The sequence below is a fragment of the Bacillus sp. lyk4-R2A-2 genome, from assembly GCF_030209735.1.
GTDB classification, from domain to species: Bacteria; Bacillota; Bacilli; order Bacillales; family Bacillaceae; genus Bacillus; species Bacillus pumilus.
Genome location: NZ_JARVRK010000006.1, coordinates 748,055 through 805,725, shown reverse-complemented (window position 1 = coordinate 805,725; position 57,671 = coordinate 748,055). Strand labels below are relative to the sequence as shown.

General features: G+C 41.7%; 58 protein-coding genes and 2 riboswitches (2 of these 60 running past the window's edge). Of the genes, 42 read left to right on the top strand and 16 right to left on the bottom strand.

Annotation, left to right across the window (positions count from 1 at the left end; all coding sequences use genetic code 11):
- The 3 genes from QRN39_RS14995 to QRN39_RS14985 all read right to left on the bottom strand — a co-directional run.
- A protein-coding gene (locus QRN39_RS14995) for a hypothetical protein (RefSeq protein ID WP_268459066.1) crosses the window boundary here: on the bottom strand, positions 1-274 show its 5' portion. Its footprint begins 1,403 nt before the window's first position; only the first 274 of its 1,677 coding nucleotides appear in the window; it begins with the start codon at positions 272-274; its stop codon lies off the left edge, out of view.
- Between the two features lie 82 nt (positions 275-356).
- Positions 357-767 carry a hypothetical protein gene (locus QRN39_RS14990; protein WP_003215061.1) on the bottom strand — a complete coding sequence of 137 codons (411 nt, stop codon included), beginning with the start codon at positions 765-767 and terminating at the stop codon, positions 357-359.
- Positions 768-779: 12 nt separating this feature from the next.
- On the bottom strand, positions 780-2,264 hold the full coding sequence (locus QRN39_RS14985) for a lipase family protein (RefSeq protein WP_284907533.1): 1,485 nt from the start codon (positions 2,262-2,264) through the stop codon (positions 780-782).
- Positions 2,265-2,391: 127 nt separating this feature from the next.
- Between QRN39_RS14985 and QRN39_RS14980 the strand changes: the two genes are divergently transcribed.
- The 9 genes from QRN39_RS14980 to QRN39_RS14940 all read left to right on the top strand — a co-directional run bounded on the left by QRN39_RS14980 (position 2,392) and on the right by QRN39_RS14940 (position 10,804).
- The gene (locus QRN39_RS14980) at positions 2,392-2,892 is read left to right on the top strand and encodes a DUF1433 domain-containing protein (RefSeq protein ID WP_226804485.1); all 501 of its coding nucleotides are present in this window, start codon (positions 2,392-2,394) and stop codon (positions 2,890-2,892) included.
- A gap of 84 nt (positions 2,893-2,976) precedes the next feature.
- Positions 2,977-3,459 (top strand): DUF1433 domain-containing protein, encoded by a 483-nt coding sequence (locus QRN39_RS14975; RefSeq protein ID WP_284907532.1) that lies wholly within the window; start codon positions 2,977-2,979, stop codon positions 3,457-3,459.
- Positions 3,460-3,528: 69 nt separating this feature from the next.
- Positions 3,529-4,008 carry a DUF1433 domain-containing protein gene (locus tag QRN39_RS14970; protein ID WP_284907531.1) on the top strand — a complete coding sequence of 160 codons (480 nt, stop codon included), beginning with the start codon at positions 3,529-3,531 and terminating at the stop codon, positions 4,006-4,008.
- A 63-nt stretch (positions 4,009-4,071) separates the two neighbouring features.
- Positions 4,072-4,551, top strand: a complete 480-nt coding sequence (locus tag QRN39_RS14965) for a DUF1433 domain-containing protein (protein WP_106066366.1) — start codon at positions 4,072-4,074, stop codon at positions 4,549-4,551.
- 97 nt (positions 4,552-4,648) lie between these two features.
- Entirely contained in the window at positions 4,649-5,584 is a 936-nt protein-coding gene (locus QRN39_RS14960; protein ID WP_284907530.1) for a nucleoside hydrolase, read from the top strand.
- 92 nt (positions 5,585-5,676) lie between these two features.
- Complete coding sequence (locus QRN39_RS14955; protein ID WP_044140358.1) at positions 5,677-6,534, top strand: MurR/RpiR family transcriptional regulator; 858 nt, start codon at positions 5,677-5,679, stop codon at positions 6,532-6,534.
- Positions 6,535-6,719: 185 nt separating this feature from the next.
- The gene (gntK, locus tag QRN39_RS14950; RefSeq protein WP_253622001.1) at positions 6,720-8,264 is read left to right on the top strand and encodes a gluconokinase; all 1,545 of its coding nucleotides are present in this window, start codon (positions 6,720-6,722) and stop codon (positions 8,262-8,264) included.
- Positions 8,265-8,288: 24 nt separating this feature from the next.
- Positions 8,289-9,617 (top strand): GntP family permease, encoded by a 1,329-nt coding sequence (locus tag QRN39_RS14945; protein WP_050944591.1) that lies wholly within the window; start codon positions 8,289-8,291, stop codon positions 9,615-9,617.
- Positions 9,618-9,697: 80 nt separating this feature from the next.
- Positions 9,698-10,804 (top strand): DNA alkylation repair protein, encoded by a 1,107-nt coding sequence (locus tag QRN39_RS14940; protein ID WP_284907529.1) that lies wholly within the window; start codon positions 9,698-9,700, stop codon positions 10,802-10,804.
- Between the two features lie 31 nt (positions 10,805-10,835).
- On the opposite strand, the gene QRN39_RS14935 is transcribed toward QRN39_RS14940, so the two are convergent.
- Positions 10,836-12,173, bottom strand: a complete 1,338-nt coding sequence (locus QRN39_RS14935) for an amino acid permease (RefSeq protein ID WP_050944589.1) — start codon at positions 12,171-12,173, stop codon at positions 10,836-10,838.
- A 318-nt stretch (positions 12,174-12,491) separates the two neighbouring features.
- Here QRN39_RS14935 and QRN39_RS14930 point away from each other — a divergent pair, with 318 nt between their 5' ends.
- Complete coding sequence (locus QRN39_RS14930) at positions 12,492-14,006, top strand: methyl-accepting chemotaxis protein (protein ID WP_137054160.1); 1,515 nt, start codon at positions 12,492-12,494, stop codon at positions 14,004-14,006.
- Positions 14,007-14,048: 42 nt separating this feature from the next.
- Here QRN39_RS14930 and QRN39_RS14925 read toward each other — a convergent pair whose 3' ends face one another.
- Positions 14,049-15,032 carry a Gfo/Idh/MocA family protein gene (locus tag QRN39_RS14925; RefSeq protein WP_284907528.1) on the bottom strand — a complete coding sequence of 328 codons (984 nt, stop codon included), beginning with the start codon at positions 15,030-15,032 and terminating at the stop codon, positions 14,049-14,051.
- A 143-nt stretch (positions 15,033-15,175) separates the two neighbouring features.
- Entirely contained in the window at positions 15,176-15,535 is a 360-nt protein-coding gene (locus QRN39_RS14920) for a MerR family transcriptional regulator (protein ID WP_003215283.1), read from the bottom strand.
- Positions 15,536-15,843: 308 nt separating this feature from the next.
- Here QRN39_RS14920 and yidA point away from each other — a divergent pair, with 308 nt between their 5' ends.
- Complete coding sequence (gene yidA / locus QRN39_RS14915) at positions 15,844-16,656, top strand: sugar-phosphatase (RefSeq protein ID WP_003215147.1); 813 nt, start codon at positions 15,844-15,846, stop codon at positions 16,654-16,656.
- Positions 16,657-16,692: 36 nt separating this feature from the next.
- Here the strand turns inward: yidA and QRN39_RS14910 are convergent, their stop codons facing one another.
- Positions 16,693-17,700: a helix-turn-helix transcriptional regulator gene (locus QRN39_RS14910; protein WP_284907527.1), complete on the bottom strand. Its 1,008-nt coding sequence runs from the start codon at positions 17,698-17,700 to the stop codon at positions 16,693-16,695.
- A 129-nt stretch (positions 17,701-17,829) separates the two neighbouring features.
- Between QRN39_RS14910 and QRN39_RS14905 the strand changes: the two genes are divergently transcribed.
- Positions 17,830-18,537, top strand: coding sequence for a class I SAM-dependent methyltransferase (locus QRN39_RS14905; RefSeq protein ID WP_284907526.1), 708 nt, complete (start codon positions 17,830-17,832; stop codon positions 18,535-18,537).
- Complete coding sequence (locus QRN39_RS14900) at positions 18,534-19,631, top strand: saccharopine dehydrogenase family protein (protein WP_284907525.1); 1,098 nt, start codon at positions 18,534-18,536, stop codon at positions 19,629-19,631. The genes QRN39_RS14905 and QRN39_RS14900 overlap by 4 nt, the downstream gene beginning before the upstream one ends.
- Before the next feature lie 28 nt (positions 19,632-19,659).
- On the opposite strand, the gene QRN39_RS14895 is transcribed toward QRN39_RS14900, so the two are convergent.
- On the bottom strand, positions 19,660-21,480 hold the full coding sequence (locus QRN39_RS14895) for an acyltransferase family protein (RefSeq protein WP_284907524.1): 1,821 nt from the start codon (positions 21,478-21,480) through the stop codon (positions 19,660-19,662).
- Positions 21,481-21,740: 260 nt separating this feature from the next.
- Between QRN39_RS14895 and QRN39_RS14890 the strand changes: the two genes are divergently transcribed.
- The 12 genes from QRN39_RS14890 (at position 21,741) to QRN39_RS14835 (ending at position 32,637) form a co-directional block, all read left to right on the top strand.
- Complete coding sequence (locus QRN39_RS14890) at positions 21,741-22,202, top strand: stage III sporulation protein AH (protein ID WP_137054165.1); 462 nt, start codon at positions 21,741-21,743, stop codon at positions 22,200-22,202.
- A gap of 117 nt (positions 22,203-22,319) precedes the next feature.
- Complete coding sequence (locus QRN39_RS14885; protein WP_284907523.1) at positions 22,320-23,195, top strand: aldose 1-epimerase family protein; 876 nt, start codon at positions 22,320-22,322, stop codon at positions 23,193-23,195.
- A gap of 60 nt (positions 23,196-23,255) precedes the next feature.
- A complete protein-coding gene (locus QRN39_RS14880) occupies positions 23,256-24,200 on the top strand; it encodes a sugar-binding transcriptional regulator (protein WP_003214694.1) in 945 nt (314 codons plus the stop codon).
- A gap of 83 nt (positions 24,201-24,283) precedes the next feature.
- Positions 24,284-24,955, top strand: a complete 672-nt coding sequence (gene deoC / locus QRN39_RS14875; RefSeq protein ID WP_003215179.1) for a deoxyribose-phosphate aldolase — start codon at positions 24,284-24,286, stop codon at positions 24,953-24,955.
- 166 nt (positions 24,956-25,121) lie between these two features.
- Complete coding sequence (locus tag QRN39_RS14870) at positions 25,122-26,303, top strand: NupC/NupG family nucleoside CNT transporter (protein WP_251190613.1); 1,182 nt, start codon at positions 25,122-25,124, stop codon at positions 26,301-26,303.
- A 25-nt stretch (positions 26,304-26,328) separates the two neighbouring features.
- Complete coding sequence (locus tag QRN39_RS14865; protein ID WP_106035751.1) at positions 26,329-27,630, top strand: pyrimidine-nucleoside phosphorylase; 1,302 nt, start codon at positions 26,329-26,331, stop codon at positions 27,628-27,630.
- Between the two features lie 181 nt (positions 27,631-27,811).
- Complete coding sequence (locus QRN39_RS14860) at positions 27,812-28,255, top strand: MarR family winged helix-turn-helix transcriptional regulator (RefSeq protein ID WP_003215380.1); 444 nt, start codon at positions 27,812-27,814, stop codon at positions 28,253-28,255.
- Between the two features lie 14 nt (positions 28,256-28,269).
- Positions 28,270-28,908, top strand: a complete 639-nt coding sequence (locus QRN39_RS14855) for a nitroreductase family protein (RefSeq protein ID WP_003214802.1) — start codon at positions 28,270-28,272, stop codon at positions 28,906-28,908.
- A 25-nt stretch (positions 28,909-28,933) separates the two neighbouring features.
- A complete protein-coding gene (locus QRN39_RS14850; protein WP_050944578.1) occupies positions 28,934-29,227 on the top strand; it encodes a putative quinol monooxygenase in 294 nt (97 codons plus the stop codon).
- 189 nt (positions 29,228-29,416) lie between these two features.
- The gene (locus QRN39_RS14845) at positions 29,417-31,798 is read left to right on the top strand and encodes an immune inhibitor A domain-containing protein (RefSeq protein ID WP_137054169.1); all 2,382 of its coding nucleotides are present in this window, start codon (positions 29,417-29,419) and stop codon (positions 31,796-31,798) included.
- Between the two features lie 207 nt (positions 31,799-32,005).
- Positions 32,006-32,260, top strand: a complete 255-nt coding sequence (locus tag QRN39_RS14840; RefSeq protein ID WP_012011773.1) for an ORF6C domain-containing protein — start codon at positions 32,006-32,008, stop codon at positions 32,258-32,260.
- Between the two features lie 5 nt (positions 32,261-32,265).
- Complete coding sequence (locus tag QRN39_RS14835; RefSeq protein ID WP_050944576.1) at positions 32,266-32,637, top strand: DUF1304 domain-containing protein; 372 nt, start codon at positions 32,266-32,268, stop codon at positions 32,635-32,637.
- 34 nt (positions 32,638-32,671) lie between these two features.
- Here the strand turns inward: QRN39_RS14835 and QRN39_RS14830 are convergent, their stop codons facing one another.
- Complete coding sequence (locus QRN39_RS14830) at positions 32,672-32,836, bottom strand: hypothetical protein (protein ID WP_003214630.1); 165 nt, start codon at positions 32,834-32,836, stop codon at positions 32,672-32,674.
- A gap of 253 nt (positions 32,837-33,089) precedes the next feature.
- Here QRN39_RS14830 and QRN39_RS14825 point away from each other — a divergent pair, with 253 nt between their 5' ends.
- The 11 genes from QRN39_RS14825 (at position 33,090) to bglH (ending at position 45,503) form a co-directional block, all read left to right on the top strand.
- Positions 33,090-33,746: a type 1 glutamine amidotransferase domain-containing protein gene (locus QRN39_RS14825; RefSeq protein ID WP_003215149.1), complete on the top strand. Its 657-nt coding sequence runs from the start codon at positions 33,090-33,092 to the stop codon at positions 33,744-33,746.
- Positions 33,747-33,887: 141 nt separating this feature from the next.
- A complete protein-coding gene (locus tag QRN39_RS14820) occupies positions 33,888-35,015 on the top strand; it encodes a hypothetical protein (RefSeq protein ID WP_284907519.1) in 1,128 nt (375 codons plus the stop codon).
- A 56-nt stretch (positions 35,016-35,071) separates the two neighbouring features.
- Positions 35,072-35,175, top strand: a riboswitch (TPP riboswitch).
- A gap of 87 nt (positions 35,176-35,262) precedes the next feature.
- A complete protein-coding gene (gene tenA, locus QRN39_RS14815; RefSeq protein WP_050944574.1) occupies positions 35,263-35,949 on the top strand; it encodes a thiaminase II in 687 nt (228 codons plus the stop codon).
- Entirely contained in the window at positions 35,946-36,545 is a 600-nt protein-coding gene (locus QRN39_RS14810; RefSeq protein WP_050944573.1) for an ECF transporter S component, read from the top strand. The genes tenA and QRN39_RS14810 overlap by 4 nt, the downstream gene beginning before the upstream one ends.
- Complete coding sequence (locus QRN39_RS14805; RefSeq protein ID WP_137054173.1) at positions 36,520-38,118, top strand: ABC transporter ATP-binding protein; 1,599 nt, start codon at positions 36,520-36,522, stop codon at positions 38,116-38,118. Before QRN39_RS14810 ends, QRN39_RS14805 begins: the two co-directional genes overlap by 26 nt.
- Positions 38,108-38,842 carry an energy-coupling factor transporter transmembrane component T family protein gene (locus QRN39_RS14800; protein ID WP_106035748.1) on the top strand — a complete coding sequence of 245 codons (735 nt, stop codon included), beginning with the start codon at positions 38,108-38,110 and terminating at the stop codon, positions 38,840-38,842. Before QRN39_RS14805 ends, QRN39_RS14800 begins: the two co-directional genes overlap by 11 nt.
- Positions 38,843-38,992: 150 nt before the next feature.
- On the top strand, positions 38,993-39,832 hold the full coding sequence (locus tag QRN39_RS14795) for a methyl-accepting chemotaxis protein (RefSeq protein ID WP_106032041.1): 840 nt from the start codon (positions 38,993-38,995) through the stop codon (positions 39,830-39,832).
- 172 nt (positions 39,833-40,004) lie between these two features.
- Positions 40,005-40,820, top strand: a complete 816-nt coding sequence (locus QRN39_RS14790; RefSeq protein ID WP_003215325.1) for a YwqG family protein — start codon at positions 40,005-40,007, stop codon at positions 40,818-40,820.
- A gap of 224 nt (positions 40,821-41,044) precedes the next feature.
- Positions 41,045-41,878, top strand: coding sequence for a BglG family transcription antiterminator LicT (gene licT / locus QRN39_RS14785; RefSeq protein WP_058013317.1), 834 nt, complete (start codon positions 41,045-41,047; stop codon positions 41,876-41,878).
- 327 nt (positions 41,879-42,205) lie between these two features.
- On the top strand, positions 42,206-44,113 hold the full coding sequence (locus QRN39_RS14780; protein ID WP_106029439.1) for a beta-glucoside-specific PTS transporter subunit IIABC: 1,908 nt from the start codon (positions 42,206-42,208) through the stop codon (positions 44,111-44,113).
- On the top strand, positions 44,085-45,503 hold the full coding sequence (gene bglH / locus QRN39_RS14775) for an aryl-phospho-beta-d-glucosidase (protein WP_137054176.1): 1,419 nt from the start codon (positions 44,085-44,087) through the stop codon (positions 45,501-45,503). The genes QRN39_RS14780 and bglH overlap by 29 nt, the downstream gene beginning before the upstream one ends.
- A 54-nt stretch (positions 45,504-45,557) precedes the next feature.
- Here the strand turns inward: bglH and QRN39_RS14770 are convergent, their stop codons facing one another.
- The 5 genes from QRN39_RS14770 to QRN39_RS14750 form a co-directional block, all read right to left on the bottom strand.
- Positions 45,558-46,682, bottom strand: coding sequence for a 5-methyltetrahydropteroyltriglutamate--homocysteine S-methyltransferase (locus tag QRN39_RS14770; RefSeq protein WP_253622014.1), 1,125 nt, complete (start codon positions 46,680-46,682; stop codon positions 45,558-45,560).
- An 87-nt stretch (positions 46,683-46,769) separates the two neighbouring features.
- A riboswitch (SAM riboswitch) is annotated at positions 46,770-46,882 on the bottom strand.
- Between the two features lie 81 nt (positions 46,883-46,963).
- A complete protein-coding gene (locus QRN39_RS14765) occupies positions 46,964-48,283 on the bottom strand; it encodes a gluconate:H+ symporter (protein WP_065099236.1) in 1,320 nt (439 codons plus the stop codon).
- Between the two features lie 52 nt (positions 48,284-48,335).
- Positions 48,336-49,757, bottom strand: coding sequence for a four-carbon acid sugar kinase family protein (locus tag QRN39_RS14760; protein ID WP_284907514.1), 1,422 nt, complete (start codon positions 49,755-49,757; stop codon positions 48,336-48,338).
- A 7-nt stretch (positions 49,758-49,764) separates the two neighbouring features.
- On the bottom strand, positions 49,765-50,658 hold the full coding sequence (gene garR, locus QRN39_RS14755; RefSeq protein ID WP_003215219.1) for a 2-hydroxy-3-oxopropionate reductase: 894 nt from the start codon (positions 50,656-50,658) through the stop codon (positions 49,765-49,767).
- A 198-nt stretch (positions 50,659-50,856) separates the two neighbouring features.
- Complete coding sequence (locus tag QRN39_RS14750) at positions 50,857-51,714, bottom strand: MurR/RpiR family transcriptional regulator (protein WP_199852792.1); 858 nt, start codon at positions 51,712-51,714, stop codon at positions 50,857-50,859.
- 161 nt (positions 51,715-51,875) lie between these two features.
- Here QRN39_RS14750 and QRN39_RS14745 point away from each other — a divergent pair, with 161 nt between their 5' ends.
- Entirely contained in the window at positions 51,876-52,553 is a 678-nt protein-coding gene (locus QRN39_RS14745) for a DUF3298 and DUF4163 domain-containing protein (RefSeq protein WP_050944564.1), read from the top strand.
- A gap of 79 nt (positions 52,554-52,632) precedes the next feature.
- On the opposite strand, the gene QRN39_RS14740 is transcribed toward QRN39_RS14745, so the two are convergent.
- Both QRN39_RS14740 and pepT read right to left on the bottom strand, forming a co-directional pair.
- Complete coding sequence (locus QRN39_RS14740) at positions 52,633-52,812, bottom strand: hypothetical protein (protein ID WP_003215411.1); 180 nt, start codon at positions 52,810-52,812, stop codon at positions 52,633-52,635.
- Positions 52,813-53,100: 288 nt separating this feature from the next.
- Positions 53,101-54,333, bottom strand: a complete 1,233-nt coding sequence (gene pepT, locus QRN39_RS14735) for a peptidase T (RefSeq protein WP_253622016.1) — start codon at positions 54,331-54,333, stop codon at positions 53,101-53,103.
- A gap of 226 nt (positions 54,334-54,559) precedes the next feature.
- Between pepT and QRN39_RS14730 the strand changes: the two genes are divergently transcribed.
- The 5 genes from QRN39_RS14730 to QRN39_RS14710 form a co-directional block, all read left to right on the top strand.
- Positions 54,560-54,883, top strand: coding sequence for a WXG100 family type VII secretion target (locus QRN39_RS14730; protein ID WP_212045718.1), 324 nt, complete (start codon positions 54,560-54,562; stop codon positions 54,881-54,883).
- Between the two features lie 4 nt (positions 54,884-54,887).
- Positions 54,888-56,084: a DUF6861 domain-containing protein gene (locus QRN39_RS14725; RefSeq protein WP_251190621.1), complete on the top strand. Its 1,197-nt coding sequence runs from the start codon at positions 54,888-54,890 to the stop codon at positions 56,082-56,084.
- Positions 56,085-56,096: 12 nt separating this feature from the next.
- Positions 56,097-56,855 (top strand): hypothetical protein, encoded by a 759-nt coding sequence (locus QRN39_RS14720; protein ID WP_284907511.1) that lies wholly within the window; start codon positions 56,097-56,099, stop codon positions 56,853-56,855.
- A gap of 21 nt (positions 56,856-56,876) precedes the next feature.
- The gene (locus tag QRN39_RS14715; RefSeq protein WP_050944560.1) at positions 56,877-57,404 is read left to right on the top strand and encodes a YfjD family protein; all 528 of its coding nucleotides are present in this window, start codon (positions 56,877-56,879) and stop codon (positions 57,402-57,404) included.
- A gap of 98 nt (positions 57,405-57,502) precedes the next feature.
- Positions 57,503-57,671, top strand: the 5' end (the start) of a protein-coding gene (locus tag QRN39_RS14710) for a helix-turn-helix domain-containing protein (protein ID WP_003214797.1). 299 nt of this gene lie beyond the right edge of the window; 169 of the gene's 468 nt are visible here — the first part of the coding sequence; its start codon is at positions 57,503-57,505; the stop codon falls past the right edge of the window.

The window sequence follows — 57,671 nt, the reverse complement described above, 5'->3', positions numbered from 1 at the left end:
CGCCTTTGATCTTACGCTCCAATCCAACTGACAAAAAGGCGCCTGCTGCTGTCACAACAAGTCCAATCAACCAGAGGGATGAAGGGTTACGATCCAAATTGGTCATATAATAGAAAACAAAAATACCGACCATGAACAGCAAAGCAAGGCCTGCAATCCACATTAGCGGAACCTGCTGTTCTGTCCCTTTCTTTCTAACGATCAACTTGAGTGGTGTGAGCAAGAGGGTCAAGACAAGACCGATCACAACCGAAAACAACAAAATATATCCCACAAACAGATCTCCTTTCAAATCAATCACTCTTTTAGTATATACGAGTGAGACGAGGAAAAGATTCATCGGACGGAAGGTTCATCTAAATGCCAATCGAGTCGATGGCGGATTGAACATCTTCTTTCAGTTCGTAAAACTTGAGTCTTTGCTCGATTTTCTCTGTTAAGGCGTCAATGGCTTGTCCTGACATATGCGTATGGATGCGCTTTTGATGTTTATACACTTTGTTCTGAAGCTCATCAATTAGATCTAAAATTTTTCCCGCTTCTTGGCGGTCTTCTGCAAATTCATGTTGAAGCTGATGCCGGATGGCTCTGATTAGCGCTGTTTTCTGCTCTTCTTTGATCTTTGCTTTCAAAGCAGCCAGCTCTGCTGGTGTCATGTCTTCAGTGTGAAAGTTTGTTTGAGAAAAGACGGAGCTTGATGTATGCGTATCTGTCATTCGTTGCAAAAAACGGTCTGCATCTGTTGGTTGTTTCTTTGAAAATTCCATTCCTCGTTCTCCTTAAGAAATGCCCATATTCTTTGCCAGGGCTGTATCTGCATCATGGTATTCTTTTCCTAGCTGGCTCATATCATCTGATATTGAGTCCAGCCACCTTTTTATATTCATCGCGCTATCAATCGCTGTATCATACTCTTTGACGGAATAGAACTCATTCTCAAGTCCCTCTGTTTTTAAGTGGCGAATTACAGCATCCACATCTGATGCCGTCAGCTGGTCATACGAACCAAAACCGACAATTTGTTTGTATCTCGAACGAACTCGTTCTACCGATTGATCCACTTTGTCATCGAGTTTCTCGATTTTGCGAATGATTTGCTGTATATGGTGCTCGGCATATGTCGAGAATTTACGACCTGTGTTCATGAGAACATGCGACTTGATTAAAATTGCCACCACACTTTGCGGGTGAACATTCGACTGACTCAATTGATGTAACATGGCGGCAGTGAGAGAAGGGTTTTTTTTCAACATATCATCAATGGTTTCAACGGAGCCATCTGATGAAAAGGCATACCGATCTAAGCCATGGCTGCCGGCGAGGGCTTCAAGGAATAAATTCGCATCCAGTGAAGGATTCACACTCATTGCCCGATTGAGGAGATCTTTCATGAATTGGACGGCTTTGGAGGAATCCTCGGAGTAATCGACGCCTTCAGGTAAAGCGGCATCATACATCACTTTCACACGACCGATTTCTGTCGTATGTCGATTTAAAAGAGAAAGCCCGTCATTGAGATTGATATATTCTGTTAATCTACTGCGGTAATCACCTTTTAATGCTTTGGCTTGGAGGCCATCCGGTAGATTGGGGTAAATATTCGGATTCTCAAAGGTGACCCCGCCTTTAATAAAATCATTTTTAACAAGAACATAGGACGCATTCGATCCGCCAAGTGAATGCCCTGTCACATACATCTTGGCATTTGGCATTTTCTTATGTATTTCTTTCGCATAACGATCCGCTTGAACCATTTGATTCTCTGCGCCATTTTCAAAGGGAATATTTTTAATCAGATACTTTGTATCCGAAACCATCCAATCTTGAACAATTTCATTTGTATAGGCGGTTGTGCCTGTTGTCAACTTAGTCGTCACTTCCTGTGAACCCTTCGACCGACTAAAAGGAGGCAGCTTCGTCAAAATGGTAGAAAGAAGATCATCTGACTCTTTTTTTCCATGTTTTTTAATGGTATCTTTATATTGGCCAGCGCCAATCGGTTCTGACCCGCGGTAGGCGATGACGGCGTTTTTGATTTTGGTGAGGTCTTTGCCTTTGTTTGAAATACGATAATCCTCTCTTGAGACAAGGGTTAGTGCGTTAAGTCCTTTTTTTGTTTCTATATGGTCAATGACATACATGGTTTTACCGCTTTTTAAGCGTATATCTTTCGGATATGTATAATTAGAAATATCATAAGACTCTGACGATATATCATTATAATCTTTATCGCTAAGTCGATTAATTGAGTTTATCGTGGGCAATTTTTACACTCCTGTAATTTTTATCATAAATATTATATTATAGAGAGAAATAAATATCTATTATAAGTTTAATAATTAAGTAATTTAAAGATGAATGTTAACTTTCAAAAGGTGGAAGATATTTTATATGAAGAATAAAATCAAAATTTCGATTATTTTTATTGCCCTTATTACTATTATTTCAGTTACACTGTTTCTTTTAAACGGTAAGCAATCTCAAACAAATGAATCTGGAGGAAAGGTCATCGTGCAAGAAAAAGAAAAAAGTGAACAACAGAAGGCAGAAGAATTCGCAGAGAAAATGAAGCCGAAAATAGAAAAACGTTTGCATAAAATGGATATTCATAATTTTATCGAAACTATATCTTTTAAAAAAGGAGTAACCATTAATCCGATGGGATATATAAGAGTGAGGGGATATGTGAATGGCGAGCCAGAAAGGTTTGAGTTTTCTGCATCATTAGAATATAGATCTAATGAAGTCGGTTCTATGAGCATCTCATCTGATTTATCAGACCGTTTCGAGAATTGGGCTGATTTTGATCCACAAGTGAAAGAAGATTTTTTGAATAGCCTTTCTAAAAAAGAACGTGAACAGTATCTTAAGGATATTGGAGAAAAAGAGTAAAGCAGGTACTCACCTACCTGTTTTTATTTTTGCCAATTTCATAGATAGATTGATTAAAAGTTCATTAAGGAGTTTTTGCTTTTTATGAGAAATACAATGAAGTTTTCTATCATAATTGTGGTCGTTATCATCTCATTAACTGCGTTCATTGTACAGTACATTAATCAGAGTCTGTCAGATGATGTAGTGCAAGAAAAAAGCGATCAAGAAAAAGCAGCAGAGTTTGCAGAGAAGATGAAACCAAAAATCGAAGAATATTTACATAAAATGGACATTCACGACTTTATAAAATCTATTACGTTCGAAAAAGATGTGACTATTAATCCCATGGGGGATATTGTTATTGACGGGTATGTGAATGATGAGCCGGTAAAGTACAATTTTTCAGCATCCCTACAATATAGGTCTAAAAAGATAGGTTCAATGAGTTATTCATACGAGTTATCAATTCGATTCAGGGACTGGGAAAAATATAAAGATGAACCGGAATTAAAAGAAAATTTCCTGAAAAGTCTTCCCAAAAAGGAACGCGAACAATATCTGAAAGATGTTGGTGAAAAAGAGTAAAACAGGTACTAGCTTACCTGTTTTTATTTTGTCAAGGCTGATTAAGTTCACTAAGGGGGTTTGTCTTATATGAGAAACGTAATGAAACTATCTATCATTATTGTGGTTGTCATCATCTCAGTTACTGCCTTTGTTGTTGAGTATATTGATCATAGTGTGTCAGAGGAAATAGTGGAAGAGAAGAACGATCAAGAAATAGCAGAAGAGTTTGCAGAGAAGATGAAGCCTAAGGTTGAAGAGCACTTGCACAAAAGAGATATTCATAACTTTATCAAAACCATAACGTTTGAAAAAGATGTGACCATCAATCCTATGGGGGATATTATAATCGATGGCTATATAAATAATGAACCGGAGAAGTACGGATTTTCAGCTTCTTTACAATATAGAGCTAAAAAAATAGGTTCAATGAGTTATGATCCTGAGTTGTCATATCGTTTTAAAGATTGGGATAAATTTAAAGATGAACCAGAATTAAAGGAAAATTATCTTAAAAGACTCTCTGAAAAGGAACGAGAACAGTATCTTAAGGATATTGGAGAAAAATAATAAAACAGGTAATCACCTACCTGTTTTTTATTTTTCATTATTAAGAAGGTGGCAATGGTAGACATGAAAAACACAATAAAACTTGTATCTGTTTTGGTCGTTATCATCATTGTCTCAGTGACTTCGTTAATCACTCAGCACAATAAGCAAAGTAAATCAAATGATGTGGTAAAAGAAAAGAGCGATCAAGAAAAAGCAGAAGAGCTCGCAGAAAAAATGAAGCCTAAAATAGAAGAATTTTTACGCAAAGAAGACATCCATCAATTTATTAAGACCATAACGTTTAAGAAGAGGGTAACTATTGATCCAATGGGCTACATCGTAATTAGAGGATATATAAATGGTGAGCCAGAAAAGTACGAGTTCTCCGCTTCATTAAAGTATAGAACAAAAGAAATCGGTTCAATGAGTTATTCAGCAGAACTAGGAGATCGTTTTGAGAACTGGGATGATTTTAATCCTCAAGTGAAAGAAGACTATCTGAATAGTTTATCTAAAAAAGAACGCGAACAGTATCTCAAAGACATCGGAGAAAAGGAGTAATTACAAGTGTTCAACTTCTGATTATCTCCAAATCGTTGAAAAGGTATATGCTATCATTCCCCTAACAACACTTTCAAATAAGGGAGAGATTTCAATCATGGCAAATAAAAAGAAATTGATCTTGGACGTAGATACTGGAATTGATGATGCGATTGGGATTTTGCTGGCAGTGAAAAGTCAGCAGTTTGATATCTTGGGGATTACAACGGTGTGTGGGAATGTGTCTGTCAATGCGGCTACATTGAATACGTGTAAAGTGCTTGAGCTGGTTGAGGCAGATGATATTCCTGTCATCAAAGGTGCAGCAACCCCTCTTTTAAGAGCGCCCCATTATGAACATCGGGTGCACGGCGAGGATGGGATTGGTGGTGCTTTAAAGGATGCTCAGCCTATGAAAAAAGCAGATGCTGGTTTTGCGCCTGATTTTATCATCGACCGGGTGATGCAGTATTCGAAGCAGGTTACGCTTGTGTTGACAGGACCTTTAACGAATTTAGCTCTTGCAGTGAAAAAGTGCCCTGAGCTGATTCATCACGTGAAAGAAGTCATTTTTATGGGTGGTGTCGTGCAGGGACAGGGGAACGTCACGCCGGTAGCGGAATTTAATACATATGCAGACCCAGAAGCGGCAAAGTTAGTGCTGGATGCAGGGTTCCCTTCATTGACTCAAGTGGGATTAGATGTCACGAGACAGGTCTTGCTTACGGATGAAAGAATTGATGCGATTCAGAATGAAACGTTGGCCCATTATATTAGAGAGAGTACAAGCATTTACCGTCAGCGCTATTTTGAGCGCAATGGTGTGTGGGCGTGTGCCATGCATGATCCGCTTGCTGTAAGTCTTGCCATTGACAAGCAGCTCGTGAGCACACAGGCTTTTCATGTGGACGTCGAGACGAAGAGTGAGTTTTGTGATGGACAGATGATCTGTGATTTTCAGCATCAATGGGAGAAAGAGCGCAACGTTCAAGTGTGTACGGATGTAAATGCTGACGCTTTCTTTGATTTATTGATCAAAACAATGAACGCTTAAAAAAGAAGTCTGTGCAAACAGGCTTCTTTTTTATAAGATGGGAACATGAGGAAATGTATGCGTTCACATGAATAAGGGAGGAGTGAAGTCAATTGGCTTCTGTTAGTTTAAGTAGTATTGAAAAAATACGAGCAGCAAGCAGGGGATTGCCGCCAAAGCTGAAAGCAATTGCAGAGCATATTACGAGTGAGCCCCGCGACATCATCCATTTATCTATTGTCGAGCTTGCGAAAAAAACTGCAAGCTCAGAGGCAACGATTTTTCGTCTTTGTAAAAGGCTTGGATTTGAGGGCTTTCAAGATTTGAAGATTGCTATTGCCCAGGAAATAGACCAAACAAAGCCTAATTATGTAGATGAAGAAATGAGTCTTGATGATGATATGGCTATTTTTATGCAAAAGGTTTTTCAGACGAATATATCCGCTTTAAAGGATAGCTTTCAATTGTTGAATCCAGAGGATGTAGAAAAAGCCATACAAATCATTCATGAAGCAAAACGCTTAGAGTTTTATGGAAGTGGTGGATCTGGGCTCATTGCGACAGACGCTTTTCATAAATTTATGAGGACAGGCATCAACTGTATTGTTCACACAGATTCTCACTTTCAAGCGATGTCTGCTGGTCTTCTTGATCAGCACAGTACAGTGATCGGTATATCTCATTCTGGACGAAATAAAGATTTGCTCGATGCGATGAAAACAGCAAAGAGTAAAGGAGCTAAAACCATCGGTATTACAAGCTATCAGCGCTCACCATTGAGTCAGCTTGCAGATGTCACGTTGTATACTGCGACACAAGAAACGGCTTTTCGAACAGAAGCGATGTCCGCAAGACTTGCGCAGCTGACGGTCATTGACGTTCTATATTTTGCACTTGCTCACTTAAGGCAGCAGGAAACAATAACAAATTTAAAGCAAATGCGAGAAACCATTTCACAAAAAAGAGTGTAATGATTCCAAAAATAAATTTTTCTTATAATGAAAAATGCTGATGTGGTAACGATTGTGAGCTTTTTAGTGAAAATAATTTTCTTTTTGGTCGTTGAATGTCGAAAAAATTATTTTTATAATGGGATCTAACAGGCAATTCAAAAACTACATATGTGACTTCAAATCAATGATTGGGCGTGATACAGATGAAGGGGAACCAGGCGGTAATTGGTTTGGATATTGGAACAACAAGTACAAAGGCGGTTCTGTTTGGACCTCAGGGGAAGGTATTAGCGAAGCATTCAGTTCCTTATGAGCTCATTCAGCCCCAGCCAGCATGGGTTGAGCAGGATCCTGAAAAGATATTAGAAGCCGTCATTGCGAGTGTAAGAGGTGCATTGACGAAAGCAGCATTTGATGAAGAAAATCTTATAGGCATCGGGATCAGTACAGCGATGCATTCCTTAATTGTGATGGATAAGGATGGAAAAACATTAACGAACAGTATCATTTGGGCAGATAACAGAAGTGCAGAACAAGCGAAACGAATCAAATCAGATATGGATGGCTTCCACATTTATAAAAGGACAGGTACTCCGATCCATCCAATGTCACCGCTTTCAAAAATACGTTGGATCAAGGAAATGGCACCTGAAGTCTTCAAGAAGGCAGCAAAATTTATTTCGATCAAAGAATATATTCTTTATCATTTTTTCGGTCAGTATGTCGTCGATTATTCAATCGCTTCAGCAACGGGACTGTTCCAATTGGAAACGCTTCGATGGGATGAGAAGGCGCTTCGTATTGCTGGAATTGAAGCCTGTCAACTATCTGAACTTGTCCCAACGACATATCAACTGAAAGGACTTCAGCCAGAGATTGCACTGCGCATGGGCATTAAAGAAGATACACCATTTGTCATTGGTGCGAATGATGGCGTTCTAGCGAATTTAGGTGTGGGCGCGATTGGCAAAGGAGAGGTGGCTGTTACGATTGGGACAAGCGGTGCTGTCCGTACGGTTGTAGACAAACCAATTACAGATGAGCAATCAAGAACGTTCTGCTATGCCCTGACAGATAAGCATTGGGTTGTAGGAGGACCGACCAATAATGGCGGGATCATGCTGAGATGGCTGAAGGATGAATTCGGGTCATCAGAGGTGGAGGTAGCAAAGCGTCTAGGGGTGGACCCTTACGATCTGATGATGGATATCGCGGAAAAGGTTCCAGCTGGTTCTGAGGGTTTGCTGTTTCTGCCATTTTTATCAGGTGAGCGGGCACCTTATTGGAATCCAAATGCGAGAGGCACCTTCTTTGGAATCGGTCTTCAGCATAAGCGGGAGCATTTTATTAGAGCTGTGTTAGAAGGCGTCATTATGAGTGTTTTCTCGATCGGTGTTGCCTTAAGAGATTTAACCGGTTCAGCAAAGGATGTCAGAGCTTCGGGCGGATTTGCACGATCTCCGCTGTGGCGGCAAATTTTAGCGGATACGATGGGTAGAGAAGTGCTTGTTCCAGAAAGCTACGAGGCGTCAGCACTGGGGGCGGCTGTCCTTGCACTTTATAGTTTAGGTCATATGGAAGAGATAGAAGAGGTTCAAGAGTGGATTCGAATCTCTGCTCGTCATGAACCTAATATGAAGAACAATGAAACTTACATAGAGCTGTTTTATTTATATGAGCGCCTCTACGACAAACTGAAGGATGAATTTGATGTCATTAGTGCGCTGCAATTAAAACAAAATCGTTAAACATCAGGGAAAAGGTGGGAGAACATGCTTTTATTCATCGTGATTGCGGCGATTGTCCTTTTACTCATTCTCATTACAGTCGTTAAGTTGAATCCATTTGTGAGCTTAATTATTACTTCGATGCTAGTGGGCTTTGCGACGGGGATGGATTTGCAGGAAATCATTCAATCGATTAAAACGGGATTAGGCAATACGTTATCATTGCTGGCCATTGTTCTAGCGCTTGGTACCATGCTTGGGAAAATGATGGCTGAATCAGGGGGAGCAGAGCGAATAGCTCAAACTTTAATCGGCCGGTTTGGGACGAAGAATGTGCATTGGGCAATGATGTTTGTTGCTTTTATCGTGGGGATACCTGTCTTTTTCCAGGTCGGTTTCGTTCTTCTCATTCCTTTACTTTTTACAATTGCCATTGAAACAGGCATCTCGCTCGTGACCATTGGGATCTCGTTAATCGCTGGCTTGTCTGTCGTGCATGGGCTAGTCCCGCCTCATCCAGCGGCAATGGCAGCCGTTGGCATCTATCATGCCAACGTGGGGAAAACCATTTTCTTCTCTATTATTGTGGGATTGCCGACAGCGATTATTGCTGGCCCGCTGTACGGTAAGTGGATTGGAAAACGGATACATAAACCCGTTCCGGAGATGCTGAGAAAGCAATTCACTGAACGAAATGAAGATCGAAGGCTCCCCGGCTTTGCGAATACGATGTTTACCATATTGGTGCCAGTGATTCTGATGCTTCTTGCCACATTGGCGGACATTATCTTACCAGAGGACAATATGTGGTTCCAGATATTCAAGTACATCGGAGATCCAATAACAGCACTGCTGATTGCAACAGTTTATTCATTTTTCAGTCTTGGCTTTATGCAAGGAATGAGCCGTGACCGGGTGCTTTCCTTTAGTAATGAGTGCTTAGGTCCGATCGCTTCCATCTTGCTTGTCATTGGAGCAGGAGGAGCTTTCAATAATGTGCTCATTGATTCAGGTGTCGGTGATTATATTGCAGATTTAGCCAAACACTCGCCGATTTCACCGATTTTGCTTAGCTGGCTGATTGCTGCAGTGATTCGTGTGGCAACAGGATCTGCGACGGTATCCATGATGACGGCAGCAGGTATTGTAGCACCAATTGCTGCAACTATGCCTGATGTGAGCAGGGAGCTGCTTGTGTTAGCAACAGGAGCAGGTTCATTAATTTTATCTCACGTCAATGACTCTGGTTTTTGGCTGATCAAGGAGTATTTTGGTATGACCATTAAAGAGACGTTTTTGACATGGACGGCTATGGAGACGATCATTTCCGTTAGTGCCATTGCATTTATTATGATCATTAATATGTTTATATAGCGAACAACAGCCTAGTTCTTTGGAATTGGGCTGTTTTTAATACCACTTTCTTCAGATTGGGGTAAAATAATGATATTGAAATGTGGGAGGTGGACACGATTGAACCATTAAAACATGTGTACAATGAATTATTTATCCAAGAATTAGCGGAGAAACTTACGCAGGCTTCAACTGTATTTGATGCTGAGCCATTCCAGCGGCTCGTATTTCAAGAGGATTGGCAGCAGCTTGAGTTAAAAGGACGGATGAGACGAGTCACTGAATCGATGCATGCCTGTCTACCAGAGGATTATGAGCAGGCAATTGAGGTACTGCGTCAGGCAGCCCCGCATTTTTCAGGACTTAGTGCGCTTGTATTTCCAGACTACGTCGAGACGTACGGCCTTGCACACTGGGACCTCTCGATCAAGGCGCTCGAATTCTTCACACCCTTTTCCACTTCTGAATTTGCCGTTCGGCCATTTCTGATTCAAGATCAGGACAAAATGCTGGCGCAAATGCTCGTATGGTCTCAGGATCAAGAAGAGCACATACGGAGGCTGGCTAGTGAAGGCTGCAGACCGCGTCTGCCATGGGGCTTATCTGTCCCTTCGCTTAAAAAGAATCCTTCGGTCACGCTGCCCATTTTGGAAAACTTGAAGGCAGACCCGTCGCGGTATGTGCAAAAAAGTGTAGCGAATCATTTAAATGATATTTCTGCAATTCAGCCAGATCTGATGAAACAGACGGTTCAAAGCTGGTATGGAACCAACAAACATACGAACTGGATTGTCAAACATGCATCTCGTACCTTACTCAAAAAAGGAGATCCAGATATTATGGCGTTATTTGGCTATGGGGACGATCCATCCGTTCAGGTAACGGATTTGAAGATCATACAAAATCCTATTCGGATCGGTGAGAAAATGACATTTCATTTTACCCTACAAGCCGATAAGCCGCTAAAGCTGCGTGTAGAGTATGCCATAGACTACGTCAAAGCTCGGGGGACCCGCAATCAAAAGGTATTTAAAATCACAGAGTTTGAAACAGACGCAACGTTACATAGAGAATTCGTCAGGTCACAGTCTTTTCAAAATATGACGACAAGAAAACACTATGAAGGAACCCATACATTAACAATCATCATCAACGGCATCCCGAAAGCGTCAGTTGATTTTGAAGTGACAGAAGACAGCAGCTCATGAAAAAACCCGCCTCATTGGCGGGTTTTAGCGTTTAAGCCTTCTTTTTCATTAAGAATGAAGCGATGATGGCTGCGACTAAGAAACCGATGCTGATAATCGAGCTAGGCAAGTTTTCTTGTCTGAATAGAAACATCACAAAACTCACACTTAGTACAAGACCTGCAAATAAAGTCAAATACGGAAACAGCCACACCTTAAAATAAGGCTCCTGTGGATATTTCGGGCGAAGTTTCAGATGTGCCATGCAAATGCTAATCCAAATGAGTGAAACAGCAAAACCAGGAATAGCCAGCATATAACTGAAAATTTGCTCTGGGTATAAGTAAGCAAAGAATGTTCCGATGAGAAGAAACAGAACGGTCACCCATAAACTCAAAATGGGTACGCCTCTTTTATTGACCTGTGCCAGTTTTTTCGGACCGCCATCTGATTTAGAGAGAGAATGCATCATTCTCGTCGTGCCATAAATGCCAGAATTGGCCGCCGATAGAACGGCTGTAATCAATACGAAATTAATGAAGTGAGAGGCGCCTTGCATACCGGCTGCTGAAAAGACTTGAACAAATGGGCTGTTATTTGGATCAATTTGATTCCAAGGAATGAGTCCACAGATGATCAAAATCGGCAAAGTGTAAAATAAGATAATACGCCACATCATACTTTTAACAACACCAGGCAAGACCTTTTCGGCATCCTTTGTTTCTGTAATAGTCAGCCCGATCAATTCAGAGCCCCCATAAGAGAAAATAACAACTAATAAAGAGGCAAAGATCGCACCCCATCCGTTCGGGACGAAGTTTTGATAGTTGGTGAGTGCAGATGTGCTTTGTTCGTTCGGAATGATCCCAAATAATAGAGCTGCACCAAGAATAATAAACACAATAATAACGAAAATCTTCATTCCAGCGAACCAAAACTCAATTTCACCAAAGTATTTTACATTATTTAAGTTAATTCCGATGACTAAGAGAGAGCAGAGTAAACATAGTGACCATAGCGGCACGTTCGGTAACCAGTATTGAAGCAGGCTGCCTGCCGCAATAATCTCGATGACACACACAGTGAGCCACATGAAACAGTAAACCCAGCCGACGACAAATGAAAAACGTTGACCAAGCGCAATCTGTATCAGGTCGCGAAGGTTATTTCCTGGATAGACAATCGCCATTTCAGCTAAGGCTGCCATCACGATGAGCAATAATAATCCGGCAAATACATAGGAAAAGATGACCCCAGGACCTGCTAAACCGATTGTATCGGCACTTCCTTTAAAGATTCCTGTACCAATGACCCCGCCCAATGCAATCATGCGAATGTGACGCGGTGATAAAAGCTTTTTTAATTCTTGTTGTTCCTGATTCGCGCTCATGACGTTCTCCTTTTTTAAAAATGCTTATGTTCCATTTTCTTTTTTCGGGACGTCAGTGTCAATATAAAAAAAGAGATTTTTCAGACAAAAAAGTCGGTTGATTCTATCAAATGAGCCGTTTTCTTCCATAAGTCCTTTCTATGACCCATCCCCAAAATCTGAAACTTCGTGAAAAAATGAACATTTGCCTTCATTCTGACATAAACAATTTTCAGTTTTTGTCGATATATCAACTGTATTACTAAAGTCCTAATAAAGAATTGTTTATAACTGTAAAATATTTCAAAAAGCATGAAGAAATGAAAGGAGTTATGAAAGATGTTTATGAGAAAAGCAAATGATTCATCGTCGGGAACCCTTTTAAATGAGAGCAGTCGATTAGTAGAACGAATTGAGAAGGGAGACCTTTCAGCAAGAATAGATACTGCTGCATTCTCTTCAAGTCAAACGATTGAAGCAGTAGCCCAAATAAATGAAGCTTTGCAAAAGATGCAGGAAGTTAATGAAGATATTCAAATGCGTATGAATTTAGTGACAAAAGCCATTCAAGTTGGTTTATGGGATATGGTCGTGATCGCTGGAGATCCGGTCAATCCAAAAAATGAATTCACATGGACGGATGATTTCCGCAAAATGATCGGCTTTCAAAACGAGCACGATTTTCCGAACGTTTTAGACAGCTGGGCATCTCGAATTCATCCGGATGAACAAGAATATACCCTAAATGCATTCTCTTCGCATTTATCGGATCATTCGGGACGTACACCATATGATATCGAATATCGCTTGAAGTTGAAAAACGGAGATTATCGCTGGTTCAAAGCAACTGGCACGACTATTCGTGATCGAAATGGTGTCCCTCTTCGTGTGGCGGGAGCTCTTTTTGATATTCATGATCAGAAATTAAAAGAAGAAGAACTGCAAGCATTCGTGACGAGATATGATTTGATCAACCGTGCGCTTGTGGAAGCTCCTTGGGACATGGTCGTAGAGGCCGGCGATCCAGTCAATCCATACAATGAGTTCTGGTGGTCCCCGCAGTTCAGAAAAACGCTTGGTTTTACGGACGAAAAGGATTTCCCGAACGTATTAAGCAGCTGGAGCGACCGCCTGCATCCTGAGGATCAAGAAAAAGCTCTCCAAGCCTTTGCAGATCATTTAAATGATCACTCTGGACGCACACCATTTGATATTGATTACAGATTGCAGAGTAAAAATGGCGAGTATCGCTGGTATCATGCCGGTGGTGAAACCATTCGTGATGAAAAAGGTGTTCCTCTTCGTGTGGCTGGAACCATTCGTGACATCACGTTAGAAAAAAACAAAGAGAAAACAGCCGATGAAATGGCTTCACAAGTAGAACAGCTTTCAAGTTCAATCAGCGAAATGGTATCAGGCATTAGCTCTGTGACAAATCAAGCGCAGGAGCTGGCTGTCGCTCAAGAGCAGTCAACGTCTGCCGCACACTTAGCAAAAAATAGTGCAGATGAGACGAAAAATATTTCTGACTTGATTAAAGAAGTAGCGAACCAAACGAACCTGCTTGGTCTAAATGCTGCGATTGAAGCGGCCAGAGCTGGTGAGCAGGGACGAGGATTCTCGGTCGTTGCAGATGAAGTGCGTAAGCTGGCGCTTCATAGTGCCAATGCAACGGAGAATATCGAATCTAGCTTGACGGAAATGAAAACGCAAATTGATGAAATTCTTGAAAATATCTCGAATATGACAGCTCTTACGCAAACACAGGCTGCTTTAACAGAGCAAGTAAATGCTGCAGTCGATGAAGTGAATCACATGTCTCAGCGTCTTGTGGCGTATTCAAAGAGTATTTAATTGTCAGAAACCGCCCTCTCGTGTAGAAGGCGGTTTTTATCATTAAAATTGATCTGCTGGGAAAACAATACCTGCATCATTTCTTGCAGCATCAAGGACTTTCATCACAGAAAGACTCTCATCAAGCCATGCATAGCACTGTTCATGATTATTTGTTTCAATGATGTGCTGAAAAGCCTCTGCTTCATAAAACAGGCGGTTTGAATTTGTTTGTGCATTAAGTGAGATCACCTGGTCATTCACATGAAGCAGCACTTCCTCACAGCCATTCGCCCCATTTTTCACATGAATGAAGCCCTTTTCTCCTTGAATCAATGCAAAATTCATGCTGCTTGTATCCTTACTGCCGACACTTGTCGCAATGAAATCATTGTAGGTGAAAGTCAAAACACCAGATGTATCGATGCCATTGGGATGACGGTTTGCCTGGTAGCGGATCTGTTCCGGTGATCCGAAGAGATTCATGATGAAATGTACATTATAGATATTAATATCCATCAACGCTCCTCCTGAGAATTCAGGGTTAAAGACATTTGGCGTTTCGCCGGCTAGCAGCTGATTGTATTTGCTTGAATATTGACTATAGTTGCATTGAACCAGTTTGATTTTACCTAATTGATGAAGGTGTTTTTTGATTAAATGATAGTTTGGCATATGAACGGTCGTAATGGCTTCAAAGAGGAGAAGCTGCTTTTCCTTTGCGAGTGCGATTAAGGCTTCCAGCTCTTTGACATTAGAGGTGAAAGGCTTTTCGCAAATCACATGTTTTCCGTTTCTTAATGCAGCCGTGGCATGCTCGCTATGTAATCGATTCGGTGACGCAATATAAACAGCGTCAATGTTTGGATCTTCTAGCATAGCCGTTAAATCCGTATAAGTCGTTTTTACACCAAATTGGTCTGCGAGCTTCTTTGCCGTTGCTTCCTTTCTTGAATAGACGGCATGACAAGAAGCGCCATCAAGCTTTTCAATCGCTTGCAAGAAGCTTTCCACAATCACACCTGTTCCAATGGTTGCAATGTTCATTCTATTCAAAACCCCTTCCACTCGTTTGATATCAAGTAAAGCTGTCTCTAGTATAACTGATGTTTAAATCGTACGCGCACTTGAGACCTGGGCGTAGAGGGGCGCCAGTGGCAACACTGGCACATCTTTGGCAACCCTTACAATTAGCTGATGTTCGCTAATGTTTGTTTTGTTAATAATTGAATGGCAGCTTTCCTCTTCTTTAACTCTTGAATGGAGTGTTGAATATCCTCAACTTTTTGTTCGAGCAGCTGTTCAGCTTCTGTCTTTGATTGTTTTTCAAATAGCGATTTAATAATTTCACGAATTTCTTTGAGTGAGAAATCTAGCTTTCTTGCTTCTGTGATAAAGGATAGCATGAGTACATATTTTTTATCATATAAACGATAGCCGTTATGTGCTCTCTTTGGTTCGGGGAGCACACCCTCATTTTCATAAAAACGAATGGTTTCAATATGCACACCAGACATTTTTGACAATTTACCTCTAGTAAACGTAAGCATTCCCTGCACCTCCTTTCTTTGCTATCCATCATACAATTAGATTTGTTAGTTTCAAAATATTCAGTGGTGAACATTTGTCTTCATTTTCCCGTTGGAAAAGGGTAGAAACTCTATTTAAAGCAGGATGAATAGAATACGATATAATAGAGAAGGCATATGACAATTTTGTTACAGTGAGAACAAGTAGACAGCGTGATGAAAAAACGATAGGCTAAAATAGGTAAATAGTAATGATATAACCTGTCATCATATAGATGATGGCTCAAAATAGTGCAGCACGTTTTTTGCTGAGAAAAGGGGACCAGTGAATGTATAAATTAGTTGCAATTGATATGGATGGTACGTTATTAAATGATCAACATATGGTGCCGGATGAGGTGTTTGAAGCCATTCAACAGGCGAAAGCAGAGGGCGTTAAAATTGTGTTATGTACAGGACGGCCTATTGGCGGAGTGAATCGCTATTTAGATGATCTTCAGCTCAATCAAGAGGGAGATTATGTGATTGCCTATAATGGGGCGCTCGTCCAAAACAGTCACACAAATGAAGTGGTGTCAGAACTGACGTTATCCTATGAGGATTTAACTTCTTTATATAAGCTGAGCCGTGAGCTCGATACACCGATGCATTATTTCGATTCCGCTCATTTGTACACACCGAATCGTGATATTAGTGAGTACACAGTACTTGAATCTTATTTAACAAAGCTGCCGCTTAAATATTTACCTGTTGAAGAGGCAGACCCTTCAATGAGACTTCCGAAGATGATGTATATTGATCAGCCAGAACGGTTGGAAAAGACGATACAAGCCATTCCATCTGAAGTAAAAGACAAGTACATGATGGTGAAAAGTACAGATTTCTTCCTTGAAATCCTGCATCCTGAAGTCAGCAAAGGGAATGCCGTGAAGCTTCTAGCGAAAGAGCTGGGGATTGCTCGTGAAGAGGTCATGGCCATTGGTGACAATGGGAACGACGTATCGATGCTGGAATTTGCGGGCTGTGGTGTTGCCATGGGAAATGCCATTGATGATGTCAAAGCAGTAGCGGATGTTGTGACAAAGTCCAATAATGAAGCCGGCGTTGCACATGTCCTGCATGAGTTAGTTTTAGGGAAATAAACGAAAAAGCGGTCTACCAGTGAGGTAGCCGCTTTTTTATATGTGAGAGAAAAAGTAAACAAGCATCCGTCTGCTGCTCAAATTTGTCTTTTGTAGCATCGCCTTCACATGATCATGGACGGTATGGGTTGAAATAAATAAAGTGCTGGCAATTTCCTTTGTAGACTGTCCTTTTAATAAGCAGTCGAGGACGTTCATCTCTCTTTCTGTCAGCTTGTACGTTTTTGCCGCATAAGGAAGAATATCATTGGTTTGGGCTCTCTTGATGTGAATCATGACAGCCTCTTCCTGACCGGCTGCCTGCGCTAATCGAAATGCTTGAAGCGAGAGGAACAGCCCCGTAGGCAATCTCGTCATGCTTGCCGCTGTTTGGTCGATGCCGCCGTATAAAAGTTTTGCCCCTAATGCTCTAAACGGGCGCGGCATAACCGCCCTGTCATGGATTTGTTCAAAGGCTTGAAACGTCTGAAGCCAATGAAGACCCGTCTCATTTCCATAAAGAAGGTTGTAATCGTGCGAGAGAATGAGGAAGCCTTGCTGCTCCGCCGCCGCGTCCTCTTCGGTATCTCTTTTCCTGAAAAGTTCATCTCTCAGCTTGGCTGCGAGTCTAGGCGTTTGTTCGATGACCGCTCGAATATCTTGTTCTTGAAAAGGTTCCTTGTTCTTTAGACGATAGAGGCTGGCAATGCCCCAGCATTCTCCTTGAATCACAAGAGCTGCCCGCAATTCATCAGACCATCCTTTAGGTAACAAAATGTCTTGGTAGCGCTCACTGCTAAGGTATTCTCCGCTTTGGATTAGGCTCGCAGCATGAACGGGGCCTTTGGCTAGAGACTCATGCTGATGTACGTCCTTTTTTAAGAACTCATTTTGAAACAGTTGGTCATGAATGTCTTCAATCGGTTCATCTGTGAAGGACCCTGTCGAGAGGAGAGTGGCTGGATCAATGGTCGTGATACAGGCGGCATCAAAATCAAGGACGGCAGCAAGCTCGTCCCGAATGTGTTGTCTCAGCTGCTGAAAATGAGTGGCTGGATTGGTCACATGATCTCCTCCTCAAAAATCCCCACTTTTAGGGATCGTGTTTTCTGGTGTCTCTTTTTACAATAAAGAGGTCATACCGTTAGTGTACAGGAAACGATGTAAAGCGGAAAGGAACTGGAGGAGAAGGACATGAAAGGAAACCAGCATTGGCACGATCCCGTTGCTGAGTCATATGCAGCGACGATTGCTCATAAAGTACCCGGCTATCAGCTATTGCATGAGTTGACAATAGACGTATTAGAAACTGAATTAAAGGGAGCGGCTCCCCGCATCCTGACTGTTGGAGCGGGCGGGGGCGAAGAGATCATCAATATGCTTCAAAGAAAAGAAGGCTGGCTCATCACAGGGATCGATCCGTCACCTTCTATGCTGGACATGGCGAAACGGCGAGTTGCACAGCTTGAGATGGAGTCGCGTGTCACATGGCATGAGACCTCATTAGATAAGGTTTCTGCTGAACCTGTTTACGATGCAGCGGTGAGCTTGCTTGTGATTCATTTTATAGAAAAGCGCCAGCTCTTTTTAGAAGAGATTGCCCGCAGGCTTCAACCAGATGCGCCGTTTATGTTGGCATTTATACAGGGAGAGATGAAGTCCCAAGCATTTCAACAGGAGCTTCACATGCTTTCTCTTTTCATGCACCGGCAAGGTCTAGAAAAAGAAGTGTTTACGTCCTTTAAAAATAGGCTGGGAAGCGCGACACACCCTGTTCCCGAGGAAGAGATAAAAGAGCATTTAATCAAAGCAGGATTTGAAGACATCAGACCTTATTTTCAGGCAGGAATGATTAAGGGGCTTGTTTGCAAGCGAGGTCGTAGAGAGGCGGATGAGAAATGAGATCACAGGTGATGGTGATAGGCGGTTATGGACATGTTGGACAGCAAATATGTCTTCAGCTAAGCGAAGTGTATCCCGGACAAATTGTAGCGGCAGGCAGAAGCTATGAGAAGGCAGAGATATTTTCACGCCAGACAAAAGGGAAAGTTCTTCCCTATCAATTAGATGTCAGTGAGCCGTTATTTTCGGACTGGGTGGATCAAACAAAACTGGTGATCATGTGCCTTGATCAAGAAGACCCGTCATTTGCTGAAACAGTTCTGCGGTCAGGCATTGATTATATAGATATTTCTGCGAAAGGGGCGTACATGGAACAGATGGCAAAACTGGATCACCAGCACACCAGTGCAACGGCTTTACTCAGCGTCGGGCTTGCGCCTGGCCTTACGAATTTATTGGCAGCGAAAGCAGCATCTATGCTCTCATCAGTGAATCAAATAGATATAGGGATTATGCTTGGATTGGGTGATCAGCATGGAAAAGCCGCCATTGAATGGACGCTTGACAATGTCCATACTGACTATGTGGTTACTGAGCATCATCAGCGTAAAAGAGTCAAAAGCTTTACTGGAGGCAAGCGTATAGATTTTGGTGTGAAACTTGGAAAGCGGCAAGCCTATCAGTTCCCCTTCTCTGATCAGCAGACATTGCCTTTGACGCTCAGCGTGCCTTCTGTGACAACAAGGCTTTGTTTTGATTCTCGCGCGGCAACGCGGGCATTTGCTGTCACAAGGAGCCTTGGAATGACGTCCCTTCTCACTGTGCCGAAAATCAAGGAACGAGCCATTTCTATGATTCAATCTGCTCAAATGGGAACAGATCAATATGCAGTGAAAGTGGAGGCGACAGGAATGGAGAGGAACAAGATTCATCACGTAGCACTTGGAATCAAAGGGCATGATGAGTCTCAAGCAACAGCTCAAGTCGCCTCTGCTGCGGCACTGCATTTATTGGGCAGGCGGTTTCAGACAGGTGTGTTTCATATCGAACAATTATTTTCATTAGCGTATGAGAATGGTGATTTTGCGTTGGTGGATCAAAAAACGAAGGAAAAGCGTGTGTTAGCGCTGAAAGCCAGCCTTTTAACGTCATAAAAGAAGACTAGCAGGATGCTAGTCTTTTTTATGACGATGACACATCTCCTTTTTTCTTGATGCTAGCTGTAATGAGCTGTGTCAATGTATCAGAGCCTTTTGTTGAAAGGTGAACACCATCAGGCTGAAAATAAGAAGGCTGTCCGGTAGCGGCTGAATGCCAATCGACCAGGGTCACATTGGAATGTTGATCGGCCACTCGCTGAATGACTGCATTCACATCGCTTTCCCAAGACCTTGGGACTCTCGTGTTCACAAGGAAAATGTGCGCCTTTGAAAATTGCTGAATGAATGCTGTCAATGTGCCCTCAGTAAAATAGCCATTCGTGCCAAGCTCAATGATAACAGCGGCATCAGATTGATTAAATGAAGCATACTGAGGAGCGATGCTGACGGCTTCGTTCATTTGTCTGCCAACCTTTGCATCGATGGTGATTTGTGCATATGTCTTTTCAAGATTCGGCGCTATGTCCAGCATGACGGAATCACCAATAGCAAGAATTTGGTGAAACTGCTTCTGATCTGCTGCTTTCTTCTCATGTTTTTCCTTCTTTTTTTTCGTTTTCGATTCCGTAGAGTCTCCTGCTTTTTTCGGAGCCGTCTTAATTTGTGTCACTTCCTTGGCATGTGGAGACGTATGGGACGAACTGGACATGCCAATGGTAAATAAGATTAAAAGAGCTGCAGTGATTCCAAGGAACACTTTATGAGACGTAGACCATTGTTTGAATCCCTTTTTCCAAATAGACCAAGAGGCAAAATATTGTGTGAAGCCAAGCCGGCGAATCGGCTGTTCGATGAAGCGGTAAGAGGCCTCTGCGATAAGTAAAATGGCAATGATCTGCAATGCGACACGCCCCATAGAAGGCTGTCCAATTTCAATGACAGGGGTGGTCAGCACGATGATGGGATAATGCCACAGGTAAATACCATAAGAACGCTTTCCAATCCAGACGAGCGGCTGATAGGAGAGCCATTTTCCCAATAGGCTTGCAGGGTGGCAGATGCACGCAATTAAAATCGCTGCATTAAGACAGAATAAAAGCATGCCGCCTTGATAGAGAAAACCGTCAAATTCGTCCACTGCATAAACACATAGAAGAAAAACCGCAAACGAACCAAAACCAGTGATATGTAAAATACGTCTGCCAACAGGAAGGAGCTTTTTGCTGGACAGTCTTTGCATGGGCCATACAAATGCTAGGCTGCACCCAATCAGAAGCGCAAATGCACGAGTATCTGTTCCATAATAAACCCTGCTTGGGTCCGTATCGGGTGAATAAAGGATTGCCATCCATAAGGCGGAGACAAGTGCAAGGCCAAAGGTGATCATTGGCAGATGGGATCTATTTTTCACCCATTTTAGCCCAGCAATCAATAGTACCGGCCAAATGATATAAAATTGCTCTTCTATCGCCAAAGACCACAAATTTTTCAGTGGAGATACAGCGTTGAAGCTATCAAAATAAGACAGCTGATGGAAAATGTACCACCAGTTACTGACATAAAAAAAGGACGATAAGGCATCGCCACGAATGGACAATAGTGCATTCGAACCCGCAATTGCACACCAGCTGACGGTTAAGAAAATCATCACGTAAGCAGCTGGAAGGAGCCTTCTGATTCGGCCCATCCAAAATGGTAAAAGCTCTTGATAACCCAAATCCTGCTTATGTAACAAGATCGTTGTAATCAAGTAACCAGAAATCACAAAAAACAAATCAACGCCAAGAAACCCGCCGCTTGCAGGTCCAATATGTAAGTGATAAGCAATGACCGCCAATACAGCAACGGCTCTTAGCCCATCTAGTCCTAATATATAACGTAAACGATTCTCCTTGCTGCTCATGAAAATGAATCCCCCATTAATGACAAGCATCTGTATTTAAATTAAGGAAACTAATAGATAGTATATATAATAGACGTGTATCCATATCATTTAGTTTGAGTTTTTTAATAAAATTTTAAGATGAACGGATAACATATATCACTTTATTATATTGTTACATCAATATAAAATGGAAGTGCTATCGAATTAATCAATTGAGAGATACTGGGGCACATATGTTACGTAAACCTTATTAGACGCTCAGATATAGGAGGGTTTTGATGATTTTTTTAAATCGTCAACCAAAAAAGAAGGAATATAATGAGCTCATCGATTTATGTTGTAAAGTATGTGATGAGTTCCAATTAGTTTTTAGAAAAGATTTTGCTGATTTTGATGATTATCGTGAAATTCTAGATAAACTTTCACCATCTCTTAAAGAAATGAAGGAAGAGTCTGAATGGGCTACCACGATTCTAGGAGATGGTCAAACAGCATATGTTTATTATTATTATGCCAATGAACACACAAAAAATTTGTTAAAAGAACTTTCGAACTCTCTATACGGGTGGGTTCACCCTAATTTACTGGAGGATTTATCATTCTTCAAAAATGGGAAAGAGTGGATGGTTTCAAGCTCACATGAAGAGGAGAGCTATATTTTCCCTGAAAACGAAGAAGAAATTGAGAGTTTAAAACAAATCAAAGGTCTTAAATGGACTATACAAGAAGATGATGAATAAGTAATTTTAACGGCTTTTCCCTAGAAGGGAGAAGTCTTTTTTATTCTAAATAACTCTTTTATACTCAAAACCAAAATCCCTGTCATAATAAAAGAAGATGGAAAGGGGATGTGTGAAATGAGAACAATTGAAAATGATCAGTTATTGATTCAGATCAATGAGAGGGGTGCCGAGGTCAGAGAGGTGCTTCATAAGGAAAGTGGACGTCAATATATGTGGTCTGGCGATCCTGCATACTGGGGCAGGGTGTCGCCTGTCTTATTCCCGATTGTTGGACGATTAAAGAATGACCAATACAAGATAGATGATCAAACCTATGAGCTCACGCAGCATGGATTCTTGCGTGATGTTGATTTTGATTTACATGAAGAAACGAAACATACAGTGACCTTTCAATATGAATCAAAAGGCCGCCACATCGAGCAGTATCCCTATGAATTTACCGCCCGTATTCGATACGAGCTGTCGGAAAATGGTCTGATGATTTCCTGGGAAATTGATAATGTCGGAGATGACACGATGTATTTCTCCATCGGAGGTCACCCCGCATTTCAAGTTCCGCTAATTGAAGGAGAGCGCACAGCAGATTATTCCCTGACATTGACGCCTTCTACTGAGCATCTTCCTGTCCAATATGAACTAAAAAATTCACTTGTCAGGGAGAAAGAAAAAAGCATTCAGCTTAAACCAATTCAGCTTCGACCAGAGCTTTTTCAGCATGATGCGATGATCTTTAGTCATATCAATCGAGTGTCATTGGTGTCTCAGGCAGGTCACGGGGTTGAGGTTGATCTCACTGGTTTTCTGTTCGTTGGTATTTGGTCACCTTATCATCAAGAAACGAGCACAATGGCTCCTTTTGTTTGTATTGAGCCTTGGTACGGTATTGCCGATGTTGAAGGGACGAATGGGCAGTACAAGGAAAAGTTCGGTATTCAAACTTTAGAGAAGAATGAGACCTTCCAAGCCGCCTATACGATTTTTTTCAAATGAACATTTGTGCATGATAAGTTGAACAATTTGTTATGATAGAAGAAAAAAGGAGGCGTACGAATGGATCGGGAGAAACAACAACTGAGTATTGAAGCGGCAAGGCTGTATTATTTATCGGATTACAGCCAGCAGGAAATTGCCAAACAGCTCGACCTGTCGAGACCAACTGTATCTCGGCTGCTTCAATATGCGAAGGAGAAGGGGTACGTCCAGATAACGGTAATGGACCCGTTTGAAGACTTGAATGAGCTGTCTTCATTGCTCAAGGAAAAATATGACCTGCTCGAAGCTCATGTGGTGTTTTCGCCCAAAGATGATTATCCAACGATCACCGAATACTTGAGCCAATTTGGTGCTGAGTACTTGCAAAACACAGTAAAAGACGGTGATATCGTTGGTGTGAGCTGGGGAACCACCATGTATCAAATTGCTCAAAAGATGCAACCTAAACAGGTCAAAGGTGTAGAGGTTGTCCAGCTGAAGGGTGGGATTAGCCACTCCCATGTGAATACATATTCTGCGGAAACCATCCAACTGTTTGCCGAGGCCTTTCAAACAGCACCGCGCTATTTACCGCTTCCTGTTGTATTTGATAGTGCTGCCGTCAAGGAGATGGTTGAACAGGACAGACATATTCAGCGTATCATTGAAATGGGCAAACAGGCGAATATTGCTGTGTTCACTGTTGGAACGGTAAGAGATGAAGCCCTTTTGTTTAGACTTGGTTACTTCCGCGAAGAAGAAAAAGCACTGCTCAAAGCATCCAGCGTTGGGGACATCTGTTCGCGCTTTTATGATCAAGAAGGACGCATTTGCAGTGAAGCGATTAACAACCGTACGATTGGCGTGGAGCTTGATGATTTAAGAACAAAAGAACGCTCTATTCTTGTTGCTGGTGGACATCGCAAGGTTGCTTCTATCCACGGTGCACTAAGAGGAAAATATGCGAACGTATTGATGATTGATCAGCATACAGCAAAGGCTCTTTTAAATGTCACAAAATAGATGAACAAAATTTCATAACTATGTTTACAAATGTTCATCGGTCATATATGATGAAAGTATCATAATTAAAAGGAAGTGTAAGCATGACGATAGCAAATCTTATTGATCATACAGCACTAAAACCAGATACATCGAAAGCTGCAATCATGCAGTTACTTGAAGAAGCAAAGACTCATCAGTTCGCATCTGTTTGTGTGAATCCAACATGGGTGTCTCTTGCGGCGAAAGAACTAGCAGGAACAGGCGTTGATATTTGTACAGTCATCGGTTTCCCGCTAGGTGCAAACACAACAGCAGTAAAAGCATTCGAAACAAAGGATGCAATTGAGAACGGTGCAACCGAAGTGGACATGGTCATCAATATCGCGGCATTGAAAGACGGCGAATATGATGCAGTTGAGCAAGATATTCGTGCAGTTGTAGACGCAGCAAAAGGGAAGGCACTTGTGAAAGTCATTATTGAAGCGTGCTTACTCACAGATGAAGAGAAAGTCAAAGCTTGTGAGCTTTCAGTGAAAGCTGGCGCTGATTTTGTGAAAACATCGACTGGATTTAGTACAGGCGGTGCAACTGCTGAGGACATCGCATTAATGCGTAAAACAGTAGGACCTGACATCGGTGTGAAAGCATCAGGCGGCGTGAGAACAAAAGAAGATGTTGAGGCAATGCTAGCTGCAGGCGCTACCCGAATTGGTGCGAGTGCAGGCGTTTCTATTATCAAAGGGGATCAATCAGCTCCTTCGAAAGACTATTAATTCATACGATCCTATGGTAGGATAACATTCGTGACTCATAAATGATGAAAAAGTCATATGCGGAAGGATCTCACTTCTGGGAATTTCTTCCGCACTTTGTTTGCGAAATAGGGTTTGTTCCATACAAGCGCATTAATGTAAACGAATTCATTCGAGGAGGAAAAACATGAAATACGTGATTGGTATCATCGGTTTGCTGGTGATTCTCGCCATTGCATGGCTGGCTAGTAACGGCAAAAAACGAGTAAAATTCCGTCCAGTAATTGTCATGATTGTACTGCAATTTATTTTAGGTTATATTCTGCTCAATACAGGTGTTGGAAATTTCCTAGTCGGGGGCTTTGCAAGGGGATTCCAAATGCTTCTAGGCTATGCCGGTGAAGGAATCAACTTCGTATTTGGCGGATTAATGAATGATAAGGCGTCAACTTTCTTCATCAATGTCTTACTGCCGATCGTCTTTATTTCGGCATTGATCGGTATCCTGCAGCATTGGCGTATCCTCCCGCTTATCGTACGCGGAATCGGGTATTTGCTTAGTAAAGTAAATGGAATGGGGAAACTAGAATCCTACAACGCAGTAGCGTCTGCGATTTTAGGTCAATCAGAAGTCTTTATTTCCATTAAGAAACAGCTCGGATTATTACCTCAACAACGTCTTTATACATTGTGTGCATCTGCGATGTCAACTGTATCGATGTCCATTGTCGGTGCATACATGCAAATGATTAAACCAGAGTATGTTGTAACAGCACTCGTGCTGAACCTATTTGGTGGGTTTATTATTGCGTCTATCATCAATCCTTATGAAGTGGCTAAGGACGAAGACATGATTGAAATTGTAGAAGAAGAAAAGCAATCCTTCTTTGAAATGCTTGGCGAATATATTATGGATGGTTTCAAAGTAGCGATTGTTGTCGCTGCGATGTTGATTGGATTCGTTGCATTAATTGCGATGATTAATGGAATCTTTACAGCTGTCATCGGTGTTTCTTTCCAAGATGTACTTGGATATGTGTTTGCCCCATTTGCTTTCCTTGTCGGTGTACCTTGGAGCGAAGCTGTACAAGCAGGAAGCATTATGGCAACCAAAATGGTATCTAACGAATTTGTGGCAATGCTTGCTCTAACTGGAGAAGGTTTGCATTTCACTGCTCGTACAGAAGCGATCATTTCTGTATTCCTTGTATCATTTGCGAACTTCTCTTCTATCGGTATCATTGCTGGAGCAGTCAAAGGCTTAAACGAAAAACAAGGGAACGTTGTCGCACGCTTTGGATTAAAGCTTCTATTTGGTGCAACACTTGTCAGCTTCTTAACAGCAGGCGTTGTCGGTTTGATTTACTAATTTAAGAAAAGGAATGGTGAAAACAATGAGAATGGTAGATATCATTGCGAAAAAACGTGACGGAAAAGAATTATCTTCAGAGGAAATTTCTTTCTTTGTCAAAGAATATACGGACGGAACAATTCCTGACTACCAAGCAAGTGCCTTGGCTATGGCGATTTTCTTCCAAGATATGACGGATCAAGAACGTGCTGACTTAACGCTCGCTATGGCGAACTCGGGAGACACGATTGACCTCTCTGCCATTGAGGGTATTAAAGTAGACAAGCACTCAACAGGCGGTGTAGGCGATACAACAACGCTTGTACTCGCTCCTCTTGTGGCTGCACTTGATGTACCTGTTGCGAAAATGTCTGGCCGCGGCCTTGGACATACAGGCGGTACAGTGGACAAGCTTGAAGCGGTAAAAGGCTTCCACGTAGAAATTACAAAAGACGAATTCATCGAGCTTGTGAACCGTCATAAAGTAGCGGTCATTGGTCAATCAGGCAACCTGACACCAGCGGATAAAAAGCTTTATGCCCTTCGTGATGTGACAGGAACCGTTAACTCCATCCCGCTCATTGCAAGCTCTATTATGAGTAAGAAAATTGCTGCTGGCGCAGATGCGATCGTACTAGATGTGAAAACAGGTGCAGGTGCTTTCATGAAAACACCTGAAGACTCTGAGAAGCTTGCAAAAGCCATGGTCCGCATCGGAAACAACGTTGGCAGACAAACGATGGCTGTCATCTCTGATATGTCTCAGCCGCTAGGATTAGCGATTGGAAATTCCCTTGAAGTGAAAGAAGCGATTGATACGCTTAAAGGCGAAGGCCCTGAAGACTTAAACGAGCTTGTGCTCACTTTAGGAAGTCAAATGGTCGTTCTTGCGAAAAAAGCAGAAACGCTTGATGAAGCAAGAGAAAAGCTAATTGAAGTCATGAAAAACGGCAAAGCACTTGAGAAATTCAAGGAATTCTTAGAAAATCAAGGTGGGGACGGCTCGATTGTAGATCAGCCGGAAAAACTGCCGCAAGCCCCTTACCAAATCGACGTTCCTGCAAAGGAATCAGGTGTGGTTGCTGAAATCGTCGCAGACGAGATCGGTGTTGCAGCGATGATTCTTGGAGCAGGACGTGCGACAAAAGAGGACGAGATCGACCTATCTGTCGGCATCATGCTGAACAAAAAAGTCGGCGATCGTGTTGAAAAAGGAGATTCACTCGTGACACTTCATGCAAATCGTGAAGATGTTGCGAATGTCGTGGAGAAAATTTATGACAACATCCGCATCGCAGATCATGCTGATGCACCAACTCTCATTCACACTGTGATCACAGAATAAAGAAAAAAGGACAAAAGTGCTTCGCCGCTTTTGTCCTTTTTTTGTTCATTTCTTTTTCTATTGAGATAAAAAATTTCACTTTATGAAACAAACCTCTTGCATTCATTAAATAATGGGTGTATATTAATTGACGAGTCAATGATTGATATATCAACTAATTGATCTGAATAGAAAAGAGGGGATGGCATTGACTGCATTTTGCTCTGAAGAAGCAGAGGTATTATACCGTTTGCAGTGTGTGAACCGTATGATGGGCGTGAAGTTCGAAGCATGCACGGGCATCAGCCAATCAAGACTAGAGTTGCTATCACTGTTATTCCAAGCAGACGAAATCAGCCAGTCAGATTTGCAGAAAAAAGTAAATATTGATAGTGCGGCTGTGACGCGTCACTTAAAACAGTTAGAAGCAAAAGGAATGGTCACGCGCAGAAGAAAGCCAGAAGATAATCGAGTCACACTTGTTCGTCTGACAGAAGAAGGCAGAACAAGAATCGAAGCTTCTAAAAAAGAAAAAGAACGATTTATCTCAGAAATGCTTGAAAACGTAAGTGACGAAGAACGAAAGCTTCTCACTGATGTGCTCAGCCGAATACAACAAAACATCGAAAAGATTCAAACAACCTAAAGGAGTGTTTCAACATGGCTACAACATTAAAAACTAACGATTTTATGGAAATTTTGAAAGGACGCCGTTCTATTCGTAACTATGACCCAGCTGTGAAAATCAGCAAAGAAGAAATGGCAGAGATTCTAGAAGAAGCAACAACTGCACCATCATCAGTGAATGCACAGCCTTGGCGCTTCATGGTCATTGACAGCCCAGAAGGAAAAGAAAAGCTTGCACCACTTGCAAAATTCAACCAAACTCAAGTGTCAACATCAGCAGCTGTCATTGCAGTATTTGCAGATATGAAAAGCAATGAATACTTAGATGAAATTTATTCAAAAGCAGTAGAGCATGGCTACATGCCGCAAGAAGTGAAAGAAAGACAAATTGCTGCACTAACTGCACACTTTGAGGTACTTCCAGAGCAAGTCAACCGCGAAACAATCTTAATTGACGGTGGAATTGTGTCTATGCAGCTTATGCTTGCAGCACGTGCACACGGCTATGATACAAATCCAATTGGCGGTTTTGATAAAGAAGTCATCGCTGAAACATTTGGCTGGGATAAAGAACGTTATGTACCAGTGATGCTGTTATCAATTGGGAAAGCTGCTGACGAAGGTTATGCTTCTTACCGCTTACCGATTGAACGCATTACAGAGTGGAAATAATATCTTTTAAAAAGGAGACGATTAGATGATTATTATTCATGCAGGGATGACCATTCATCCAGAAAAAGAAAACGTATTTCTAGAAGAAATCAATGCATTAATGAAAGCTTCACAAGCCGAAGAAGGCAATGTATCCTACAAGCTGTTCAAGGATACAGGTAAGGAACATACCTTCTTAATGGTAGAAGTGTGGAAAGATGACGCTGCGGTTCAGAGCCATAATGCGAGTGCACATTTCCAAGCTTTCGTAGCGAAGGCAAAAGAATTCTTAGCCGCTCCACTTGACGTTGTTGCCTTTCAAGGCCAGCAACTTTCATAGTAAAACAACAAACACCCTAGGCGTTTATCGTCTAGGGTTCTTTTATTTTCGACACCTTGTTCCACCCATTTCATTCCCGTATTGTGCATTTTCCACAAAGTTTCTGAAAATAAAATGTTTTTCGACTTAAGTATATTGGAATATGCTAGAATGAGATATTATTTATTACCAAATTAGGGAGGAACCAAAATGAAAAAAGGGAAATGGACGAGCATAGCACTAACGGCTGTCCTCGGTTTAGGCACATTGACAGCTTTCAGCACCCCACTATCTGCCCACACTACAGAAAAGTCAACATCCTCAGACGGCGGTCATTATTCAGGTATTCCATTCGATGCAAGTGTTGTGAATGAAGACCGTCTCATCAAAGCCTTGAAAAAACAAGGAAAGATCAAAAAGAATGCCAATGAAGCAGAAACCCAAAAAGCATTAAAGAAATATCTAAAGAAAAAAGAAGAATCTGCTATGAAACAAGGTGCAAGCACCTTAACAGAAGAGCCTGAATTTCTGAAAGAATACAAACAAAAGGTACATAACAAATTAGCCAAAAAGAAAAAGTTAAAGAAGCATAATGGAAAAGAAAGCAATCATGTAAAACCGGTCAAAAAGGAAAAGTATAAAGGCGAAGTTCGCAATGATAAGGTATTGGTTTTATTAGTAGATTTTAAAGATTATAAGCATAATAGTATTAAAAAAGAAGAGACTGATATGTACTATGACAAGTACGATCAGCAGCACTATCAAGACATGCTTTTCGGAAAAAATGGCTACATCGGTCCAGATGGGAAACGAAAAGTATCCATGAAGCAATATTATGAGAAACAGTCTGGCGGCAGTTACACGATCAGTGGAACGGTGGCTGGCTGGTATACAGCGAAGCATGAAGCAGCCTATTATGGCGGGAACGTACCTGATGAATCAGGCAGTGACGGCAGACCGCGTGAATTGGTGAAAGAAGCACTCGAAGCAGCAGCAAAGGACCCGAACATTGATCTCGGTGAATATGATCAATGGGACCGCTATGATATGGATGGCGACGGCGTTTATAACGAACCAGACGGCATCATTGACCATCTGATGGTCGTTCATGCTGGCGTAGGTGAAGAAGCTGGCGGCGGACAACTTGGCTCTAATGCGATTTGGTCGCACCGCTGGTCACTTGGTGATGTATTTGAAATTCCAAACACTGAATCTGAAGTTGGACAAGGTGGGAAATTAGGCGCGTTAGATTACACCATTGAGCCTGAAGATGGCGCGGCAGGCGTATTCACACATGAATTCGGACATGATCTTGGTCTTCCTGATGAGTACGATACACAGTACACAGGAGGAGGCGAGCCCGTTTCCTACTGGTCGATCATGTCAAGCGGAAGCTGGGCAGGTAAAGTCCCTGGAACGGAACCAACAGGCTTTAGTCCATATGCGAAAGAAATGCTTCAAAACTTGCATGGCGGTAACTGGCTTACTGGACAAACCATCGATGGTAAAACATTAAAGAAAAGCAAAACAGTGCTGATTGATGAAGCAGCAACAAAAGGAACGAACCATGATGCGGTTCGGGTAGATTTACCAGATAAAGAGATTGTTGTCACAAAACCTGCTCAAGGACAAAATTCGTACTTCAGCGGAACGGGTGACAATTTAAATGCGACCATGACGACAACAGGTATCGATTTGTCGAAAGGGAGCAAAGCAGAGCTGACATTTAAAGCATGGTACGATATCGAAGAAGATTATGATTATGCGTATGTAGAAGTTCGTGAAACAGGAACTGATCAGTGGAAGACCATTGCTGGTAACATCACGAACGATCGAAATGAAGCTGGAGCGAACGAAGGCAATGGAATTGACGGAAAATCAGACGGATGGGTAGATGCAGCATTTGATCTTTCTGCTTATGCAGGGAAGAAAATTGACCTGCAATTCCGCTATACAACCGATGCAGGCTATTCACTGCCAGGCTTATTTGTAGATGATTTAAACATCACTGCAGATGGGACGAAAGTGTGGTCAGATGATGCCGAGGGCACATCTACTTTCACCTTTAACGGATTCTCGAAATCGAATGGAAAACAATATGCAGCTCAATACTATTTACTAGAGTGGCGCTCATATGCTGACGTCGATAAAGGGTTAAAGCATATCAAACGAGGGGCAAGCCTCATGAGCTATAATAACGGTTTGGTCGTGTGGTATGTCGATCAATCCTACAGTGATAACTGGGTAGGAAAACACCCAGGGAACGGTTTCCTTGGGGTAGTAGATGCAGATCAGCAAGTATTGAAGTGGAGTGACGGCTCCATTGCAGCCACAGGTTTCCAAGTACATGATGCAGCATTTTCTTTGAATCCAAGTACGAAGCTCAATATTGATTATACAGCGACAACTGGCTTAACGTTGGTAGATCGCTATATTCGCCCGACTCGTACATTTAGTGATAAAAAGAATTATGTGAATCCAAATAATCCAGATGCAGGGCGTGATGTCCCAACATACGGTCTATCCTTTAAAGTTGTTGGACAAAGTAAGGATCGTTCTGTTGGAAAGGTATTAATTTCTAAAAGTAACTAAACAGAAAGCCGGATTCTACCATTGAATCCGGCTTTTTGCTATGGTAATAAACTGTTTTTGATGAAAAGGGCGGCTTTTTGGTCGAATGTCTGTTCTTTTTTATTTTGATATCCGAATGAAATCATTATATAATAGAGACTGGAAGGTTTTTCTTTCATACATGGTTCTTTTTAGCTGTTAAAACAAAGGAAAGGATGAGCGTTACCAATGAGTTGTGTCACTGCTAAGCAATTAAAGGTGATTAGAGGGACGATGCAGACTTTTTGCAGCCATTTGGAGTATGATGGTCACGGTAAGCTTCATATCAATACCATCATGGCTTTTATTAAAAAGGAGTTTGGTGTGAGGAAAATGAAAGACATTCCACAAAGCCGCTTTACTGAAGCGCTTGAATTAATACAAGACTTTGATTTATACACGGATAAAATAGAGATTCGTGATCGTCTATCAGAAAGGAATTAACTAAATTGAATATTTTGGCAATAATACTAGTAGGAATTGTCGCATTAGAACACCTTGTCATTATGTTATTAGAAATGTTTTTTATGGAATCAAAGATGGCAAAGAGATCCTTTAAGCTGCCAGAACACTTGCAAAAGGATCCAAATGTAAAAGTGATGTTTGCCAATCAGGGGCTTTATAACGGGTTTTTAGCTGCAGGACTGATTTGGGGGCTCATTCTCGGATCGAATACTGTTGGATATATGATTCAGCTATTTTTCATTATTTGCGTGATCATCGCTGCGGTATTTGGCGGTGTGACCTCTAATAAATCAATCATCGTCAAGCAAGGAGTACCAGCGCTTCTTGCATTAATTGCGCTTATCCTGGCAATTTAACCATAAATAAAGTCGCCCGAGTAAAGGGCGGCTTTTATCTTTTTCGAAGACCCATTAGACGAATAATGGATGTCAGACATAGCGCAACGGCAACAGCCAAAATAATTTTTCCATACATGACCCCTGTTAAGTTCATCAAAAAGACGGCCAATATGATACAGAGCGTGATGATGATCATCACAATCGAATAGGTTTTCATCTCTTTTCCACTCCTTTAAAAGTCCCCTCACATCCGTGAGGTCTATCCATCTTACCTCATATGATATCACTCAATGACAATTTTACATGAAATTCCCTACCAATAGAATGTGACATATTGATTAGATTAATGACATGCCATATTTTTCAGAAAATCGGGTATACCATAAAGAGTTGCACCGAAGTTCGATTGCTTGATATTTAATTGTGCAAAATGTAAAATGAAAACATGATAAATCGAAAGGATGATCAAGGTGAGTAAGAAAGTGTTATTAGTATCGACAAGCAGTTCAGAAATGAACGGACATCCAACAGGCTTATGGCTAGAAGAGTTGGCAGAGCCATTTCATATTTTTAAAGAAAATGAACTAGACGTTCAAATTGTCTCTATTCAAGGTGGAACTGTCCCTATTGATAAAAATTCAATTCCAGAAGGTGTTCCAGCGCAATATGAAGATGTATATGAATTACTTCAAGACACAAAGGCGCTTACAGATGTGAACCCAGCTGATTATGATGGCATCTTCTTTGCGGGAGGACACGGCCCAATGATCGATTTTGCGTCTAATCAACTGGTAGCCGATGCAATCTTAGCTATTTCAAACAAAAATGGTGCAGTTGGAGCTGTTTGTCACGGCGTTTCAGCATTCATTGATGTGAAGGATCAAGATGGCAAATCATTTATCGAAGGTAAAAAAATCACAGGCTTCACAAACGAAGAAGAGGAAGCTGTTCAGCTGACATCAAAAGTTCCATTTTTATTGGAAACAAAACTTCGTGAGCAAGGGGCAGCGTTTGAAAAAGGAGATGCCTTTGCACCATACGCTGTAGTTGACGGACAAATCATTACTGGACAAAATCCAGGTTCTAGTGCAGAAACAGCACGCCTGTTTGTTAAAACCATTTCATAAAGTGATCAAAAAACCAGTCGTAGCAAATACGGCTGGTTTTTTGTCATAAAGATTTCCTAAAAAAGACCATAACAATGAATGAAATAATGGTAAAATATTCACAGGGTAAAAAACCCAATTGAGGAAAAAGGGGATGTTCCTGTGAGAGCATTATATGGAAAAATCACTGCAGCTTTATTATCCATTCTACTCGTCACAACAGGTTTATTTTCACCAGTATTAAAAGCAGAAGAAGCACCGAAATCAGATGGGAAATTGTCACCACTGACGGAAAAAGCCATTCAGCAAGTGCAAGACTCGTTTTTGAAACAGGATGAAGGAACCGCTATCCAAAAGAAGCAGCTAAAAAAATCTTTTAAAGTAGATAAGAAAAATGGAATCAGTATCAAACGAAAAGCCGCTAAAGATGGTAAGATGCGTACATCTTCCGTTCGCTCCATTGATGGACTAGCCATCAACCAATCGGTTGTCTTATCAGAGGATGACCCAGTCGATTTATGGTTGTTAAGTACGACTTCACCTCAGGCACTCATCAGCCGAATTACCTCTTCAAATCCCGATTATTTCGTACAATTATTTGTTGTTGATTATGAAACTGGACAAGCTTATCCGACGGACTTGATTCAGCCAGCAGGCAGTCTCCTTGGTTTGACCAATTTACCAGCAGGTGACTACGCATTCGGTATCACAAGCGGTGGAAATTTCGGAGACTCTTACACGTTACAAGTGAATGCAAAAAATCCACCCAATTTCACAGGGGCTGTTTCCCTCTCTTCCACCCTGCAATACTTTGTAGCTGAGTATGCGAATGGGGATGTTTTCGCTAATGGTACAAAAGTGTATAACAAACAATCTAAGACCGCCGATTATAAATGGGAGCGTGTATTTTATTTCTCCTATGACGGAAAATATGATCAGAGAACCCATTCTGTTGAAAGTGTGAAAGTGAAAAGTATTTCGGCACCAGTATCGTACTCTGCTCCTTATGCGAGTTCATCTGAGGCCATTCTCGTCTACTTAGATGTGGAGACGTTATTTATGTATCATGAATCATCGTTTGCTAGCGGGCAATACTACCATAGTAGCTTTGTTGATACACTTGGAAAGACAACGCCAAGGCGTTTAGATATTGATGATATGACAAATTACGGCGATCATATTTTAGCTGTTGATTTGAAAACGGGAAAACCAATTGATTTCTTCAGTGTCCTTAATTTTTACTATGCTGCAGGGATCGAAAAGCTGCCTACGATCAGAACGTTGAATTAAGAAAGGCGGTTGACAGCAAATCTCTACATGTGTAGAGTAAAGATAATTAAATGACAAAAGTCCACTAGGGGAGTCATGTATGACTGAGACAAGAGAAAATCTTGGACCCTTTGAACCTGATCTAGTTTGTACTAGCGGAGGGAAGTGGAGCTGGACCTCGTCTTATTCATGATTGAATCGATAAGAAGGCCGCTCCATTTGGGGTGGCTTTTTCATATATTCAACTGAAGAAGAGGAGGCTTTTTTTATGACGTTTTCAGCGCAATTAAGAGAAGAAACAGAACCATTATTTGAAGCCATTTATCAGCATCCGTTTGTCAGAGGGCTGGCAGCAGGAAAGCTGGAAAAGGAACAGATCATTCATTACGTCAAACAAGATGCAGAATATTTACATGCTTTTATTAAAATTTATGCAGCGGCTCTTAGCAGATGTACAGACAAAGGAGATATTGCCTTTTTCCATCAGCAGATTGCGTTTGTACTAGATAGTGAGACACACCCTCATCAAAATCTTTGCCGAGTGGCAGGTGTATCATATGATGAGCTCCAAGGTGCCCCGCTTGCTCCGAGTGCTCATCACTATATTCATCATATGCTGCAAGTTGCCAAGGAAGGCACGCTTGGAGAAATCATCGCTGTCCTGCTTCCATGCCCTTGGACATATTGGGAAATCGGGAAACGAATGCTCGCAGATGTGCAGCCTGACCCTTCACATCCGTTTTATGAGTGGATCACGTTTTATGGAGGTTTAACCGACTCTATTACAGTAGAGCTTTGCAAGCGGCTCGATCAGCTGGCGGAAGCAGCAAGTGAGAAAGAAAAGGAAAAAATGAAACAGCACTTTATCTTAAGCTGTCAGCTTGAGTACAAGTTTTGGGATATGGCGTTTACGGTGGAAGATTGGCCAGTTCCATTGGAGGTGCATTCATCATGACATGGAAGATGAAGGAAGTTGTCCTTGCTGTCATTTTATCCGTAGCATGTGGTGTCATCTATTTAGGGTGGTCCACACTTTACTTACCCATTACAGCACTTGTTGGCCCAGCAGGAGGCAACATCATGTTTGGCATTTGGGTAATTGCCAGTCCAATCGTAGCGTATATCATCCAAAAGCCGGGAGCTGCCCTGATTGCAGAAACAGCCGCTGCCGCAGTGGAATTACTAACAGGCAGCCACTTCGGTCTTGCAGCCCTGCTGATTGGTGTATGCCAAGGGCTTGGGGCAGAAATTGCTTTTGCTCTTTTTGGTTATAAACGATATCGCATGTGGACACTGATGCTGTCAGGTGCCTTTGCAGCTGTTGGAGCAATGGCTTACAGCCTCGTTGCGAATGGCTTTGGTTATTACACGCCTCAAGTTTTACTCATCACACTGATGACTCAAATCATCAGCGGAATGATACTGGGCGGATGTTTAGCAAAAGTAGTGGTGGACGCATTATCTAAAACCGGTGTATTGAATCAATATGCCATCATGAAAGAAAAACGAAACAAAGGTGAACAGCATGGATTCATTTCTCGCGTGCAATAATCTCACTGTCCGTTTTTATGAACAGCCTCAGCCCGTGTTGCATCAAATCTCTCTTTCCATTCAAAAAGGAGAAAAGGTGCTTATTTTAGGGCCAAGCGGCAGCGGTAAATCCACGCTCATCTCCGTTCTGGCTGGCATCATTCCAGAACATTTAGAAGCGGACATGCAGGGCGAAGTGATATTGCAAAGACATACAGGCGTCATGTTTCAGGACCCTGATTCCCAGTTTTGTATGCATCGCGTCAATGAAGAAATTGCCTTTAGCTTAGAGAACCGTTCTGTCCCTCGTGATGAGATGGATGGCATCATTCAGCAGCTCATGCAAAAAGTCCAACTTGATGTCGATCCGAATACAGACATCCACACATTATCTGGCGGCATGAAGCAGCGATTGGCGCTTGCTTGTTTACTAGCGTTAGAGCCAGATGTGCTGTTCTTTGATGAACCGACCGCACAGCTTGATCCAGCAGGAAGAATGGAGATATTTCAGCTTCTACAGCAGCTTGCAGCTGATCAGCGACAAACCATGATTTTTGTAGAGCATGTGCTAGATGGTGTCATTGAATGGATGGACCGGGTGATTTTATTAGACGATCAAGGCAGCATCTTAGCAGATGGGTCTCCAAAAGATGTATTGACGACATATGAAAAAGAAATGAAAGAGGCAGGAATTTGGAGGCCGAAATTATTTCCCGAGAAATGGTCTACGATCCTTCAAGATCCATTTCATCCAATGAGTCACAAGCTTATGCAAACCTTTGAAGCAAGAAAGAAGCAGAATGAAAAAGTGCCGTCGACTAAGCGGGAGACCATCATTCGTTCAGAAGATCTTCAATTAAGCTACGGGAAAAAGAGGATTATGAGTGATCTTCAGCTTGATATCAAAGCAGGGGATTGGGTGGCGATCATTGGGGAAAATGGAAGCGGGAAAAGCACATGTCTTAAACATTTGGTTCGTTTAGAGCCAACGAAAAAAGGCCACATTTTTTTAAAAGAGACACTCCTTAAAAAGTGGTCAGACCGAGAACTATATGAAAAGGCAGGCTTTGTGTTTCAAAATCCGGAGCTTCAATTCATACAAGATACAGTGTTCGATGAAATTGCATTTGGTGGAAGGCAGCGTAATTGGCAAGAATCCGTTGTGCAAGAAAAAACAATTCAGCTGTTGAAAGAGTTCGGTTTAGAAAAACATGCAAAAGCTCATCCTTTCACTTTAAGCTTAGGTCAAAAAAGAAGGTTGAGTGTGGCCACAATGCTCCTTTTTGATCAGGATGTCCTATTGTTAGACGAACCAACTTTCGGACAGGATGAAAGAACAGCGAAGGAATTAATCAGGCGCTTGAAAGAGCGTCAACGCCAAGGTACCACAATTTTAATGGTCACACATGATATGGACCTTGTCGATGAGTGTGCCGATCAAGTGCTTCTTTTTCATCAAGGAAAGCATGTGTATGATGGCACGCCTTATGATTTGTTTTCAAATCAGGACTTTGTCGATGCTTATCAGCTGAGAGCCCCGCTGCATTATCGCTATGTGGCTGAAAGAAAGGATGTGCTGACGATTGCAAAGTAATCACTCCTTTCTTTCCACTGTGAATCCAGTCATCAAATTACTCGCTCATCTGCTTGCGATGTGTTGTCTCATGGCGATATCTGATCCTAAAACAACCTTCATCATCTGGCTGTTTGCACTTTGTGTTGGACTTGTCTTAGGCGGATGGAATTTGAAGTATCTTTTCACAAGACTTGTCCCTTATCTGCTCTTTTTTATTCTCGTGTTCTGGATGATGGCGGCCTTTGGCAAGGGGGATCATACTGTTTGGAAATGGGCATGGTTTCATATGACAGAGGAGAGTTTAAGAAATGGACTCACCATCGCTCTCAGAATGCTTGGCTTTGTGACATTCGGTCTTTTGTTTACGTCCACAACAGATTTGACAGCATTTATGATGAGCCTCATTCATCAGTGCAAAATGTCGCCAAAATGGGCGTATGGAATGCTTGCTGGCTTCCGGTTTATTCCGTTATTTCAAAGTGAATTAAAGCAAATGAAGGCGGCACATAAAATCAGAGGCTATAAGCAAAAAAACAGCTGGAAAGCCTTTATGCGTTATGCACTTCCACTTTTTACACAGGGCGTACGAAAATCAGAACGTTTGGCCATTGCGATGGAAGCAAGAGGCTTCACGGGTGAGAGGGAGCGGACGTATTATCATGTCATCAGCACTTCATGGATCGACTATATGTATCTTTTGCTCATCGTTATCAGTGTCTTGATATGCATGTCTTTTTCTTAAAAACCCCCCACATTCTCTTGATAGAATGTGGGCTTTTTATATGTCTTAGGTCATTTGATTGATATTAGTACACATTACAGGCTGTAATAGATCTTATAACGAACCGATAAAGAGAATGTACTGAGAAAAAGAGAGGATGAACGTGAGCGAATGTCACAGAAAATTGATAACATAATAGACGCTTTACCAATCATTGGACTAGCTATGAGAGAGCAACTAACCTTTTCTGTTTTAGGGAAAGAGAAGGTTCTTTATTATCAGCAACACGGAAACATTGACCTAGGGTTTAAAGCTGGAGATATCGTAGCTCCAGGATTCGAAAACTTTTCTATGTTGAAAAATGGGAGAGAGCCATCGTTTATCCAAATTCCGAAAGAAGTATACGGGATTCCAATGGATATTGTAGCCGTTCCAATTAAAGATGAAGCGGGTCAAGTAGTCGCTGCTTTCTGCGTTGCCTATGATCAGACCAATCAACAACGATTAGATGACATCATGACAGAGAGCAACCAAGCTTCCGAAAAACTAGTCGCAATGGTACAGCAAGTTGCTGCACATTCAGAGGAACTACAAGCGACAAGTGAACAAATTCTACAAAACACGAAAACCACTGTAGAAAATTCCTCTAAAATCAATCAAGTGTCCAATCTTATCAAAGGTATCTCTGATCAAACGAACTTACTTGGACTCAACGCATCAATTGAGGCTGCAAGAGTAGGTGAAGCAGGAGCAGGATTCGGAGTGGTCGCAACGGAAGTGAGAAAGCTGTCAACTCACGCCAAACAAGCGACGACTGATATTGAAACAGCGCTAAAAGATGTACAGGGGTCGATTAAAGGAATGGAAGAAGAAATAGCACAAATTGTCGCTTCTTCTGAGCATCAAGCAGAGCTTGTAGGCACGTTCACAAAAATTATTGAAGGTCTTCATGAAACAAATGAAACGATGAAATCACTCGCAGAAGACTTAGTGAATTATCAAGTGAAATAAAAAATAGATCGACCACAACCTCCAGATCAATCGGAGGTTTTTTTCGTTTTAAGGTAAGGAACTTGTTAGGATATTGACCGATTGATCGCTGACAGGCAGTGTACACTTTTGTATGATAGAAAAAGAGATACTACCCTGGTCAGTAGACCTATTCATAAGGAGGAAGACCATCGTGACACAATCAGCGAAGCTACAAGAAATCATAGCACCTTACCGTAAAATGTTAGATCAAACGGAACAGCCAACGATTCAACTAAAGATGAAACAAGGAAAAACAGGACCATACGACAGCAAAATTGCAGGTGATCCTTACTTCCCTAAAAACGATGAATATCCAGTTGATGGTGAAGGACACCCTATGAAGCTTTTGGCACAAATTAATTTTGGCCAGCTGCCGAAGCTGAAGGATTATCCAGAAACAGGACTTCTGCAAATTTTTATTTCTGTGCATGATGATCTTTATGGGATGAATATTGACCAAAAAACAGAGCAAAAAGATTTTCGGATCAAATTTATTGAGGAACCTTTCTTGGCAGAAGAAGAGTTGTTGACTGATTTTTCTTTTGTGAAAATTCCTGATGATTTTTATTTTCCTGTAACGAAGGAAGGCGCCATTACAGGTGAACGATCAAGTGAAACGATTAGTGTAGAAGATTTCCGCTTTGAGAAAATCACAGGTAAGCGAAGCTGGGACCTATTCGAAGATATAGAAGGTATTGATGGAGATGAAGCAGATGCCTTGTTAGATGAATTTTATGAGACAGAGAGTGGCTTTGGTCACAAATTGGGTGGATATCCAGGCTTTACACAAGAGGACCCGCGTACCTACGAAGACCAGGAACATACCGTTCTGTTATTACAAATCGACTCAGATGATGAAGTGGACATGTTGTGGGGAGATTGCGGAATCGCCAACTTTTTTATCAAACCAGAAGACCTCAAACGAAAAAATTTCGAGAATGTCGTCTATAATTGGGATTGCTCCTAATTTTGTAAAAAACACTCTTTATAGAGTGTTTTTGTGTATGTTTTTAGACTTTTTTGCCCCTATTTCGTCATTTTTGAGAGGTAATATGTCATTCTTTCTAGTTGACCGTATCAAAAAAAAATGTAAAATCATCTTAAAGTCCTCTTTTTTGAAAATAATAATAACATGACATATCAATCAACAATGAGATGCTCGAAAAAGCGGAATGTACTGGGGGGTATCAATTGATCATTTCGAAAGTAATCAATAATAATGTGGTCAGTGCGTATGATGACGAGCAGCATGAGCTGGTCATTATGGGCAGAGGGATCGCTTTTCAAAAGAAAAGTGGCGACCCGATTGACGAAGAACGTATTGAGAAAGTATTTTCCATTCAAAATAAAGATATATCAGAAAAATTCAAAACCCTGCTTTATGATATTCCAATCGAGTATATGCAAGTGTGTGAGGCGATTATTGATCATGCGAGAACAACCCTTAATAAAAATTTGAATGACAGTATCTATGTGACACTGACAGATCATATCACCTTTGCTATTGAACGTCATCAAAAAGGAATGGACATCAAAAATGCCCTGCTCTGGGAAATTAAGCGGTTGTATAAAGATGAGTTTATGTGTGGTGTAGAAGCGATTCGGATTATTCAGGACAAGCTCAACATTCATCTTCCTGAGGATGAAGCCGGTTTTATTGCGATGCACATTGTCAATGCAGAGCTCAATGAAGAAATGCCGAACGTGATTCAAATTACCAAACTCATTCAAGATATTTTAAATATCGTCAAGTATCACTTTCAAATTGATTTAGACGAGGAATCATTAAACTATTTCCGTTTTGTCACGCATTTGAAGTTTTTTGGACAGCGTCTGTTTAACGAAACACAAATGGAAAATCAGAATGAATTCCTGTATGAGGTCGTAAAAGAGAAAAACACTGCAGCTTTCCAATGTGCTGAGAAAATTAACGATTATGTTCAAAAAGAACACAACCGAAGTCTCATAGAAGATGAGATGCTATATTTAACTTTGCATATCGACAGAGTGATAAAAAGAAAATAAATTTAAAAAGAAAGCGTTGACATCATAAAATTAACATGATACTTTATAACTATAAACAACATAACCCACAATCTTTTAGGATTGTTACTGGTCAAGCAGGCAAAACCTAAATCATTGTCCCTATCTTTGATAAGGCATGATTTAGGTTTTTTTATATCCAAAGACTTATAAAAATTAAATAACGATCAATCGCTATGAAGGATTGTTACTGGTTAAGCAGGCAAAACCTAAATATCGATTAATGTCTGAATCGCTATTTTTCGGACATTAATGGATGTTTAGGTTTTTTCTATATCATGATTTAATCAACGATTGGAGGGTAATACAATGAACCACAAACAAACAGCAAAAGAAGTTCTAGAGCTTGTCGGCGGTGAAAAGAATGTTAAGCAAGTCACGCATTGTATGACAAGACTTCGCTTCAACTTATACGATGAAGGCAAAGCGGATAAGGAGAAGCTGCAATCAACAGACGGCGTCATGGGTGTGAATCAAAGCGGAGGTCAATATCATGTCATTATTGGCAATGATGTTTCAAATGTCTATCAAGCGATGATTGCTGACTCAGGACTGTCAACAGATGTAAAGTCAGGCGGTACAGAAGAAGCATCAAAACAAAATGTGATATCTAAGCTTTTCGATTTTATCTCTGGTGTCTTCACACCGATTCTTCCAGCCATTGCTGGTGCCGGTATGATCAAAGGGATCTTGGCACTCATGCTTACGTTCCAGTGGATATCGGATAAAAGCAGCACATATGCAATTTTAACAGCTATCGGCGACGGAGCCTTTTACTTCTTACCGATTCTGCTTGCTGTAAGCGTAGCTAAAAAAATTGGCACAAATCAGTATATCGCCGCTGCCATTGCAGCTGCCGCACTGCACCCGCAGTTAACGGCTTTACTAGGCGCAGGAAATACAGAATTTCTAGGGCTACCAGTGGTTGCCGTTGTGTACTCTTCATCGGTCATTCCGATTCTACTCACCATCTGGCTCGGCTCATATGTTGAAAGATTCGCGGAAAAATATAGCCCAAAATCATTAAAGATCATCCTTGTTCCAACGGTCACACTTCTTGTCGTAGTACCAATTATGCTTATCGCAGTAGGACCGCTTGGTGGGATTATCGGAAATGGCCTTTCAGGTGGAATTGATTTATTGTTCAAACATGCAGGTATTTTGGCCGGACTCTTGATCGGCGGCTTCATGTCACCATTGATCATTACGGGCATGCACTATGCACTACTTCCAATCATGATCAACAACATTACGTTAAACGGTTTTGACTTCATTCTTCCAATGATGTTTGTAGCAAATATGGCACAAGCAGGCGCAGCATTCGGTGTCTTCTTAAGATCAAAAAACAAAACATTCAAATCATTGGCGATGTCTACAAGTATCACTGCATTAATGGGTATTACTGAACCTGCTATGTATGGTGTGAACATGCGATTGAAAAAACCGTTCCTTGCAGCCCTCATTGGTGCAGCAGCAGGCGGCGTGTTCATGTCAATCTTTAAAGTAAAATCATATGTGATATCTGGATCAGCAGGTCTCCCGGGTCTCCCGACATTCATTGGCCCAACATTTGTCTACTCTATCATCGGCTTAGTAATCGCCTTTGTCGCAGCAACGATCATGACACTTGTTCTAGGATTCAAAGATGTACCAGTGAAAGATGATACAAAAGCAGACAAACCAGAAGAAAAGAAAGACACAGCAGCACTTCAAAATGAAGTGGTACAAAGCCCGCTTGAAGGTCAATTAAAGCCGCTAAATCAAGTAAATGATGCAACATTCTCTAATGAAATCATGGGTAAAGGTACAGCTATTGTCCCAGCAGTTGGACGTGTAGTAGCACCATTCAACGGCAAGGTTGAAACCATTTTTCAAACGAAACATGCCATTGGCTTAAAGAGTGACCAAGGCACTGAGCTTCTCATTCATGTTGGAATTGATACGGTGAAGCTCGGCGGAAAACATTTCACAAGTCATGTAGAGTCAGGTGATCTTGTTCAAGCAGGAGATGTGCTCGTTGAATTTGATATCGAGGGCATTCAGCAAGAAGGCTATGATGTCACCACACCAATTATTGTGACCAACACAAACGATTTTGCACAAGTTGATGCGAAAACAGAAGGCACGATTTCAGTACAAGAGACACTGCTCACAGTCAGTGTAGAAGAAAACGAGGAGGGCATTCAACATGAACAAGTTAGAAAAAACATTTCCTAAAGGTTTCTTATGGGGCGGCGCTGTTGCGGGCAACCAAATTGAAGGTGCTTATAATAAAGATGGAAAAGGCTTATCGACAGCTGATGTATCACCGCACGGGATTATGCATCCATTCGATGAATCAATGAAAGACTTGAACTTATATCATGATGCGATTGACTTCTACCATCGCTATAAAGAAGATATTGCACTCTTTGCAGAAATGGGATTCAAATGCTTCAGACTATCCATTTCTTGGCCACGTATTTTCCCAAATGGCGACGATGCTGAACCAAATGAAGCAGGCCTTGCTTTTTATGACAGAGTATTTGATGAACTGCATAAGCATGGAATTGAACCAGTTGTCACGATTTCTCATTATGAAATGCCGCTTGCACTTGTGAAAAACTACGGCGGTTGGAGAAACCGTAAGCTTGTCGATCTTTATGAAACATACGCGAAAACGTTGTTTACTCGCTATAAAGACAAAGTGAAATATTGGATGACCTTTAATGAAATCAACGTCGTGTTACATGCGCCTTTCACTGGTGGCGGACTTGTATTTGAAGAGGGCGAAGACGAGAAAAGCATTCAATATCAAGCAGCGCATCACCAATTTGTTGCAAGTGCTTTAGCTGTCAAAGCAGGACACGAAATCATTCCTGATGCGAAAATCGGCTGTATGATCGCAGCGATGACAACTTATCCGTACAGCTCAAGACCAGAAGATATGTTTGCAGCGATTGATCAAGATCGTAAAACATTGTTCTTCTCAGATGTACAGGCAAGAGGCTACTACCCAGGTTACATGAAACGATACTTCCGCGAAAATGGAATTCATATTGAGATCCAAGATGGTGATGAAGACATCCTAAGAAACCATACAGTGGACTATATTGGCTTCAGCTATTACATGAGCTTTGTGACAAGTACAGATCCAGAGGTTCTTGGACAAGTGACTGGTGGTAACCTATTTGAAGGCGTGAAAAACCCTTATCTAGAAGCAAGTGATTGGGGATGGCAAATTGATCCAAAAGGACTTCGTACAACACTAAACCAACTATATGACCGCTACCAAAAACCATTGTTTATCGTAGAAAATGGATTGGGAGCTGTCGATCAAGTAGAAGAAGACGGTTCCATTCAAGACGATTACCGAATTGATTACCTCAGAAGCCATTTGCTAGAGGCGAGAGAAGCCATTGCAGACGGAGTAGACTTGATGGGTTATACAAGCTGGGGCCCAATTGACCTTGTCAGCGCATCAACAGCTGAAATGAAAAAACGCTACGGCTTCATTTATGTCGACCGTGATAACGAAGGAAAAGGTACATTAGATAGAAAGAAAAAGAAAAGCTTCGATTGGTATAAACAAGTGATTGCGACAAATGGTAATCATTTAGATGCATAAAAGAAAAAAGACAAACCGTTCATACTGCGGTTTGTCTTTTTTTCGTCAAGGGGACTATGAAGTCCACACTTGATCTGCAATCTCAATCACATGACGAAGCTTTTCCCATTGCTGCTCTTCTGTTAACAAATTGCCTTCCTCCGTTGAGGCGAACCCGCATTGCGGACTCAAGCAAATCTGGTTAATGTCAACGTATTGAGCTGCTTCCTTGATTCGTTTTTTAATCTGTTCAGCAGGCTCAAGCTCACCATATTTTGAAGTGACAAGCCCTAGTACGATTTGGAGGTTTGGGTTCTTCACATAGCGAAGGGGTTCAAAACCGCCAGAACGATCGTCGTCGAATTCTAAAAAGAGACCATCCAGATCTAAGCCGTCAAAAATCGTTTCTGCCGCTGCTTCATAACCGCCTTCAGCTGCCCACGTCGATTTAAAGTTACCACGGCAAATGTGCATAGTGATCACCAAATCCTCTGGACGATCGGCAACTGCTTCATTGATTGTTTTCGCAAATGACTCACGCAGTTCATCTTCTTCTCGGCCAAAGGCTTTGATTTGTTCATGCCCTTTTTCAGAAAAGAACACGGCCCATGCTGTATCATCCAGCTGCAAGTAGCGGCAGCCTGCATCATAAAAAGCACGGATGGCCTTCTTATACGCCTGTGCCACATCATGGTGGAATGCCTCTAGGCTGTCGTATACTCCTTCTTCAAGCTTTCCACGGAAAAAGAGCATATTCGGACTTGGAATCGTCATTTTAGCCGTATGATCCCCAGCGATGCTGTGAAGGAATCGATAATCCTCCAGCATTGGATGATCTGTAAAATCAATCTTGCCCGTTACCTTGATGCCCCGTGCTTTTGTCGTCGTATTGTGGAATTGAATACCTTGATCTGCTTCAAATCCTTCGACCCCATCGAGCCCCTCAAGAAAGTCAAAATGCCACCAAGCACGTCTGAATTCGCCATCTGTGACAACCTCTAATCCAATTTCCTTTTGCTTCTCAACAATACGAGTGATTTCTTCATTTTCAATTTGTCGGAGCTGCTCTGCTGTCAGTGTGCCGTCTGCTTTTTGCTTGCGTGCTTCCTTGATACGTTCTGAACGAAGTAAACTGCCTACTTGATCTGCGCGAAATGGCGGTTTCGTTGTTTTCTTTCCAATGCTTTGTACTTGTGTCATGCTGAATCCCTTCTTTCTACAGGTTAAAAATCAAATAAAAAAGCTCTTCCTTGGATAAGGAAGAGCATCATATACTGAGAGAACTCTGCCTTATCTTCAAACAAGCATCTGCTTGCTTAAGGAATTAGCACCATTCTGTTCCGAGGAACAGCGGTTGCCGGGTTTCACAGGGCCAGTCCCTCCACCACTCTTAATAAGGTTACCTTTTGATTCAATTTTCTTAATAAACATAATTATTCAACTTTTCCGAGAGAAAGTCAATGGTTTTTACAGTTAATTTTCTACATGAACAAATCAGCGACGAGAACACCCGCTAGTCCGACAAGTGAAAGAACGGTCACCATCAATGTCCACGTTTTAAAGGTTTGGGCCATGGACAGGTTAAAGTATTCTTTGTAAATCCAGAAACCCGCATCATTCACGTGAGAGAACGTAATACTGCCAGCACCTGTTGCGATCACCATTAATTCTGGGCTCACACCTGTCAATCCAATCAAAGGAGCAGAAATGCCAGCCGCTGTGAGACCGGCGACGGTGGCTGATCCTAAAGATACACGAAGGACCGCAGCAATCAACCAGGTGAGAAGCAGTGGAGAAAGCGTGCTTCCTTGCATGATTCCTGCAATGTATTGATCAACCCCGCTATCAATGAGCACCTGTTTAAAGGCGCCGCCACCTGCAATAATTAATAAAATCATGGCAATAGAACCGATAGAATCTGTGATCGACTTCATCACATCCTGCATGCTCTTGCCTCTGCCAAGTCCAAACGTGTAGATAGCAAGAAGCACGGAGATTAACAGTGCAATCGCCGGTTCACCTAAAAACTCAGCGGTTGGCAGTAATGGGGAGGACGGGAAGAAAATTTCTAAAACTGCTCTGAATGTCATGAGCAATACAGGCAAAACAGCGGTGAAAATGCTAATGCCGAAGCTTGGCATTTCTTCTTCTGTAAATTCCTTTGGATTAAATAAGTTCTTTGGAATATGTGCGTGCAACTGATCTTTTTTAAATAGTTTCGTAAAGAGAAGTCCGCCTACTAAAACAGCAGGAATCGCTAAAATTATCCCAACTAATAAGGTTTGTCCCATGTTTGCTTGAAATACATTTGCAATGGCAGTCGGCCCTGGGTGAGGAGGGAGGAAGCCATGTGTGGTGATGAGTGCAGCGACGAGCGGCATACCCACATAAAGCACAGGTAGTCTTGCAGCTTGTGCGATCGTAAAGACTAGTGGAATTAAGATAATGAATCCGGTTTCATAAAATAGAGCAATTCCGATCACAAATCCCGTCAGCATCGTTGCCCATTGAATTTTTCCAATACCGAATCGGTCAATGAGTGTCATTGCAATACGCTGAGCTCCGCCAGAATCAGCCATCAATTTACCAAGCATCGCCCCAAAACCGAGAACGAGTGCGAGGTGACCGAGCGTACTGCCGAGTCCTTTTTCGACGGAAGCAATCGCTTCAAGTGGTGACATTCCTTCTAAAACAGCAACAATTAAAGAAACAATAATCAAAGATATGAAAGCGTTTAACTTAAAGACAACCATGAGTAAAAGCAATAATAAAACGCCAAGTCCGATAAACACTAACGACATGATCTTTCCTCCTTTGTGGTGCATAAGGGAGCGCGAAAACGCCCCCTATGCTTTATCCTTCAAGTATGTCTACAGCTTCTTTTAACGTATCCCTTGAACCAACATTTCCCGGGAAAATCACATAAGACATGAAAGGGAATTTGCTATCTTCGCCTGTTTGCCAAACGGGAATGCCTGGTCTGATCTGCCCTGCCACAGTTGCGCGTTTCACGTGAAGTCCTCTAGTTCCAATATCGCTGGAGGTAATGCCACCTTTGGCAATGAGATACTTAGGGCGAATTGTGAGACGCTGGACAATGCTTGTCACAGCATCACTAATTTTTACAGAGAGCTTTAATTCTTCCTCCTGACGATCATCCCCAAGATCAAGCCGTTCTCTTCTTGTATAAACCGCCACAGATTGACCAGATGCTAATAATGCCTCGGTTTGCTGAATCACGCGGTCAATTTCTTGTTGAAATGCTTCAGGCTCCAGCACGAGGTGTGTATTAAATTCAATAAAAGCTACCTCTTTATTTTGTTGAAGCGCTTTTAATTGATCTGTTGTCTTCTTCACATGAGAACCAATCATAATGAGACCACCGTGCGGGCTTTGTTCTTGTATCAAGTCATGTCTTGTTAATAAGGCACGATCCTCTATACCGCCAAGAACTTTTGTAAGTGCCGCCGCACTTCTGAACATGAGTTGCTTTCCTGCTTGAATGGCCTTAATGAGAGCGGTGACAAAGACTTTGACATCGTCATAGTCCACAGCGTTTACAACCACCTTTTTAAAATCGGTCACACTCATGAGCTGTTTTTTTATTTGATCAATTCGTAAAGCCCGTAGATCATCTAACGAAATGTAGGTGGTGTTCTCTTTCGTGAACGAACCGTCTGACTTTTCTTCAATCCATTCTCCGAGATGAGATGACTGAAAGCCGAATGTGCGATCTCGTGCAAATTCTGTTTCACCAGCAGGAATTAATTCGTGTCCTTCTTGGACGTAATGAATATTGTTGATCGTCAAGCGTCCACCTTCTTGGAAAAAAGGAAGAAGGATTTCTCCATCGAATTGGCGTGAGCTTTGTTGTTCAATCGTGGTTCTGAGTACTCCAGTTTCCAGAGGAAAGTGTCCACGAAGAGTGGAATCTCCTCGGCTGACAATAATGAAATTCTGATCAACCCGTTCCGCTACCTTCACAATTGTGGAAGCGATTGTTTCGTGCACAGCAGTCGTTTCCTTCTCTGTCATACTGCGAGAATTGGTCAAAATAAAGAACATGCGGCTGTCTTCAAGAAAACCGGCTTCGATGCTTTCTTCTGACCAATCGGTGAAAACAGAGACGCCATGTACGGTTTGAATCCCTGTTGGATCATCATCTAATACAATGACTTTATGATGAAAGCTGTTCAGTGCTTGTTCGTATGCTGATTGAATGATCTTTGCATCCGCTTTCGGAATGGCATTCAGTATGTCAGTGCTTTTCTTCATGACCATCTCATCCCTTCTTCACTTCGACATGAGCCATTTTTTCGTAATATTGAACGATGCCGCCATGGTCAAGCCCAGATTTTCCGTCCGCTTTGAGGGCGTGGAAGATTTCAAGCAGCTGGCTAGAAAGCGGGAGAGGAACGCCGATATCATGAGCAGTTTCCATCACATTGGTTAAATCCTTTAAGTTGATGTCGATACGTCCGCCTGGTTCAAAGTTTCGTTCTAAGATGAGAGGGACCTTTGCATCGAGAACGGCACTTCCTGCCAGCCCGCCGCGAATGGCTTCATACATTTTGTCAATGGCAATGCCCGATTTAGCGGCAAGAACGAGCGCCTCGGACATAGCGGCAATATTTAAGTTGACGATGATTTGATTGGCGAGCTTCGCTGTTGTTCCGCTTCCATTTGTGCCAACTAATACGACCTCTGTGCCCATCGCAAGCAGGACATCCTTCACTTGCTCAAAGATGGTTTCTTCGCCGCCAGCCATGATGGCAAGTGTTCCGTCTATTGCCTTCGGTTCTCCGCCGCTGACAGGTGCGTCGATAAATTCCACCTGATGCTGTTTTGTAAGAGCAGCTAAAGCTCTAGAAGTAACAGGGGAAATTGAGCTCATATCTACGACAACAGTGCCAGGTTTAGCTGTAGTTAAAATGCCATGATCACCTGCAACAACTGCCTCTACATGCTCTCCTTTAGGAAGCATTGTGATGATGATATCGCTTTCAGAAGCGGCATCAGCTGCTGAAACAGCACCTTTTGCTCCGGCTTCTTGTAACGCTCGAATCGCTTCCTCATTTAGATCGAAAACAGTCACAGTATGACCGGCTTTTAATAGGTTGAGTGCCATAGGCTTTCCCATAATACCTAATCCAATGAATCCAATTTTCTTTGTCACATTGAACGCCTCCTATATAGAAAACCCTTATAAAAAGCGCTTTCTTTTTCTTTTGTTAGTATATATACTATCTTTTTGTTTTAATAGTAGGAAATAAACTATTATTCATTTAATGTACATGACGTGATAGGAACGTGTCAACGGAAAATATGAGAAAAGTCACAAAAAAAGACCGGAATCAGCTCCGGCCTTTTGCGTTCATGTTTTATTTTTAGCTACGGCTAATCGAGATTGTTTCACGTTTTCAATGGCATCTGATCCTAGTTCTAAAACAGCGGCGACGTATAGTACATCAATGATTACAAGCTGGTTAATACGGGAGATCATAGAGTCAGATCGATAGGTTGTCTCCCTGGAAGAACTGAGCAGATGAAAGTCAGATCGCTTTGCGAGCTCTGATTTCGGATAGCTGGTGATAGAGGCAACCTTTGCTCCCTTTTCTTTAGCAAATTGCACGGCATCAAGAATTTCTCTACTCTCTCCTGAATGGGAGATCGCAACGATAAAATCGTGTTCCGTGGCGTGAGTAGCAATCATGTTCATCATATGCGGATCACTGCATAGACTCACTTCAAAACCAATCTGGAGGAACTTATGATAAGCATCTCCAGCAATAAAGCTGGATGCACCGGCTCCAAAGAAGACGGTTTTATGTGCCTGCTTCATTTGTTCAATGAATTGTGTGACGGCTTGGTCTTCTAATATATGCTTCATATCTTGAATAGAGTTTGTTGTTAACTCTATGACCTTATGTTTAATGTCAGCTACACTATCGGATGCCTCGATCTCACCGTATATGGATTGAGGCGTATTGGTTGCAATATCCTGTGCGACATGGACACGAAACACTTGGTACGATTCATAGCCAATTTTTCGTAGAAACCGAAAGATCGTCGTTTCACTAGTATTGCATTCAGCAGCGAGTGCACTAATGGAATGAAGCACAACTTTCTGAGGATTTTCTAAAATGTAATTGGCAATCTTTTTTTGGGTCGGAGACAAACTATGAAACGTCGTCCGAATGTGACTAAAAATATTCTCTTCTATGATAAACACCACACTTCATCTAGCATTCTACATTAAGCATACAGGAACTTATGAAAACGGTAAACAAACCCGAAGTGGGAAAAGAAAGAATAAAATGTAAATACTGCTTTTTTTGGTTCTTTTGTCATGGTATACTCAATTGGTAATAGACAAAAATGGGGGTTTTTACTATGACAATGAAAAAAGGCCTAACGATCAGTCTGATCATTTTTTCACTGATTGTTTCGTTGTTTGCGCCAGTTGGATCTGCGGATGCCAAACAAGCAAAAAAAGCAAAAGTAAGCACACACTATTATAAAAAGAAAAAAACATTCAAATATGCACAGGTGAAAAACCTAAGCAAGGCGCATATGAAAACCATCAATCGTGATTTAAAAGAAGATATCGCATTCTCTTATTCTACGTACTTGTTCTTAAAGGACGAAGCGAAAAAGGAAGGCTTTGGGAAGATCACTTACGAGAGATCGTTTAAAACGAAATTTAACAATGGGAAGAAGCTCAGTATCTTAAACTATGATTACATGAATGATGGTGGAATGCATGGGGATACGATGGTTTCCAGCATGAACTATGTGTTGACAAAGAAAAAGACAAAGCAGCTGTTCTTGACAGACGTTGTGAAAACGAAGAAAAAGCGTACGAAAGTGAGAGATTATGTCTATAACTATACAAAGAAACATAAAAGTAAATTCTATGCGAACCTGAAAAAAAGAGACATTGAAATCAACTACAACACGCAGTATTACTTCACGAAAAAGGGAATTGCTGTTGTCTTCCAGCCATATGAAATTTCACCTTACTATGTAGGAATTCCTGTGATTCAAGTTCCTGCGAAGGTGTATAAATAAAAGGAAAAACGACCAATGAATCTGGTCGTTTTTTTATGTACTCACACAAAAGAGCCCCATATGAGGCTCTTTTTCAGATTTATACTTGTTTAGGTGCATCGTTTAGTGGGTGACGGCGTTTTCCGTTGTAGTGGCGGCGCATACGAAAGATTTCAAACTCCGAAAGCTCTGCGCTTTTTCGTTTTGGTGTGCGGTTATCTTTTTTGAAAGAGAATAGTAAGTAGCAGCAAAGTGAAGCGATAATCAATAAAATCATCATATGACATTCCTCCAATTCATCCTATTCTTTAAGTGTAGACAGGGTGAGTGTTGTTTATAACTGAAAATATGCAGCAGAATCGGTTTAGTTCTTAAGGTTTAGGTGATCTGCTAATTTAGGTCTAAAATACTGGTTGTTTTTAACTATTATATTTCCAGTTATTGCACTCGTCAAGAAGAATTTTTCTGGGGTTGTCTCTATTAGTACGAATAAATGTCATAAAAGTTTCAGAAAATTGTAAACTTTTATTAAAAAACCGTTCCCGAACAGGAACGGTTGTAAACATATTTATGCTTTTTCTTCAAATAGACGGGCGATTTCAACGATGACTTCTGTTGCTTTCACCATGTTCTCGACAGAAATAAATTCATATTTACCGTGGAAGTTTTCCCCGCCAGTAAAGATGTTTGGCGTTGGAAGACCTTTATATGAAAGCTGGGAGCCATCTGTACCGCCGCGGATCGGTTCGATCACAGGTGTCACTGAGCGGTTTTCCATTGCTTCATGGGCAATATCCACAATATGTTTCACCGGCTCAATTTTTTCTCTCATATTATAATATTGATCTTGAATTTTGAGATTGATGCTGTTTTCTCCGTAAATGGCTTTTAAGTCATTTGCTATTTTTTCAAATAGTGCTTTGCGTTCGTTAAATTTGTCTTTATCAAAATCACGAATAATATATTGCAGCTCTGCTTCTTCGACTTCTCCTACAAACTTCGTGAGATGGAAAAATCCCTCGTAGCCTTCTGTGTATTCCGGAGATTCATCAGAAGGAAGCTTGTTATGGAAGAGCATCCCAATCTTCGCAGCGCTGACCATTTTGTCTTTTGCTGTCCCAGGGTGGACGTTGTTTCCTTTAATGGATACTTTCGCACCTGCTGCGTTGAAGCTTTCATATTGCAGCTCCCCGAGCGGTCCTCCGTCAATTGTATACGCATAGGAAGCGCCAAAGGCATCAACATCAAATTTGTGCGGCCCTCTGCCAATCTCTTCATCGGGTGTAAAGGCGACGCGAATTTTCCCATGCTTGATTTCTGGATTTTCAATTAAGTAATGCATGGCGGTCATAATTTCTGCGATACCAGCTTTGTTATCTGCACCAAGCAAGGTTGTGCCATCTGTTGTGATCAGCGTATGTCCTTGATACTTTTGTAAATTTGGAAACTGTGATGGAGATAAAACGATATGTAGTTCATCATTTAAGGTGATGTCGCCGCCTTGATAGTTTTCATGAAGCTGCGGTTTCACATTCTTGCCGGTGAAGTCAGTAGCTGTGTCGATGTGAGCCAGGAAGCCAATGGTCGGCACGTCTTTGTCTGTGTTAGATGGGATCGTTCCCATGACATAGCCGTTTTCATCCATTGTCACTTCTTGAATCCCGATGGATTTCATTTCTTCAACTAGCTGTCTCGCTAAGTTCAACTGTCCTTCAGTCGATGGGCAGCTTTCCTTATCTGCATCCGACTGCGTATCTACCTTCACATAACTTGTGAAACGCTGAATCATTTCCTCTTTCATGTATACGTCACTCCTTTTGTAGAATACGTTCATTTTATCATGTCTTGAATGCGCTTCATAACAAGAAAGGCTTTCTCTGGCAATTAGAGAGGAAAAAGACCTACTTTCATTTGGTGATGTGTTGAATGGTTCTTTAGGGTGATTTTTTTGGGTGTCTTTTTATTTATAATGAGGACATATAAAATCATCCATTTGTACGTTAAATTGGGAGAAAGGGGTGCGAAAGTTGGATTCTAGTCAAACGCTGGCACTCGCTCAAAAGTTTCAGGAAGCAGCTGATGAGATTCGGCAGTCAAAGCAGCTGCTGGAGAATCGGCTCAAGGCAGTAGGATCAGGCTGGCAGGGAGAAGCAAGGAATAAATTTGATCAAAGCTTTGAGGAAACAACGGCACGCTATGATCAATTCGAAAAGGACTTGCTTGAAACAAGTCAGGAACTGCGCGATGCAGCGGTCAAAATCGAGGAACGGAAAGCTGAAATAGCCAGAATGGAAGAGCTTGAGCGAAAGAGACGAGAAGAACGGAGAGAAAGAAACCAAGAAGGGAGATGATGTGATGGCACGTGACATAGTGGTTGATCCAGATCAGCTGACAGGGCTTGCGAATGATGTTGTAGGCGAACTTTCTACCATTGAAACGAAGCACCGCGATTTACATAGTGAACTGGATGGTCTCATTTTAGGCTGTGATCCTCGGTATAGTAGCTGTTTTTCAGGCGTCGGGGATGCATGGGGAGCAGGACAAGCATTGATCAGTAAATTGAGCAGTGATGATATTACGATTCGTCATGCAAAAGATAAAATGGTCGAAGCAGACGATATTTTACGGAAATTGTACAGTATCTATGATCAATATGGTACACTCACGAGCTTAGCTGGTATTGTGATGATGCAGGCGAAATACTATGGACTTGGGATGACGACTTTCATTAAAGACAATGGCCGTTATGCAGCGCAGCATTCAAAGCTGCTGCTTGATCTGACCAGCCGGGTAGAAGGAACGAGATTTGACCGGCTAGCAAGGATTTGGCTGAGTAATAAAGAATTATTAAAACGATCAAACTGGTCGATGGCTGATTTGGTCCATAAGAAATTCACAAAATTTTATCCTGACGATACAGTTGCATTCACGAACAGTGTCCGTGACTTTACAAAAGGAAGTATCAATTGGAAGGACACGGCTGCGATCAAGTCTGTTTTGAAAAATGGATCAAGATTCGCGAAAGGAAATGCCATCATTGCAACGGTAGTCACTGGTGCAACGGAAACGGTCGGCTGTGGTTTGAAAATTGCAGAGAACTATGCAGAATTCGGTGATCAGCCAGAAGTCCTGAAGCGTGAAAATGCGAAGGCTGTTGGAAATGCAGTGAACAATACGGTCTTTATCGCTGGCGGGTCTGTCGCAGGTGCCGTTGTCGGAGGAGCTCTTGGAAGCTTTGCAGGACCGATTGGAACCGTCGTTGGAGGAGCCATTGGTTCCGCAGTCGGTGGATTTATAGGAGAAAAAGTCGCCAAGCTGACATCAGGCTTTGCTGAGCAGGTTGCAGTGAAATTAAAGGACCCAATTCATGCGGTCGTGGATAAAGGGAAACAAGCATTCGAGCTGGCGGGTAAAGGTGTGAAGGCAGTTAATGACACCATTGATCAGGCAAATCAGGTGATACATAAAGGGATAGAAAAAACAAAAGAAACCGCAGATTCGCTCATAAAAGGTGCAGGCGATTTCTTTAAGGGTGCATTTTCTTTTGGATAAGGAGAGATCAAGTTGGATCAGCTAAGTCTAAGTATTGAGGAACTCATCTTTAGTTTTTACAGTGAAGGCTATTTTGAACAGGGCATGTCCTTGAAGGAAGCCTATTATCCTGATGTAGAGGACGAGCGCCTAGGGTTTTTATTTGAAATTGCATGCCGCTCTTTGCTCGCAAAAGGTGTACTTGAATTTCGAAACAGACAATATCGTTATAAAGCGGAATACCGTCATTTCATCCAGGCGATGAATGATGCATCTCACACCGTCAAGGCATCTCGATTTGGGGATGAAGATGAAGAAGTCAGTACCTCCTTTCACACGACACAGATGGGCGTATATGCGCACCATACACTTTATGATCAACAAGTCCATCAGATTCAAAAACTGAAAGATGACCAGCAGGCAGAGGAGCAAGTGACTGCCTTTTTCAATATACAGATGAGTGATCACCCTGCACCTGTCGTCACCCTGCAAGCAGAGGAATTTGAAAAGCTATTAGAGCAAGCAAGTGAGGCGAAGAATGAGTGGTCCTCCTTCCTTCATCGAGCAGAGAACGAAGAACTTGTGAAGGCATTTATTTCTGATGTACAGACAAGAAAAGGAAAGATGGACTCCCTCATGAAGGTCGTCTACGACAAAAATAATACGCCTGATGTGGAATCCATGTTATTTGTCATTCCAGGTGAGAAACAGTCGTGGCTTGTGTCGGGAATAAAAGAAAATGAATTTCGCGTGGAGACGGCTCATAGAGACGGATTACGTTCTATATTCTAATGGAGAAAAGGAGAATGACGCTTGAATCCAAGTGAAGTAATAGAAGTGAGAAGCAGGGCCTTTTTAAGGGTATGGGCATTCTTAGCAACGGGCGGCTTCGGTATCATTGGTATTTGGTTGTTTTCAGAAGCTCTTACATTTGAATCGAATTATACATTGTTTTTATTTTTAGGCGGACTATTAGGCATTGTCTATGGCTTGATCTCTTTTTTGATGATTCTGCCGGCTTTTACGAAGAGGGGAAATGTGATTTTTCGCATTCAGCGCGGAAAAAATGGTGCTGTACTGTATCGAGAGCGGACGATCCCTTTTCATGACATTCAATCCATTGATATGCGCAGGCATCGGTACAGTGTAAGGGGATTTCTCTTCATGGATGTGCTCATTCGGAAAATGGATGGGAAATTGATCAAGATTCCAGCGTACAGTATTTTAGATGAAGAAGTATTCGAGCAAACCGTCAAACAAGAGATCTATCCATATTTAAATCAGGCAGCCCAAGAGAATTGGAGACAGCAGCATGGTCAGGTCGAAGAGCAGATCAATTAGATAGTATTTGCCAATATTCTAAAGGATGAGGCGCCACTTTTTCGAAGAAATCGTGTATGATGTCAGTAAAGACTGAACACTCGGAGAGGTGATGAGAGATGGATAAAGAGATGGTAATCGACCTCGTCACAGAACAAATGACACGGATTCGAAAAGAAAAGAATTATACGCAGGACCGCATGGCTGAGGTACTTGGTTTATCGAAACGGCATTTGCATCAGGTTGAAAAAAATAGGCTGCGCCTCAACTGGACGCAAACGGCGGCCG

Excerpts from the sequence above, each read along its gene's own strand:
- QRN39_RS14990 (WP_003215061.1), bottom strand. The coding sequence starts at position 767 with ATGGAATTTTCAAAGAAACAACCAACAGATGCAGACCGTTTTTTGCAA.
- QRN39_RS14980 (WP_226804485.1), top strand. The coding sequence starts at position 2,392 with ATGAAGAATAAAATCAAAATTTCGATTATTTTTATTGCCCTTATTACT.
- QRN39_RS14975 (WP_284907532.1), top strand. The coding sequence starts at position 2,977 with ATGAGAAATACAATGAAGTTTTCTATCATAATTGTGGTCGTTATCATC.
- QRN39_RS14970 (WP_284907531.1), top strand. The coding sequence starts at position 3,529 with ATGAGAAACGTAATGAAACTATCTATCATTATTGTGGTTGTCATCATC.
- QRN39_RS14965 (WP_106066366.1), top strand. The coding sequence starts at position 4,072 with ATGAAAAACACAATAAAACTTGTATCTGTTTTGGTCGTTATCATCATT.
- QRN39_RS14960 (WP_284907530.1), top strand. The coding sequence starts at position 4,649 with ATGGCAAATAAAAAGAAATTGATCTTGGACGTAGATACTGGAATTGAT.
- gntK (WP_253622001.1), top strand. The coding sequence starts at position 6,720 with ATGAAGGGGAACCAGGCGGTAATTGGTTTGGATATTGGAACAACAAGT.
- QRN39_RS14945 (WP_050944591.1), top strand. The coding sequence starts at position 8,289 with ATGCTTTTATTCATCGTGATTGCGGCGATTGTCCTTTTACTCATTCTC.
- QRN39_RS14940 (WP_284907529.1), top strand. The coding sequence starts at position 9,698 with ATGTGGGAGGTGGACACGATTGAACCATTAAAACATGTGTACAATGAA.
- QRN39_RS14935 (WP_050944589.1), bottom strand. The coding sequence starts at position 12,173 with ATGAGCGCGAATCAGGAACAACAAGAATTAAAAAAGCTTTTATCACCG.
- QRN39_RS14930 (WP_137054160.1), top strand. The coding sequence starts at position 12,492 with ATGTTTATGAGAAAAGCAAATGATTCATCGTCGGGAACCCTTTTAAAT.
- QRN39_RS14925 (WP_284907528.1), bottom strand. The coding sequence starts at position 15,032 with ATGAACATTGCAACCATTGGAACAGGTGTGATTGTGGAAAGCTTCTTG.
- QRN39_RS14920 (WP_003215283.1), bottom strand. The coding sequence starts at position 15,535 with ATGCTTACGTTTACTAGAGGTAAATTGTCAAAAATGTCTGGTGTGCAT.
- yidA (WP_003215147.1), top strand. The coding sequence starts at position 15,844 with ATGTATAAATTAGTTGCAATTGATATGGATGGTACGTTATTAAATGAT.
- QRN39_RS14905 (WP_284907526.1), top strand. The coding sequence starts at position 17,830 with ATGAAAGGAAACCAGCATTGGCACGATCCCGTTGCTGAGTCATATGCA.
- QRN39_RS14900 (WP_284907525.1), top strand. The coding sequence starts at position 18,534 with ATGAGATCACAGGTGATGGTGATAGGCGGTTATGGACATGTTGGACAG.
- QRN39_RS14895 (WP_284907524.1), bottom strand. The coding sequence starts at position 21,480 with ATGAGCAGCAAGGAGAATCGTTTACGTTATATATTAGGACTAGATGGG.
- QRN39_RS14890 (WP_137054165.1), top strand. The coding sequence starts at position 21,741 with ATGATTTTTTTAAATCGTCAACCAAAAAAGAAGGAATATAATGAGCTC.
- QRN39_RS14885 (WP_284907523.1), top strand. The coding sequence starts at position 22,320 with ATGAGAACAATTGAAAATGATCAGTTATTGATTCAGATCAATGAGAGG.
- QRN39_RS14880 (WP_003214694.1), top strand. The coding sequence starts at position 23,256 with ATGGATCGGGAGAAACAACAACTGAGTATTGAAGCGGCAAGGCTGTAT.
- deoC (WP_003215179.1), top strand. The coding sequence starts at position 24,284 with ATGACGATAGCAAATCTTATTGATCATACAGCACTAAAACCAGATACA.
- QRN39_RS14870 (WP_251190613.1), top strand. The coding sequence starts at position 25,122 with ATGAAATACGTGATTGGTATCATCGGTTTGCTGGTGATTCTCGCCATT.
- QRN39_RS14865 (WP_106035751.1), top strand. The coding sequence starts at position 26,329 with ATGAGAATGGTAGATATCATTGCGAAAAAACGTGACGGAAAAGAATTA.
- QRN39_RS14860 (WP_003215380.1), top strand. The coding sequence starts at position 27,812 with ATGGCATTGACTGCATTTTGCTCTGAAGAAGCAGAGGTATTATACCGT.
- QRN39_RS14855 (WP_003214802.1), top strand. The coding sequence starts at position 28,270 with ATGGCTACAACATTAAAAACTAACGATTTTATGGAAATTTTGAAAGGA.
- QRN39_RS14850 (WP_050944578.1), top strand. The coding sequence starts at position 28,934 with ATGATTATTATTCATGCAGGGATGACCATTCATCCAGAAAAAGAAAAC.
- QRN39_RS14845 (WP_137054169.1), top strand. The coding sequence starts at position 29,417 with ATGAAAAAAGGGAAATGGACGAGCATAGCACTAACGGCTGTCCTCGGT.
- QRN39_RS14840 (WP_012011773.1), top strand. The coding sequence starts at position 32,006 with ATGAGTTGTGTCACTGCTAAGCAATTAAAGGTGATTAGAGGGACGATG.
- QRN39_RS14830 (WP_003214630.1), bottom strand. The coding sequence starts at position 32,836 with ATGAAAACCTATTCGATTGTGATGATCATCATCACGCTCTGTATCATA.
- tenA (WP_050944574.1), top strand. The coding sequence starts at position 35,263 with ATGACGTTTTCAGCGCAATTAAGAGAAGAAACAGAACCATTATTTGAA.
- QRN39_RS14810 (WP_050944573.1), top strand. The coding sequence starts at position 35,946 with ATGACATGGAAGATGAAGGAAGTTGTCCTTGCTGTCATTTTATCCGTA.
- QRN39_RS14805 (WP_137054173.1), top strand. The coding sequence starts at position 36,520 with ATGGATTCATTTCTCGCGTGCAATAATCTCACTGTCCGTTTTTATGAA.
- QRN39_RS14795 (WP_106032041.1), top strand. The coding sequence starts at position 38,993 with ATGTCACAGAAAATTGATAACATAATAGACGCTTTACCAATCATTGGA.
- QRN39_RS14780 (WP_106029439.1), top strand. The coding sequence starts at position 42,206 with ATGAACCACAAACAAACAGCAAAAGAAGTTCTAGAGCTTGTCGGCGGT.
- bglH (WP_137054176.1), top strand. The coding sequence starts at position 44,085 with ATGAACAAGTTAGAAAAAACATTTCCTAAAGGTTTCTTATGGGGCGGC.
- QRN39_RS14770 (WP_253622014.1), bottom strand. The coding sequence starts at position 46,682 with ATGACACAAGTACAAAGCATTGGAAAGAAAACAACGAAACCGCCATTT.
- QRN39_RS14765 (WP_065099236.1), bottom strand. The coding sequence starts at position 48,283 with ATGTCGTTAGTGTTTATCGGACTTGGCGTTTTATTATTGCTTTTACTC.
- QRN39_RS14760 (WP_284907514.1), bottom strand. The coding sequence starts at position 49,757 with ATGAAGAAAAGCACTGACATACTGAATGCCATTCCGAAAGCGGATGCA.
- QRN39_RS14745 (WP_050944564.1), top strand. The coding sequence starts at position 51,876 with ATGACAATGAAAAAAGGCCTAACGATCAGTCTGATCATTTTTTCACTG.
- QRN39_RS14740 (WP_003215411.1), bottom strand. The coding sequence starts at position 52,812 with ATGATGATTTTATTGATTATCGCTTCACTTTGCTGCTACTTACTATTC.
- pepT (WP_253622016.1), bottom strand. The coding sequence starts at position 54,333 with ATGAAAGAGGAAATGATTCAGCGTTTCACAAGTTATGTGAAGGTAGAT.
- QRN39_RS14725 (WP_251190621.1), top strand. The coding sequence starts at position 54,888 with ATGGCACGTGACATAGTGGTTGATCCAGATCAGCTGACAGGGCTTGCG.